Raw genomic sequence first — 47,760 nt, forward strand, 5'->3', positions numbered from 1 at the left:
GATCAAGCCTACCCGCAAGAGCGGTGGCTTTGCCAAGTCGAAGGCGCGGATAAATTGCTTCACCGCTGCGTCGGCTTCTTCCTCGTTCGCCCGGATATGCTCTACCGCAAACTCCACTTCGGGGTAGATCCGCTGCATCGGCTCCCCGCCTATCATCTCGAAGGCGGTTCGCAGCGTCTCATGCCGCGCGATCAGTACCCGGAACGCTTCTTCGAGCCGGTTGCGGTCGAGCGCTCCTTCGAGCAGCGTCACGCCTGGCATGTTGTAGCTTTGCTCGGCCCCTTCCAGCTGATGCAAAATGTAGAGCCGCTTTTGCGCGGACGATAGCGGATAAACTTCCCGTTCTTCCGCGGCAGGAATCGAGCTGTATGCCTGCTCGCCCATTCCGCTGATGGCCTCGGCCAGCTTTTCGACCGTAGGATACCGGAATACGTCCCGCAGCGGCAGGCTGATGTTCAACTCTTTGTGAAGCCGGCTAACCATGGTCGTCGCGCGCAGCGAATGGCCACCAAGCTCGAAGAAACTGTCTTTGACGCTTATTTTTTCTATCTTAAGAATTTCTTTCCAAATTTTAACGATTCCGGCTTCCAGCTCCGTCCGTGGCTCCACGAACTCCACGCCGGTCTGCATGCTTTCTTCCGGCGCAGGCAGCGCTCTGCGGTCGACCTTACCGTTCGTAGTGAGCGGCATCTGTTCCAGCTGCACAAAATAGGACGGAAGCATGTAAGCAGGCAGCTCCTGTGACAGGGTGCTTCTTACTTCGTTCGCCGGAAGCGAACGATCCGCCACGTAATAAGCGCACAGCTGCTTCTCGCCGTTCGCGCTTTCCCGTACGACGACCGTTGCCTTCTCGATAGCGTCCAATTTCAGCAGGTGCGCTTCGATTTCGCCAAGCTCAATCCGGAAACCGCGGATTTTCACCTGGTCGTCGATCCGTCCGACGTACTCAATCGTGCCGTCCGGCAGCCATCTGGCCAGGTCTCCCGTCCGGTACATCCGCTCCCCGGGAACGAACGGATTGTCCGCGAACTTCTCCGCCGTCAGGTCAGGACGGTTCAGGTAGCCTCGGGCCAGGCCGTCCCCAGCCACGCATAGCTCACCGGCCACGCCGATCGGCTGCAGCTTGTTTTGACCATTTACGATATAAATCGCCGTGTTGCTGATCGGGCCTCCGATCGGGACGCTGACAGCCCCGTCTTCGACTTCGTGCACATCGTAGCTCGTCGCAAAGACCGTGCTCTCCGTCGGGCCGTACACGTGCTTGATTTTCCCCGGCCCCAAATGGCCGAGCGCTTTGCGCACATGGCTGACCGACACGCGTTCCCCGCCGAACAAAACGGCGCGCGCATGACGCAAGCAATCCGGATTCATATCGGCAAGAACGTTGAAAAACGCGGTCGTAATGAACATCACCGAAATTTGCTGCTCCTCGATCAGACCGGCCAATTTCGCCACATCCAGCACGGTTTCCTTAGGCACAAGGACCAGCTTGGCTCCGTTCAATAAAGCGCCGAAAATGTCGAAGGTCGAACCGTCGAAGGAATAGCTCGACAATTGCAGCAGCTTATCCTGCTCGGTAATGTCGACGTAATTCGTATTTTTGACGACGCGAATAATGTTGCGGTGCGTCGTTAAGTTCCCTTTCGGCTTGCCCGTCGTACCCGACGTGTAGATCACGTAGGTCAAATGCTCCGGACCGTTGACAGGCTCCAGATTGGAGCCGTCCTCATGGTAAGCTTCCTCGCCGTCAAGGCGAATCCATGTGCCGGAAAAAGAAACGCGCGTCTGCAGATGCCCTTGCGAAAGCAGCACCTGTGTACCCGAATCCTCCACCATGTAACGGATGCGCTCTTCCGGATATTCCGGATCGATCGGCACATACGCCCCGCCGGCTTTCAGAATGGCCATAATGCCCACGATCATGTCCAGCGAACGCTCCACCATAATGCCGACCAGTTGGTCCGCCTGCACGCCTGCGTTCCGCAGCGTTCTTGCCAGGCGGTTGGCGCGCTCGTTCAGCTCGCCGTACGTCAGCTGCCGGTCTTCGAAAGCAACCGCCACCGCATCCGGACGGCGCTCCGCCTGCTCCTCGAACAACCGATGGATCGCGGTGTCCCGGGGATAATCCGTGCCGGTTTGATTGAAGATGTCCAGCAATTGATGCTTCTCGGTCTCCGACAACAGATCGACCTGTCCCAACGCGAGATCCGGCTGGAACAATACGACGGAAAACAACCGGTTCAAATGGTCGACCGTTTGCGCCATGAACGATTCGGTGTACAGATTCCCGTTATATGTTAAATGGAGTCGGACTGCATCCTTGTCCAATTCAAATTCGAATACCGCATCCGAAACCGCGCTTTGCCGATAATCCGTAATATGAAGCTGCTTCAACGCAACAAGCGTGTTGACGACAGGCACGCCGTCCGCATATTGCAGCTCCAGACGTTCCGCCATCAGGCGAAACGGAACGTTCTGATGGTTAATGGCAGCCGTAACCGAGGTTTTCGCTCCGCCAAGCAAAGCTTTAAAGGTGCTGTCATCGCGGACTTCTTCCCTGAGAATAACCAATTGGTTGACGGGACGCCGGGCCTCGTTTGGCTTGGTGACGACAGGCATCCCCACCAAAATCGAGCTGTTGCTTGTATATTTGTATAGTAAGCTTTGGACTCCCGTCAGCAAAATCATATAGGCGGCCAAAGGCGCGCCTTTGCTCATTTGAACGATCCGCTCGGAGACCTCGCCGGACAATGCGACGGACATCGTCCGGTCCAGGCCGGGAGCTTGATTCGGAGCTTTGCTGTAAGGAAGTGCCGTAGGCGTATTTTCTTCACCTTCGAATACCTTGTTCCAGAACGCGGTTTCTCTCTCGAATGCTACCTTCATCGCTTCTCTAGTTCTCCTTCCATAGTAGAAAGTCTGGGTTTGTCAGAATACAAAATCGATAGCCTCGGCCGAAATCTCCTCCTGTTCCGCGTTTCCGCTTAATGCAATGTCCTTGATCAGGGTATAGGGGCGTTCGCAAATTTGGGAAAGGATTTCCACAAAATCTTGAGCGAAATTGTCGATCATATTTTGCGTAAACAGTTTCGTGCAGTATTCAAAAAGACCGTTCAACCCGTCGTTTTCCAGCGTAATTTCCAAGGTCAGGTCGAACTTGGCGATTGTGTGCTTGAACGCATAGGCTTCTGCAGGAAGCTCGCCGAAATGCGTGATTTGGTCGTCTGCATTTTGCAGCACGAACATCGTATCGAACAGTGGATTCCGCCCCTGATCCCACGTGACCTGAACTTTTTCGAGCAGCTCCTCCAGCGGATAATCCTGACTTTCGAAGGCTTGAAGCGTCGTTTCCTTGATCTCCTCGATATAGGAGAGTAACGGCTTGTCGCCCGCCGGATAGCTGCGGATGGCGAGCGAATTGACGAACATTCCGACGATCGGCTCCACATCGGCATGCGTTCTGCCCGCGATCGGCGTACCGACGATCACGTCCTCCTGCCCCGAATATTTGTGCAGCAAGATCGTATAGGCCGCCAGCAGCAGCATATATAACGTAGCTCCGGTATCCTCGGCGATTTGCAGCAGTCGTTCGGCCTTCGCTTTGTCCATGACAAACCGAAGCTCATCCCCCTCATAGCTGCGCTCGGACGGTCTTGCGTAGTCCGTCGGCAGCTCCAGCACGGGAAGCTCGCCGTCCAATACGCTCGTCCAATACGCCTCCTGCCGTTTCATCCGTTCTCGCTTCGCATCGGACTGCTGCCACACGGCATAATCCTTGTACTGCACCCGCAAAGGCGGCAGCTCTTCCCCATGGTACAGCCGGACCAACTCGTCCAATAAAATGTTCAAGGAGATCCCATCGGAAACGATATGGTGCACGTCGAACAGCAAAATTTGCCGTTCCCGGCCGAGCGAAATCAGACCTGCCCGAAGCAACGGCGGGCGCTCCAAATCAAACGGACGGACATATTGCTGGATGATCTCTCCGGCTTCCTCCTCGCTCGCCTGTCCGACCTCCAGTGCAAACTCCACCTCGCGGTATACGCGCTGCACCGGGTCTCCGTTCACCAGCTCGAAGCCCGTGCGCAAAGCCTCGTGGCGCGCAATCAACCCGCGAAAAGCTTGCTCCACGCGCCCGTGGTCCAGCTGTCCGTCAATGATCAGCGCGACGGGCATATTGTAAATGTGCTCCGCTCCGTCCAATTGACGCAAAATATAAAGCCGTTTTTGCGCGGAAGATACCGGGTAATATTCCCGTTCCTCAACCGCCGGGATCGATTCATAAATACTCTCCTCCATCCGGGCGACCGCCTGGGCCATTTCCCCCAGCGTAGAGAAGCGGAACACATCCCGCATCGGAAACTCCACATTCATTTCCTTCTGTATTTTGCTCGCCAAAATGGTCGCGCGCAGCGAATGGCCGCCAAGATCGAAGAAATTATCGTTCAAGCCGATCTTCTCCAGGCCGAGCACGTCTTGCCAGATTCCGGCCAGCTTGATTTCCTGCGGTGTGCTTGGCGCTTCGTACTCCGCTCCGGTCTGTACGATCCCGTCCGGAACCGGCAGCGCCTTCCGGTCGATCTTGCCATTCGGCGTTAACGGTAACCGCTCCAGCCGCATCAAACGCGAAGGCACCATGTGCGAAGGCAAGGCTTGCTTCAAGAAAGCTTGGAGCTCGTCCAGCTTGAACGTTTCTTCGGCTGCGACGTAGCCCGCCAAATATTTTTGCCCTCGCTCGTCCGTGCGGTCGACCACGATGGCCTGCCGAACGCCCTCGAAACGCAGCATCGCGCTCTCAATCTCGCCAAGCTCGATGCGGAAACCGCGAATTTTCACCTGATAGTCGATCCGGCCGATAAAGTCTACGTTGCCGTCCTCCATCCAGCGGGCCAAATCTCCCGTACGGTACAAACGCTCTCCCGGCGCGAACGGGCTATCGACAAATTTCTCTGCCGTCAGCTCGGGACGGTTCAAATATCCGCGCGCCACTCCGATGCCGCCGATGCACAATTCGCCGAGAAATCCTACAGGCACGGGCTTCATCTGCGGATCGACGATATAGAACTTCGCGTTCAGCCACGCTTTGCCGATCGGCACGTTGCCCGTATCCGGCAGCTTCGAGAGCGGCTCGTCATAGAAGCTGGAATCGATGGCGGCCTCAGTGACGCCGTAAGCGTTAATAATGCGGAATTGCGAGCCATAGCGCTCCTGCAGCACCCGGTAATCGGACACGCTGCAGCTGTCCGAGCTCGTGATGAGCAGCTTCATCGAGCTCATCTCCAGCCCGTTCTCGGCCACATAGTCCATAAACGGAACGATCAGCGCCGGCGTCGATTCGAAAACGGTAATTCCGTAGTCGCGAATCCATCCATACATGCGAGCCGGATCGATGCGATCCTCCTTCGGGCAGAGAACCATCGTCCCGCCGTTATACAGCGTTCGCGCCACGTCCCCGACGAAGACGTCAAAGGAGAAACTGGCGAGCTGCAGCAACCGCACGGGGGACTCGTCAAGCCGGTATTCCCGGCGATAGGCGGCCGCCGTATTCGTCAGGCTGCGGTGCTCGATCATGACGCCCTTCGGGCGGCCCGTCGTGCCCGACGTATAGATCACGTAGGCCAGATCGTCCGGCTCGTTCACGTTCGGGACGTTCGCCGGATCGCCGGCATACAGCGCTTCGTCATCAAGGCAAAGCACGGTCTGGAGCGCAGCATCCTGCTTCAGCCAAGCCTGGACGCGGTCTTTAAGCCCCGTCTGCGTCAGCAGCACGGTCGAAGCGCTATCCTCCAGCATAAACTGGATGCGGTCCTGCGGATAATCGGGATCGAGCGGTACATAGGCGCCTCCCGCTTTCCATACCGCCATGACGCCGACGAGCGTTTCCGCCGAACGGTCGGCCAAAATGCCGACGATCGATTCCCTGCCGATCCCAAGGCCTCTCAGTACATCTGCAAGCCGGTTCGCCCGCTCGTTCAGCTCCCCGTAGGTCAATTGCTTGTCCTTATCGACGACGGCGATCTGCTCTGGCGCCTTCGCCGCCTGCTCTTCAAAGCGCAAAGGCAGCAGCTGCTCCCGCGAATCGTCAACGGCAGGCGGGTTGAAGCGGGTCAAAATGTTTTCTCTCTCGGCTTCGCTCAGCAGCGACAACTCGCGAAGCGTCTGGTCCGGGCGATCCAGGATTTGAGTGATAATGGCAAGCAGTTGGTCGACCAGCCGGGACGCTTCGCCGTCATCGTACAATTGAGCCCGGTAGCTGACGTGCAGATCGATCTGTTGATCGTCGATGGAATCGTACACGTCCACGAGAAAATCTCCCGCTTCATGGCCGCCAAAATTAGGGTAATGCCGGACGCTCAGGTTATCGTAATGCTCATGTCGAAGCGGCAAGTACTCCATCGATACACGGAATAAATCTTGAACCTCCTGCTTGTTCGGGTAAATCTCCCGCAAGTCCTGAATGAGCTGGTTATAAGGGTATTTTTGGTGGCGCAGATCCGACTTCTGTTCTTTGGACACGTATTGCAGCAAGGAAAGCAGCGTCTGGTCCGGATCGACCGATATTCGGCCCGCAACCGTGCTTGCGAACATTCCGAGCGTCTCTTTTTCTTTCTTCGAGGTCCGGTTAGCCAAAATCGTGCCGACCGAGATATCCTCATTTCCGGTCGCTTTGTACAGGTAGATGTACAGCACGGCCAAAAACAAAGTAAACAAACTGACGTTATGCTGCTCGCTAAAAACCTTTAATTTCTCGTAAAACGTACCGCTGAGCACGACGCTTTTTCTTTTGGCCTCGGTGCTCACGGCATACGAGGAATACGACTTGACGCCCATGACCTCGGGCAAGGTACGAAACTTGTCCAGCCAGTATTCCTTGTCTTTCTGGTAACGGTCCGACTTCTCGTATTCCTGATCGGCGTGAATGTAGTCGAGGTAAGTGCTCTGCGCACGATGCGCCGGAACGTTGCCTTTTGCAATCTCTATATAATACTCCATGATCAGATGGAGCATCGTATCCGAAGATATGCCATCCAAAATAATATGATTGAATTTGCAAACGACCCAATGCTCGTTTTCGTTAACTTTCAGAATCACAATATGATACAATCGGGGCTCGAACATGCCGATGGGAATCAGGTTGAAACGATCCGTCCACGCTTCCGCTTCCGCATAGCCGTCAACCTCCGCATAATCGCATTCGGGAACAATATTCGCAGGCTGCTCGAACCACTGCACCGGCTCGTTATTTTCAAACGCAATCCGGATCCGAAATGCGTCATTTTGCCGGATGATATGATAAATCGCCTGTTTTAAAACGTCTACGTCAAGGGGGCCTCCCTGTATTTTCAAAGATTCAGAGAGCATGTTTAAGGTGGTATCCGGGTTCATCATTTCCGTGTACCAAATTCTTAGCTGCGCTTGCGTTAATGGAAATCGTTGATTCGTATTCTCGCTCACATGGACACTCCCCTAGTCTAGAAAATTCGTTAGTCAGACCACGCAATCTAAGGATGCAGCCGGTGCGCTCTGATGTGCCAGAAGGTGCGAACGACCGCCGGCTGCTGAGCTTCCTACGCCGAATCGTTACTTTGTTGTGGAATGATACGAACAGATGCACCTTCAAAAACAGTTAATACTCGCCGGATTGCACCGCCTGCGGAACAAGCTGCAAGGAGTCCAGCGAGCCCATGAACTTGTCGAACGGCAGAACGATCAGTTCTTCTGTAAAATCGGGCTCATGCCCGCACACGGCCAGCTTGTACGGACCGTCCACAGAATACTGCTTGAACCAGTACTCCTTCAAATCCGGGCTGTGCAGCAGAACAGGATTGCCCTCCGACGTGACCCGGACCGCGAAACGGTCCAAAGGAAGAGAAAGTCCGACCCCTCTTTGTTTAATAAAGCTTTCTTTCAAAGTCCACAGATCGTAAAAATAAGATAACCGCTCCGCAAACGGACGCTGCTGCAAATCGTATGCCTCTTCGGGGGCGAAATAATGATAGGACCATGAAAAATCGATGTACTGCTGCTGTTCGATATCGACGCCTACCGGCTGCTCCGAGACGGCGCATACGACCCATTCGCCGGAGTGGGATACATTGAAATGAACATTCGGAAAACCGTCCAGAGACGGCTTTCCGTAAGCATTATAGATATACCGGATATCCGGGGGCCGAAGCCCCCATTTTTGCCCGATGAGCCACCGTGCCAGCGCTTCCCCGACCAACGTTCTGCATCGGTCCGCAGGCTGCTTCAATCTTGCGGCCTTCGCCTGCTTTTCCTCCGATACGCAATCGTACAGCTGCTGCATGATGCCGTCCCCGGGCTCTCCGGATAACCGGACTGCGTAAACTTCGATCGTCATAGGCGTCGGTTAGTGCCTTCCCCCCTGTTTATCGACATAGACCGAACGGAGCAGGGATCTTTCGAACGGAACGCCTTGTGCCGTCACACCTTGGACTTCGACGGACGTTTGGTAAACGCCCGGCTCTTGGGCCGCCGTCAGATCCAATTCGTTATTCGCGCCTGCCGCCGCTTGTTTTTTCAACGATTGAATTTGCTTTTTGCCCGGATTGCCTTGCTCAGGGATAAAGCTCACATTGTAACGAACGTTGAGCTTGTTGGAGGACACCCCGTTGCCGTCGGCTTCTACACGGAATTTTTGCTTGTCTTTGGTCGTCAGCTTGAGCGAATCGGAAAGAGCCGAATCGTATTGAACCGTCAGCAGATGCGCTCCAGGCTTTTTGGATTGCGCCTGCAGCGTCCACTCGCCCTGCTCCGGCTTGGCAACGACTGCCGTATGGTGCCAACCGTTTTTGAACAGCTCCTGATCCTGCTCCACCTTGACGTCGACCGTTCTTTTCTCGCCGCTTGGCGCAATCAATTCCAGACGGTCGGCCGGTTGATCCGCAATCCAATCGAACGTGATGCTCCGCACGTTGTTTTCGACGAGAAAACGCTCGACGGCGGTGCTGTCATGCTTGCCTCCGCGAATCAGCGTGCTGCCGGGTTGAACCGACTCAAGCGGATTCATTTCCCGCGATGCACTTTGTACGCTGCTTTCCGTCTCCGCCGCCAATCCGGTTGTGGCTGTGGCGGTCAAATAAGGCTTGATTAGCGGGAACATCGGCGTGCCGTTATGAACCACCTTGTGGTCCCACGGTCCGATCTTCACCATGGTGCCCTTCGGATTATGAGCGCTGCTGACCGTCACGACGCCGTCGTTCGAACCGAACTTCGACAAGTACAGCCCTCCGAGGAGATAAATCGGACTAGAATCGTGCCAGCCGTCGCCGGCGAACGTGTAAATCTTGTTCTTCGAAACGTTGGCATGCGTATCGGTAATCGAACGGAAATAGTTCATGTACGACGTTTGCATGGAGTAGGTACCCTCGGTCTTATAACCGATCAGGTCCGCCAGCCATCCCGCCCAGTCGGAGTAAGCCAAATCGGCGAGCTGCGACCCGTGGTGAGGGCTGCCCAAAGTAATGACGTTCGAAACGTACGGATAAGCGCCGTAATGCACGAGAGCCGTTTGCGAATCGACTCCGCCTTTGCTGTGGGCGACAATCACGAGCTTTTTGCCCGGGAACGCCTTGGAGATTTCCACGATTTTATCGGCAAGCAGCTTGCCGTTATCCCACATATTTTTCGAAGGGCCACCCGAATCGTACAGCTCGACGAAAGCGGTTTGATACCCGTTGTTGTAAGCCGTTTGGTACATATCGTTCGTGTTGTACCAAGTTCCTGCGTTGCTTGTTAAGCCTTGTACGAACAAAATGACAGGGTAGTTCGGATTCAGATTGCTCGGTGTAGCGCCTCGCGCCCAGGTTCCGGGCACTCCGGACAAATCCGGGTTGGGTGCGGCAGCGGAAACCGGCGCTGCGACGACAGCCCAGAGCAGCAGGCATGAGAACAGCAACGACAGAACTCTTTTATTCATCAATAACATTCCTCCCCAATAAAATGGTGAACCAAGTGCTCTTTCGCTACGATCTACGCCTGCGGGCTTAGACCAATTCCGGTTGAAGCAAGTTCGACGCGCAGCATTCCGTTACGGCCTGCTTCAAAATCTCGCAACCCTTGGCAAGCTCCTCCATCGGAATCGTGAGCGCAGGCATCAGCTTGACAACCGCATCGTTACGTCCCGCTCGCTCGATGATAAGCCCGAGCTCATAGCAGCGCGAGGCAATCGCTTTGGAGAGCGTCTCATCCCCGCTGCCCGACGTGTCGATTCCCCAGATGAGCCCTCTGCCCCTTACCGCAAGACGCGGGTCGATCGGCAAAATTTGCTCCTTCAAAAATTGCTCGACGAATCTCGCTTTGCGTTCCGTTTCCGCCTCCAATCCGGTCTGTTCGCGGAATTCGAGAGCGGCCGTAGCGCCGACGAAAGCAAGCTGGTTCCCCCGGAATGTGCCGTTGTGCTCCGCCGGCTTCCAGACGTCGAGCTCCGGCTTAAGCAGCAGCAAGGACATCGGCAGCCCGTAACCGCTGATCGATTTGGAAAGCACGGCCAGATCGGGAACGATGCCTGCGCGCTCGAAGGAGAAGAATGGGCCCGTCCGTCCGCATCCGACTTGGATTTCGTCGCAAATGAGCAAAATGTCGTGACGGTCGCACAGATCTCGCAGCTGGCGGAGCCATTCGATCGGAGCTTCGTTCAGACCGCCTTCCGCCTGGATCGTTTCGAGGATGATCGCAGCCGGTTTGGCGATACCCGAATGGTCGTCCGTCAGAATGGCCTCCATATATCCGATCGTGTCCAATCCGTCGATAAATCCTGCCGGGAAAGGCATGAAGGTCACGTCGTGCAGCGGAACTCCGCCAGCTTCGCGGTGATACAGGCTGCTGGTGGCGGCCAAGCTGCCGAGCGACATGCCGTGAAACGCGCCGATGAAGGCAAATATGCCGGTGCGCCCCTTAACTTTTCTCGCCAGCTTGAAGGCCGCCTCTACCGCATTGGTTCCCGTCGGGCCGCAAAATTGAACCTTGTGGTTCAGACCGCGTGGCTTCAGAATCTTATCCGAGAACGTCTGCAGAAACGTTTCTTTGGCCGAAGTGTACATGTCCAGCCCGTGGCTGATGCCGTCCGATTGCAAATAGCTGATGAGCCGCTCTTTGATAAAGTCGTTATTATGTCCATAATTTAAAGCGCCCGCGCCGGCAAAAAAATCGATATACGACTTGCCGGACTGTGCATATAGGACGGAGCCTTTGGCACGTACGAAAATGTCCGGGAACGAACGGCAATAAGATCTAACATTGGATTCCAAGGCTTCGAATGTGTTCACTGTCATATCATAATCTCTCCTCAGGTATGATTTATTCCGTAAAGTTAGTTAAGGGCTTACCTCCGCGATGTTGTTCTTAATGTTCGTAGCCTCTTTCTAAAGCGTCTGGCAAACGGCAATATCGCCTGCAACAAGGGCGGAACCTGGATTGTTTAGGGATTCGTCATGCTGCAAACTTCCTTCAGGTGTTTCCTGTAGGACTCGATGCTTGTTCTGAAAACGGGTCATGCGATAAACTAAAGAGTAAGGTTTTGTGTGTAGGAATGATGCGGGTGCGGTTTCTTGCTGCGATGAACAGAACGTGGGTTGAACAAGATGTTTGAGATGGAGCAGGTTGATTTTAAGCAACCGGTCTCCCATTTTATGGAGCTTTTTTTCTGCCCGGAGTTTACGAAGGGCAAATGTTTTGCGGCGTCTTCCGTTGTGTGCGCGAGCTTGCATCGGCATTCAAAATCCAAGAAGGCCTTCGTGAGAACATCCGGTCGTCACCCCCTTCTATGTGATTACAAAATAACCAACACCTGCTAATTATATACAATTATTAGGCTAAGATAACATGGTAGTAAAGTCCTATTTTGTAATCAATTATAAACTTTTGTTCAAAAATTAGACATTTTTACAAACGTTTAATAAAGCCGATTCAGAGAATTCGACATTTTTGTTCCAAAATTTTGTCGATTGATGACGAAATATGTAGATTATCTGGTTTCCAGCAGCCAAAAAAGAAAAAACGGCCAATTGACTATCTGTTTTTTTCGTATACAGCTGACAGGCTCGGAGAGCATTTTTTCAAATACTTAACATTTTTTAACGCAAAAAAAGCTGCCGAAGGGATAGTGCGCTATCCTTTTCGGCAGCTTTTTGAATTGTTGGCCGGTGGTTATCATCCAGAGGTTTAATATGCCTTCGGCACCTCGACCTTCCGGGTTACCCCGTCCTCCGTAAAGTACAGATGGACACCGTGGTCCTGATCGTCCAGAAAATACGAGACGTACTTCGGTTCGCCGTGCTTGACGGGCACCAGCAGGGTGACGAGCCGATGGCTGCGCGCTTCCTTCGTCGCCGCTTTCAAGTGCCAGTGGACCTGCAGCCCTTCGTACTCAGACGGATCGACGTCCGTAAATTCGTTGTGCTGCGTCAGCTCCAGCTCGCCGGACGAACAGTAGACGAATCGTCCGTCCATATCCGCTTTGCGGCCCTGCACCTTAAACGATTGTCCGGACAGCTTCATCTCGTACAGCGTATGAAACAGCCACTCAATGCGGCCGGGCCGCTCCAGATCGATCAGATCCGCGACAACGACGAACGACTTCCCGAAAAAGTACAGCTCGCGGACATAGCGCTTCAAGTAAGGGACGTGATGCCGGTAGGCCGCCGTCGCATTGCAGCAGGAATAGCCGTAACCGTCCCGCTGCTCTGCCGCCTCGACGATGCCGGAGGCCGCCATCGCCAGCACTTTATCCGTTCCGGCGTATTGGCCGAGCCCGTCCACGAGAATATTGTTGGTGGAGCGCGTCTGTCTCCGCCAGTTCCGGTGCATCGTGCTGCCGAAAGCGACGTAATGGCCGCTCTCGATCGCAAGCGGCTCGCCGTAGGCATGCAGCAGGAAGCCGTTTTGATCGCCGTGGCTGTGGCTGACGGAACCGTACTTGCTGCTTTTCGATAGCAGCATGATATGGCGCTCCGGGTCGGACATGTTCCCATGGAAAGCGACCCAGCCGACATCCCGGAACCATTTGACCGGCTCGATCGACGCTTCCATTGGCGGAGTCGGCTCGATCGCCGGATAATCGTGTCGGTACACCATTTCGTCGAACCGGAAATCCCACCAGCCGTAATTGTAAAATTTCATTTCCGAGTCCGTATCAATCTCCTTAACCCGCTCGAAATACCACTGATACAGACCGCTCCCGGTCACTCCGGCAAACTGGCGGATGTTGAAAGCGGTCTTCAAGCTGACGGGATCGCCGAGCGTGGACTGGTCGCCGAAGCTGGCGCGCAGCGTATCCGGACTGAAGCAGTACAACGGAAAATCGCCGGTTTTGGCGAAAAACGGGCGGCGGTAAAAATCGATGCCGGTATAGTTTTTGAGCAGATTGAACGCTTCCGTCACAAACGCCATGCCGGTCGTCCAGTACATCGGACCTTCCGCCCAACCGCCGTCCGCGCCTCCCCACGGCGTGTACAGGTTCGCGTAATACTCAAGCGTATAATCGAGCCATTCCTGCGCCTTCGGCTCCTCACCCAACAAGGCGATGCAGCACGGAACCATCACGCTGGATAACGAGCGTACCGCGTGACTGTCGAACGGCACGTGATGGATTTTGGACCGCTCCATCACATGATACGCCACAAGTCCCGTTCGCGTAAGCAGCGAACCGCGGACAAGCTCGCGCTCCGTTTCACTCAACGCGTCATACAGCCAGTCATAGCCCCAGGCAAGCGCGCCCGCTACCCGAAACGACGCTTCGTCGTTGTAATCGCGCGAGGTCGTTCCTTCGGGATTCCAACCGGCTACATGCAGCAGCCACAGCTTCGCTCGCCTGATGAGCGCCTCATCCTCCAGCACGATGCCGGCTACGGCCAAATGCCGGATCGCGTACAGCGCTTCCTGACAATCCAGGTACATGTTCCGCCACAGGCTCGCGACCCTTTTGTGGTCCGGATACGGCTGCGGCTCCGCAATAAGCTCGCGCCCGATCCAAGGCTGGACGGATCGCTCGTAGAACGTCTCCCAGCCGCAATAGGACGGGTCCTCCCTGACCCTGCGGCGGAAGTCCGGCAGCTCGGAAGCCTGCAGCCACAGCCGCGGATGTGCCGCCGAGGCTTGCGCATAGCGGCGGTCCGGCGAGGGTAGCGGCGTCTCGGGCAGCCCTTCGGGCACGGCGAAGCGCCGTACCCGGCTCCAGACCGTGCGGCCCGCTTCATCGTCCGTCAGCAGCGCATACCGCCAGTAATACGTGCCCGGCTCCAGCGGACGGTCCGGCGTATACAGATTATACGGAACCGGCCCGACCGTCTCCGTTTCCTCCTCCGCAAACGCGGCGCTGCGGGAAATTTGCAGCACGTACCGGTCATGCTCCAATTGCGCCGGAATCCAAGTAAACCTGGGCGGATTTTCGGTAAGGACGGTCTGTTCGTCCGGCGCGTACTGCACGGTCAAAACCCCGCTCTGCGGCTCGTATAACGGTGACAGGCTACTCATGGCGCTCTCCTCCTATGACGGCTAGTCCCTGCTCCGTAAGCTCGCAGGTGCGAATTCCCCCTGCCGATACCACTTGAACTGCGCCAGAGGGAGACTCCTTCAAGGCCATCCGTTCTTCGGCGCTGTACACGTGAACAAAGCGCGCGCTGCGGCCATGCCGGCAATGAAGCAAAGCGGTTAGCGGCAGGCTCGGGTCGACGCTGGTGCCCGGAGTCCGTACGGCATAGGCTTCGTCTCCCGGCTGAAGCAGCGCCGTATGATAAATCCGCCCGCCTCCGGGCGCCTTGTACGACAGCCTCAGCTCCCTCGCTGAGCCGACGGGAGCCGCAGCCTCGTAACGCTTAACGACGGGCAGACGCTGCCACTCGCCTTCGATCGCCAGCGGGTAGAAGACGCCGTCATCCGGCGCTCGCTCTGGGCCAGTCTCAATGCCGGTACGGTCCGCTTCTTCTTCAGCCACCACGACCGGGTGCATCCACCATTCGATCGACGCCTCTTCCCCTGCCGTTACCTCGAACCAGTCCAGCAGCCATTGATCGGTCAGCAGCAGGTGCCGGTCCATCCGGCAGCCCGGATACGCGCCTTCCGACCGCAGCCATACGTACGTATGGACCGCTGTCTCTTCGAACCGGAGGCAGCTTCCGGTGTGGGCCGTCTGCGACGCTCCGCCGAGCGATACGGTGTTATGGCTTGCCGTTTCGGCGAACCACTGCTTGCGGAGCTCCGACCCGTAAGGCACCATGCCGAACTCCGGTGTAAACGCAGTCTCCCGGTGCATCATCGTCAGATGAAGCTTGTCGTAATGGCCGTGAGAGCCTCCGTGCGGACCGAAGTCAGCCAAAAACGACAACGCGTTCGACGCCCTCCGGCCCACGACGAAACCGGAATCGCGGAGCAATCTGGAGCCCCGCCGCAGCCCCGTTTCTTGACCGCAAGCACCGTCCGCCCCATTCGTTCCCACTGCGGCCCTTTCGACGAACCGGCGTGCCGCAGGCTCTTCGCCTTCGCCGTACAGCAGCGCCTCAAGCTGGCAGCGCGCGCCGTCCGGACCGCCCATCTGCCGGTACGCTTCGCGCAGGACCGGAACGATCCCCGGCTGACGGTACCGGCTCAGGCCGATCTCCATAATCTCGGCGATTTCTCTGGCATAGGGCAGCCGCTCCATCGGGCCGTCATGCAAGGCGGGCAGCACGCCCCGGTCGTCGGCAAGCGCAGCCAGCACGTCGAACATGCCCGACATCGATTGACCCGCCGTCCCTTCGACGTCATATAAATCGATGCCGAAACGCTCCGCCATTTCCGCCGAGATCAGGTACGCCCGCAGGACGAACACGTGATAGTACGTACTGCCTTCGAACTCCAGCTGGTCCGGCTTGACGCCGATGGACAAATGATGCTTCCACCCCCCTTCGCCCGCGATCAGGGCAAGCAATCCGCTTCGATCATTCTTCACCGCGTGGACGCACGAAAGCGAAGCGTTAAGCCAAGCCGTGTAATTGTTCTCGGCATTGCCCCGTTCGTGAATCAAAATGCGGCGGTACTCCGTCATACTTGCCTCAAGCAACCGCAAATAGCCGTCGATCGCCTCACGCTCGGGCCCCGTCCAAGTCACGCCTTCGTCGCTTAACAGCAAGCAGGCGCGAAGCAGCGTCGTCGACCAGATCGCTTCCGTCAGCGCCTGGTGAAACGCCCGGCCTTTCAGCATCCACGGCTGGGCGTCCGGATGCACCGGGTAGTCGGGAAACTGGCGCGCATACCCGACAATGATCCGCTTCGCCAGCAGCGCATAGGCCGCTTCGCGCGAAGCCGCATAGACCGACGCCGCTTGAAGCGCGGCGCGGGCCAAGGACAGGTGTTTGAACACCAGCCAAGCCCCGCGGTACGCTTCGCCTTCGATCAGGCAGCCGTGCGGGCAACGGAACGACTGCGCATCCCGTTCGGCGGGATCGAACAGCAGCTCCGCATGGTGACGGGGGCACACGTATTGGTGCCACCAGCCGCCCGGCTCCACGGGAATATGCAAGCTGCCTGCCGCTTCCAGCCGATCCAGCTCCTCCTTGAGCTCGGCCAGCACCCGCCGCCCCCAGGCGTGCTTCTCCGTTTTATGCCGGATACCCGTACTCATCGCATCAACATCCCGCCGTTGATCTCGATCGTTTCGCCGGTCAAATAAGAGGCCAGATCGGAGGCCAGATACAGGACGGCGCCTGCCACATCCTCCGGCGTCCCTTCCCGCTGCAGCGGAATTCCGGTAACCGTCGCTTTGCGCGTTTCGTCCGTCGTAAAGGTGGCATGGAACATCGTGTTGCCGATAAAGCCGGGAGACACGAGATTGACCGTGATGCCGCTGGGCGCCGCTTCCTTGGCGAGTCCTTTGGAATAAGCCGATACGGCCGCCTTGCTTGCGGCATAAATGCTTGAACCCGGTCCGCCTCCGTTATGGGCGGCAACGGACGACATATTAATAATGCGGCCCGCCCCTTTCGCCTTCATGCCCGGAAGGACGCGCTTGCACATGAATACCGTGCTTTTCAGATTCACATCCATGATCTGCTGATACAATTGTTCGGTCATGTCGATGTTCGGCTGGCGCTTCACCAGATGGCCGGCGTTGTTGACCAAGATATCGACTGTTCCGCCAAACGCCCGCTCGACCTCGGATACGAGACGGTCGATCTCCGCACCGTCCGTCACATCGGCCTGGACGAGCACTGCTTCGCCTCCGGCCGCCCGGATGGCGGCAACCGTCTCTTCCCCCTGCGCCACGTTGCGCAAGCAGTTGACCCCTACCTTGGCGCCGCTCGCAGCAAGCGCGACCGCAATCGCACGGCCGATCCCTGCGTTAGAGCCCGTAACCAATGCTACTTTTCCCGTCAAATCGATGTTCATATGAATCTCCTCCGCATCCATGAAATATTAAGGTTAAGCAGGATCTTTAATGGAGCGCAGCGCCGGTGCCGACGTTTCCGGCATCGTCATCGTAATGCGGCTGCCGCGGCCCCGTTCGCTTTCAATCGACAGGCCGTATTGTTCCCCGAACACCATCTGGATGCGCCGGTGAACGTTCATCAGTCCGATCCCCCCGCGCTGCCGCCCGCCCTCGTGCTCGTCGGCAAGCCGGTTTTGCTTCAGCCGTCTGCGCAGTTCTTCCAACCGGTCGGGCTCGATGCCCGCTCCATTGTCCTCCACGGACACCTGGAACAGCCCGCCCTGCTTGCGCGCATCGATGCGGATGTAATGGTGCGGCTCGAATCCGCTAGGAAACGCATGCTGAAAAATATTTTCGATAAGCGGCTGTAGCGTCAAGCGCACCATGTTTTCCAGCAGCAGCGCTGGCGGAATGACGACGTCGATCTCGAATTCCCGGCCGATCCGATGCCGCAGTACGATCATGTAATTGCGCACGTGGTTCAGTTCGTTGGCCACGGTGATTTCTTCCAGATTGGTTTGGATCGAATAGCGCAGCATGAAGGCCATCGCTTCCACCATCTCGGTAATTTCGTACGAGTCCTGGACGATGGCATAGCAGTTGATCGTTTCCAGCGTGTTGTACAGAAAATGCGGATTGATCTGAAGCTGAAGCGATTGAAATTCCGCACGCTGCCGCTCCAATTCCGCCTGACCAAGCTCTAGCGCATTTTTTTGCTGCTGCAGCTCGGCTTCGTATACTTTCTCGATCATCTCCGAAAGCCGCGTCACCATCAGGTTGTAGCTGTGAATCAATCCGCCGATCTCGTCCGTCCGTCCGATCTCGTCGATGTGCTGCCAGTTCCCTTTCTCCGTTTGCCGCATGCTTTCTTTCAGCTCGCGAATCGGTGCGACGATGGAACGGCCGAAACGGTAGGCGAGCCACAGAGCGGCAATCAGCGTCAGCAGCCCGACGCTGAGCGTCGTGGTGCGGATCGTGGACGCCGGACGCCGAAGCTCCTGTACCGGAATAGAAGCGACGAGCCTCCAGTCCGAATAGCTCGAACCTCTGGAGACAAACAGCCGCTCCTGTCCCTCATAGTGATCGATGACCGATTTTCCCGCGCTCTGCTCCATATGCCGGAACAGCTCCGGTTCCAGCTTTGCATCCTTCAGCGGCAAAGTCGGATGGTAAATAAATTCTCCTTTACCATTGATAATAAAGAAATATCCATCTTTTCCAACATTCGCGCGCTGCCATATTTTCGCCAGCTCGGCGAGCTTGAACTCGATGGCAACAACCCCGCGATTTGCATCATTGTAAGCGGAATCGCGCACTTTTCGCGCCATCGTGACGACGGTCCCCCGGTCCTCCGACCGCAGGCTCATGTTCAGCAGAACCGTCTGCCCGTCGTCGGGGGTATTGGTCATAATGTATTCGAACTTGCTCCTATATTCCGCAGGATCCAGAAAAATCAAGTTCTGGTTATCATAGATGACGGAACGCCGGTGCTGCCCGACGACATAAATCATGTTTAGCTGCTTGTACAGCGCTGCGATCGATTGCACGGAATTCGACGCGAACTTCTTAATCTGCGTGGAGTAGTAGTAATACCCGTAGCCATCGTCAGACGCAATTTCCATGAACGACCGGACGTCGGAATTCGAAGTGAACGAATTGCTCAGCAGTTCGTACGTCTGCAAATAAATATCCGTCTGGTATGCCGCGCTGTCGACGATTTGCTCCATGTACTGCTCGGCCTGGCGGTCCAGCTCTTTGGAAGACTGCACGTACGAAACGACGCCAACGGTAATCAAAGAGACGGCAATCACAATGAGAAAATAGACGTAAATTTGGCCGGACAGCGTTTTTCGCTTCATTATTCAATGCCCATCTTTTGCCGGTACTCGGATGGAAGGCATCCGGCGTATTTCTTGAACGTCTTCGTAAAATGCGGATGGTCGGCGTACCCGACCTCGCCCGAGATATCCGTAATCCGGTAATGCGGCTTCTGAAGCAGCTTCTTCGCCTTTTCCATCCGCCTGCGGGTCCGGTATTGAACGAACGTTTCCTGCGTCGAATGCTTGAATAGCTGGCTGAAATACGAGGCGTTCAAGCCGATGTGCTCCGCCACCTCTTCCAGCGAAACCTCCTCGGCCAGATGATCCTCGATGTACTGCTTCGCCTCCTCGACCGGATCCTTGCGTCTGCCCCTGCGCTTATGCCTAAGCTCCTCGCACAAGGCGCGGACGCTCCCGTCAAACCGCCGCCACGCCTCCTCCTTCTCCGAAACGTCCGCCAGCTCCAAGCCGACGCTCAGCGTGAATACGTCCCGTTTGTTGATCCGGCTCAGCAGCAAAACGTGCAGCTCGTCAAGCACATCGCACAGCCGGCTCGGCTTCAGCCCGAAGCCGTCCAGTTCGCTGCGCATCTCCGCCAATACGGCCCGCAGCTCCTGCTCCTGCAGCAGCCACACGGCCTCATCCAGCTTGACCGCCCACGTTTCCAGCCGGGTCACGGGAACGAACGTCTCGGAGCGCTGCCTAGCGCTAAAGCGTACGAGCTTCTCCAGTACCTCCTGAAACCCTTTGATGGTGACCGGCTTCAGCAAGTATTCCTTCACGCCGTAAGATACGCTTTTCTGCGCGTATTCAAAATCGTTATAGCCAGAGACGACGACAATCTGGATATCCGCGTCCATCTCAGCCACATGCCGGCACAGCTCCAGCCCATCCAGCTTCGGCATCCGGATGTCCGTAAACAAAAAATCGGGGCGTTCTTCGCGAATCCGCTGCAGCGCATCCATGCCGTTCTCGGCCGTGCGAATGTTCGTTATGGGCAGACCAGATTGCTCCACCAGCTTTTGCAGGCCTTTGCGAATCATCGGCTCGTCATCTGCGATCAAGATTCGGTACATGGTGAACGCTCCTTTCAAAGGGAGGGGTCGTGGAGAGAAAAGGATGTTAGGCAGAACGTTCGATGTAACTGTGGCGCCGGGCATGTATCGTTACGCTTCAACTCAGACACGTTTTATTCCGATCCCCGGATTAGATTAAAGATTTCAGATGAAGGGATCGGAACAAAAAACTCGCCGCGAAACGATACATGCCCTCCGGCAGGACACCGCACCTCGACCACTCACGAACCGCCTTTTCTCGCCGCGAAAAGGGATATAATATTTATTCCTCACGGCCTTGCAAGACGCAAGGCGGAGGAGTATAAACGCTTACATTTCAACCGTACTATTATGGAAGTGACGCAATTAACGGCGCGGCATCGAGATCGTCACGTTCGGATCTTTGCTTTTGAACTTCTCGGTCGCTTCCTTAACGACGTCGCTGCCGCCCTTCGATTTCCACTCCTCGATGACCTTCGGCCAATCGGAGATCGTCTCCTTGCCGTAGACCATTTTGACCATATGCTGGAGCAGCACCGGAGCGGCAAAATCGGATTCCGACGAAATGTCCGGATTTTTGATGTACGCTTCTAAACGCGGCTCGAATTGAATGCCGTCGCGTCCTTCGTTTGCCAACATTGTATCATAGATGCCAATCAATTTCTGCCCTTCCGGCGTCAGGCTAAGTGTGCCTTTGTTGTACTTCGTATCCTGCACCATCCACAGGAACGCTTGGCGGTAGCGCTCTTCGTCCACCCCTTGCGGGTCCGTCGGCGATTTGTATTCGATCTTGCCGTCCACCGTCTTGTAGGTCTCCCCTTCGATGCCGAACGTAAAGAACTTCTCCGCCTCGTCCGACAGCATCCAATCGAAAAATTTGATGATCGCCTCCGGATTTTTCACCTTTTTATTGATGAACCAAGCGCGGGTGACGGAGTTGTACAAGTAGTAGCCGCCCTTGCCGTCCGGACCGACCGGCGACGGAATCAGCTCGACCTTGGCGGTCGGGACGTTCGCCTGCAGCTGCTTCTCCCACTGCAGCACTTCATTGGCGTTCATCGCCCACATGCCCGCCTTGCCGGCCAAAATATTGTTTTTGTAAACGGTCGGGTTGATCGTTGCAAACTCCTTGGAGATCAGGCCTTCGTCGAACATCGTTTTGTACGTTTGCAGCGCCTTCGTCATGTTATCGACGTTGAAAAACTTCGGCACGATTTGATCGCCCTGCTGCATATGCATAGAGAGGTAAGGAAATGCGTCGAAGGCGCCGAAGAACGTATCCGCATATTTGAAGTTTTCGCGGCCCTGATATGGCTGTTCGACTCCCAGCTCCTTGAACTTCCGCAGCACGTTCAAGTATTCGTCGACCGTCTTCGGCACCGGCAGTCCCGCTTTGTCTAGCAGATCCTTGCGGATCGCGGTTGCGCGGCGCGAAGGGTTCGAGAGGAACTCGGGGATCGCGTAAATTTTGCCCTGGTACGTCTCTTTCTGCCAGGCGTCCTTCGGAATTTTTTTCAACAGGTTTTGCCCGTGCTTTTGCAGCAGATCGTCCAGAGGCAGGAAGACGCCCGCCTGAACGGAGCCGGCCATCTCCTTGCCCGCTACGCCGCCGCTGCCCTGTACGACATCGGGTATGTCGTTGGTGGCGAACATTTGGATCATCTTTTGCTCGAATTCCTTGTGCGGCACGAGCACGATGTTCAGATCCGTGTTGGTCAGCTCCTCCAGCTTTTTCACCCATTTGTCTTCGTTGATGTTGGGCGACTTCTCCACGTGATTGAAGGCGAGCGTTCTCATCGAGATGGAAAATTTCGCCTTTTCGTTTGGATTACCGGTTCCTTCCGCCGCCGGAGGCTCCGACGTCTTGGCGCAGGCGGTCAGCATGCTCACAGCTGCGGCCGAGGCAAGCCCGACCTTCATCCATTTCTTCATACGTACCCCTCTTTTCGGAGAAATGATATGGAGCGATTGTATTTAGTGTAAAAGGACGCCTCTTTCCAAGTATAGCCTATGACCCGCCGGGTTGTGCTTTTATTGGGGAGAACGCCCTGTTTTACCGATGTAGGAGCTTCCGGTACCTGAGGCCGGAAACTAAGATTTCACGGAGCCGACCATCATGCCTTTGACAAAATGCTTTTGCAGGAACGGATAGATGAGCACGATCGGCAGCGTCGCAATGATGATCGTCGCCATCTTGATTCCTTCCGGGTCCATATGCGCGAGCGAACTGAACTGGGAAGCCGACGGGTCGATGTTGATCTCGTTCGAATCGATCAGTTGGCGAAGCTTCACCTGGAGCGGCCTCAAGGCCGGGTTATTGACGTAGTAGAGCGCATTCATGTACGTATTCCAATGGCCCACCGCGTAGAAAATGCCCAGAGACGCCATCACGGGCTTGGAAAGCGGCATCACGATGCTCCAGATCATCCGCAGCTCGGTGCAGCCGTCGATCCGACCGGAATCGATAATCTCCGAAGGAATCTGCATAAAGAACGAGCGCATGATGAAAAAGTTAAATGCGCTGATCGCGCCGGGAAGCAGCAGCGCCCATAGCGTATTCGTCAATCCGAGGCTTTTCATCAAGATGAAGTTCGGAATAAGCGGAGCGCTGAATACCATTGTGATAAGCACCATGACGACGACGAATTTCCGCCCCACATATTCCTGCCTCGATACCGGATAAGCGAGCGAAGCGGTTGCTATCAGATTGATGAGTGTGCCGACCACCGTAATGTACACCGTAATCCCGAAGGAACGCCAGATCGAAGCGTCGCTGAATACATACTGATAGTTGATCCAGGTGAAGTCAACGGGCCAGAACAATACTTTTCCGGCAATGACGGCCTCGGAGCTGCTGAACGATTGTGCCAGCACGCCAAGGAACGGCAGAAACATCGCCAGCCCGAGCAAGGTCAGACAAATAAGATTCGCCGCATTAAAAACTTGCCAGCTTGCGCTTGCTTTTTTCATAGCTTTTACACCTCCCGCTTCCCGCAGCCGTTAATACAAGCTTTCCCCGGTTGTTTTCTTGCTGAGCGTGTTGCCGATGACGATCAACAACAGACCGACGACCGATTTGAACAAGCCGATGGCCGTCGTATAGCTGAACTGCTGCCCGAGCAGACCGACCTGATAAATATACGTGTCCAAAATTTCGCCGTTGTTTTTGTTGAGCGGGTTCAGGAACACGTAGACGCGCTCGAAGCCGAAATCCAGAAACTTGCCAATGTGAAGCAGGAACATGATCATGATCGTCGGCAGCAGCGCCGGAATCGTAATGGATAGCGTCTGGCGCCAGCGGCTCGCGCCGTCCACCTCGGCCGCCTCGTACAAGTCCGGGTTGACGCCCGCCAGCGCCGCGAGGAAAATAATCGTCCCGTACCCCGAATCGCGCCAGATGCCTGAGCCGATAAGCACCGTGCGAATCCACGATTCTTCACCGAGGAAGTAGATCGGCTCGAAGCCGAGCCAGCTGATGAACTGGTTCACCGCTCCGGTCGACGGCGACAAGATGCCGATGGCGATGCCGCTGACAATGACCCAGGACAAGAAGTGCGGCATATAGACGACTGTCTGCAGCATCCGCTTGTACAGCACCAGACGCAGCTCGTTGAGCAGCAGCGCCAGGACGATCGGCGCCGGGAACGCGATGAGCAGGTCGTACAATCCGATCAGCAGCGTATTGTTGAGAATGTTCAAAAAATCGTAATGGGCAAACATCCGTTTAAAATGCGCGAGGCCGACCCATTTACTGCCCAACATGCCTTGAAAAATATTGTAATCCTGAAAGGCGATCACCGAGCCGAGCAGCGGAACGTACTTGAAAATGAAAAAATAGACGATCCCCGGAAGCGAGATCAAATAAAGCGTTTTGTATTTCCACATGAACCGCAGTACGTTTTTACGGGTCCCGGATTTGTAACTGATCGTTTTCACCGCCTGCATTTTTACCGCCATGCGTGCCCCCTCCTTTTCCGTCCTAATGTAGTTCCATCCTACTTCGTAAAAACGCTTTCAACAATGGAATGCCTTTTCTCGTCCTTGTGTTTTTTTTGGCTTCGGGCTAAAAAAAATGTCGTCAGTCGTCGAACGCGTGCCCGGACGTCCCATTTTATGCTATATTGTTGTCATCGATAAAAAAAAGGAGTCTTTAGTCATGCAGTTTACCGGCTTTACCGCAACGGATTTCGGAACCTTTACGATAGAAGGCCTGGAGGGACGGATGGAAGCGATCCGCTCGCGCATTCAGCCTAAATTCGGCGCTATCAGCAGCGAGCTGCTGGATGAGATTGCCGTGAAGGCGGGAGAAGAGCTGTTTTTGCACATCGCCAAGCATGCGCGCCGCAAGGTGAACCCACCCGTCGACACGTGGATGTCGTTCTCAAGCAGCAAGCGCGGTTACAAGCAGCTTCCCCATTTTCAGATCGGCTTGTTCGATGACCGGGTGTTCATTTGGCTCGCCCTGATCTACGAACTGCCGAATAAGCAGGCAATTGCCCAAACGTATTTGGACCGCCTGGCTGAGGTCCGCTCCGCTCTGCCCGAAGATTTCGTGCTTTCGTTCGATCATATGCAAAAAGACGCTGTACCGGTCAGGGACTTGGATGAGAGCCAGTTCGAGCAAGCGCTCCGCCGTTTTCGCGACGTGAAGAAGGTCGAGCTGCTGGTCGGCCGCAACATTCCTGCCGATGATCCGGTGCTGGCAGACGGACAAGCCTTCCTCCGGCTGGCTAAAGAAACAATGATCTCTGCCCTGCCTTTATACAAAATGGCCAAGCGTTAAGCAAGGACAAGGCCTCCCTCCGGCTCAAGCCGACGATGGGGGCCTTTTTCTATGTTTTGCGATGCTGCATGTTCCACAGCCCCACCTTGCTCACATTTTTTACAATAATTAGTGTAAATTTAGCACCTTTTGAAATCGGTTGCATATAGTTAACATAGAACGGCCATCCATTTCAGGGAGGGGTAGGCATGAAGAAAACTGCGGTTCGTAACCTGCTGGCTGCGCTAATTGGTATTTGGTTCATAGGCGCTCCGTGGATTCTCGGTTTTTCCGGCCATTCCGGAGCTCTGTGGAGCAGTATGGCCGCCGGCTTCGCTGAACTCGCCTTCTCGCTGCTGGCATTGGGCAAAACGGGCTGGGGCTCGTGGCAGCATTGGATAGCATTTTTGGCGGGCGTTTGGTTTATGATGCTGCCCTTCGTCTTCTCGTTCGGTCTGGGGATGACCCTCTTCATTCTGGTGCTAGGCGTTGTGACGGTCCTCCTGAACTTTTATAATATGAATGCGGAGGCTTAAATTATTGATAATTTTCTGAATTTTCCGTCATGTAAGCGGTTGTTTGTGGTATAATGAAATCGTAACCCACTAAACCGCAAATGAGGTGAGGATGATGTTATTTTCTAAAATCCTTGTTGCCTATGACGGTTCGAATTTATCGAAGAAAGCTTTGAAACGTGCGGTCGAATTGGTCCAGGAACAATCTCACAGCCTACATCCTCCGCGGCTCGAAATTATTCATGTGTACGCCCTTCCTACCTTTGTCGGCAGCGAATATGCGGTTAACAGCAATTACATCGAAGCTGCCGAAGCGACGATCGAGGAAGCCAAGTCGCTCATCCCGTCGACGCTAAACGTGAAATTTACGCTGACCCGGGGGCAGCCGGCTTATAGCATCCTGGAGCATGCGGAAGAGATCGGGTGCGACCTGATTGTCATGGGAAGCCGGGGACTCGGGAAAATCCGCGAGTTCTTTCTCGGAAGCGTCAGCCATAACGTCGTGCAGCAGGCCAAGGTACCCGTGCTGATTGTGAAATAAACCGAATTCTCCTATATCGTCCGACCAGACCGCCCGACCGGCGGTCTATTCGTCGTTGCTCAAAATTTTATTTTAGCCTAAGCTTGCTTTAAAGTAAGGTTAAGCCTGGTTGCCTATCCTAATCATGGTTGCAAAACCAATCCAACATCAGGAAGGTGAACCTGCATGAAGCAAACGTATGCGAAACGGGTAATCGTCTCCTCTCTGGCACTGGCGCTTCTGCTCGGAGGCGGGGTCCTGTATGGAAGCGGACAATCTGCGCGCGCCGAAGATGCGACCGCGCAGCAGCCGTCCGAGACGAAAGCGAAAGCCGGCCCATTCCATGAGTGGTTCGGCAAGCGAAGCGGGCATGACGGCTCCGAAGACTCCGGCGCTTCCGTCAAAGGTATGCCGATCTTCGAAGAAGCCGCCGTGATTCTCGGCACGGACAAAGCCTCGCTAATCGCCTCGCTTAAAGACAAGACGCTCGTGCAGTTGGCCGCGGAGAAAAACATGAGCGAGGCCGATCTGGTCGCCAAGCTGCAGGCAGCACGCAGCAAAACGATCGACGAAGCCGCAGCCTCCGGGAAGCTGACTGCCGAGCAAGCGGAGAAGTTCAAAGGCCGCATGACGGAGCACCTGAAATCGATGGTTAACCGCACCTTTGACGGCAAAGGCGGCCGTTTCGGCATGCATGCGGGCAAAAAACATTTGGGCATCGCGCCGGACAAGCTCGCCTCCATTCTCGGAATGAGCGAGGACCAGTTGAAAACCGAACTGAAGTCGGGCAAATCGCTGACCGACATCGCGCAAAGCAGGGGAATGTCCAAAGAGCAGCTGGTCGGCAAAATCAAGGACGAGATGACCCCGTGGATTGAGAACATGGTCGACCGCAAGCCTTCGCAGGACAGGAAGAACCCTGAAACGAATAACGCTCCAACCGCTCCATAGCACTTACGATTCAATAGTGCTTACGACCTATACCGTCCCGATAGGGGCGGTTTTTTGCTTTTCCAGCCTTTACGAAAACGGCGGCGGAGTGTCACTTCATTAGACTTCGTTTATACGCGAAGATCTCCTCGACGGCCCGATGATACCCGCCCGCAGCTCGGAACGAATCGCCAAGTTCAACGCATACCTTTCGAATTGAAGTATCCTTGAGTACGCGTTCCGCCGCCTCTCTGAGATCTCCTGCGGTTAGGCCTTCTTGCTTCAGGTGTAAACCCGCACCGATTTCGGCCACGCGCCGCGCCACAACAGGCTGGTCGGCACTTTGGGGAAATACAATCAGCGGCACACCATAATAAAGGCCTTCACTGGTGCTGTTCATGCCGCCGTGTGTGATAAACAATTTGGCGCGTTGCAGTACTTTGAGTTGCGGTACGTAGTCGCGAACGATAAAATTCGCTGGAATGTCTCCCAATTCCGCAATCTGGGTTTGTCTGCCGACGGATAAAATCACAGTGTACTTCGTTTCGGCGAACGCCGCAAAACAGAGTTTGTAAAAATCCACGGCTTGATTGAAAACGGTGCCGAGCGATATGTAAATCAGATGTTCCGTGTCCAGAGGAGAGGAATCAAATTGACCCTGGGTGCGCGGCACGATAGACGGTCCAACAAACTTGTACGTCTCGTCGAAGCTTTCTCCATCAGGTTGGAAGCGTCTCGACGTGTAGACGATGGTCAGTGGCGCGGGATTGCAGAAAACCTCGTAGGCGGAGTCGACTTGCACATTGTATTTCGCTTGCATGTTACTGACCAGTTGGTGAAACTCCTGTTGTGCACGTTCATTCACGTCTGCCGGAACATGGTGCGAGAGGAGATCTTGCAGTTGGTCAAAACTGCTTTGTTGAAATGCAAAACTCGTGCACGAGTTAACTGCCGGCAGGTCAAGTATTTGCGCAAGCAAACGTCCACAGCCAAACATGGAGTCATGAATAATGTAATCAAAACGTTCTCCTTTTGTTTGCTCCAGAACACTGGGAATGACGATGTCGGCCGTGCGCAATAGTCCCCCCACTCGTACCCAAGGAGTTCTTCCTCCGGAAAGGAACGCCTCAAGAAATTTGCCTCCATCAAATGTGATCACCTCCGCCCCCGTCGGCTCGACGCGATCACGAAATTGTTCCGCTACAAAGTAAACCACCTCTTCACCGCGACGGATAAGTTCTTGAACCACACCGAGGGTTGGATTGATATGTCCTTCGGAACCTCCGTTGATCAGCAAAACGCGTGCCATAGTCATCACCTTTCATGAAGAAATTATCGTAAAGATATATCAAAATACCTAACCCGAATCGCCTTCCAAATCAACGCTTTCGAACGCTTGTTCACACTTCAGGACAATTTTGGTGTATAATATATAAGGCTCCCGAACTATGCATCAAAGAGGTGTGAGTCATGTTACCCGAATCGAACGAAGATTGGATCGAGCAGCTGCTTAAGCTAAGCGACGAAGAACCGAAAATGACGGAAAAACAAACGAAAATCCTGCATGCGGCCATCGAGATTTTTGCCGAGAAAGGCTACGCCGCAGCTTCTACGAGTGAAATCGCGCAAAAAGCAGGCGTTGCGGAAGGCACAATCTTCCGTCATTACAAAACCAAAAAAGACTTGCTGCTGTCCATCGTCCTTCCGATCATGGCTAAGCTCGTCGCCCCGTTCGTCCTCCGTAATTTTACGCCGGTGCTGGAGGCGAAGTATACCCGGTACGAGGACTTTCTGCGGTCGCTCATCCGCAACCGTCTGGAGTTCGCCCGCCAGAATTTGCCCATGATCAAAATTTTGATGCAGGAAATTCCGTTTCACCCCGACCTCCAGGAGCAGTTCAAGACGGACGTCATGAACGAAGTATTAACGCGAATCAAAAAAGTGATTGTTTTTTTTCAACAAGAAGGGCAGATCATCCCCCTTCCTGCCGCCACCGTAGTCCGGCTGACCGCCTCGGTCATCATCGGCTTCCTAATTACCCGTTTCCTGCTCGTACCGGAACAAGAATGGGACGAGGAAGAAGAAGCGGAGACGTGCATCCAATTTATTATGCACGGACTCGCCACTCGGTAAGCTGTGGAGACATACGCTTCATACTCGGGTTCCAAAGGAGACAGCTTCATGATTGTACACGGAGACCGGATCTATATCCGACCTCTTGATTTACCGGATGTCCCAGCACTCCATCTGCTGCGGGCGGAAAACGAAACGTTCTTCCGTCCGTTCGAGCCTCTGCAGGATAGCAACGCTTTTACCCTCGACGCCGTACGAGAATCTCTGGTGAAGACGATCGCCGAACGGGAGCAGGACAGTGCCTACGCCTTCGGTATTTTTTTGAACGGCACGGACGAGCTTATCGGCCGGATCAGGCTATCATCTATCGTTCGAGGGCCGTGGCAGAATGCCAATCTAGGTTATTACATTTCCGAACGCTTCAACGGGCAGGGCTATATGTCCGAGGCGGTCGGACTTGTGCTCCGGTTCGCTTTCGAGAACTGCGGACTTCACCGGGTTCAAGCGGCCATCATGCCTCGCAATAGAGGATCGATTCGCGTCGTCGAAAAAAACGCCATGCGGCTGGAAGGTCTGGCCCGCAACTATTTGCAGATCCACGGCGTATGGGAAGATCATGCGATCTATGCCATGACGCGGGAGGAATGGCCCCCGGCCCCCGGCGATCGGACGGATTCGGCGCTGAGCCATCTGGTGTGAATAAGAAAGAAAAGCCGTCGCAGCGAACAATCGCATGCGGCGGCTTCTTTGCGTTCCTCATGATTTCGTTATACGGGCTGTCCCGCTGCCCGGGTATCTGCGCGATCCGCGACGATAAAACGGTACAGCAAGTACAGGGCCGCGATACAAAGGACCGCTCCGGTCACGAACGGCACGCTGTGGTTGTAATCGTAAATACCGGCCCCGAGCAGCGGCCCGGTAATGCGGCCCAAGCTGTCCATCGAGGAGCTTAAACCGGAAGCTACTCCTTGTCCGACCTTGGTCTTCTGCGTAATCAGCGAGGTGACGCAAGGACGAATAAGCGCGTTCCCTGCGGCGAAGACGCTCAAGTAGATCGAAGCGGTAAGCAGGCTGCTGGAGAACAGGATCAGCACGAAGCCGAGCGCCGACAGCAGCAGGCCGATGCCGATCACGCGGGCTTCCTGCCCTTTTTTGATCAGCCGCCGGACCACACCGCCTTGAATCAAGGCGCCGACTACGCCGCTTACCGCGAACATGATGCCGAGCTGCGTCGGCGTTGCGCCGATCTGATCCCGTTCGAACAGCAGCAGCGTCGCCTCCAGCCCCGCCAGCGTGAACGAGACGAAGAACGAAAGCACGTACAAATATTTGAGCGAACCGACGAATGCACTCCAACGGGAAGCTTTCGCTTCTCTTGGTTTGCTCCGCATTTCCGGGGTCAGCGACTCCGGCAGCATGAAGAAGGCGAACGCGAAGGTGGCCAGCGCCAGCGCGGAAGACGCGAAGAACGGTACTTGCAGCCCGAAGTGGCTCAGCAGGCCTCCGAACGCCGGGCCGAAGATGAAACCCAGACCGATCGACATGCCGACAAGCCCCATACCCTTGGTGCGGTTCTCCTCGGTCGTAATGTCCGCAACATAAGCGACGGCGCACGCGGTAGTCGCTCCGGAGAACAAGCCTCCCAATATCCGCGACACGTACATCAGCACAAGGTTGTCCCCCGCCATGCCGAACAAGAAGAAGCTGACGCTGAAGCCGAGCGCCCCTGTCATGATAAGCGGGCGGCGCCCGATCCGGTCCGATAATCCGCCCCATACAGGAGACATCAGAAACGACGCCAAAGAATAGACCGACAACAGCATGCCGAGATGAAAGCTGTCGGCCCCCGATCCGGTGACGGCGTCGGGAAGCACCGGGATGATAATGCCGAAGCCGATAAATATCGTCATCAGCAGTACCATAATAATAGCCAGCTGTTTTTTCATATGCGTAACTGTTCCTCCCGATTTGTTGGTTGATCCTAAGACGGCCTGAGCCGCGGGTTCGGCCGAAGCCATTTGCAGAAATTATCCTTATCGTACCATAACTTTTTTGACGATGGAAACGAAAGCTTTTTAAGATTAACAAAATCGACAAACCTGCGTGCGGAAGCCTTTGAAAAGCACGCCCGGCAATGCTTTTTCCGCCTCCGTTCGCCTCCGCGGTTAATTATTCGGCCAGGTTAACAAACTATTTACCAAAAACCGCTTGCATCCGTGTCGCTTTTTGCTATACTCATTTTGTTTGCTTTTTTTCCGGCAAACGCTGGCATAGCCAACAATACTCGTACACACGAAGGGTAGGGATGACCGTGGATCAAACGAAAACTCCTCTGTTTACCGCACTTAAGGAGCATGCCGGACGCAATCCGGTACAGTTTCACATTCCAGGACATAAGAAAGGTGTCGGCATGGACCCCGAGTTCCGGGAGTTTATCGGTGATAACGCGCTCTCCATCGACCTGATTAATATAGCTCCGCTCGATGACCTGCACCAGCCGACCGGCGTTATCGAAGAGTCCCAGAAGCTGGCCGCAGCCGCGTTCGGGGCCGATCATACGTTTTTTTCCGTGCAGGGCACCAGCGGCGCCATCATGACGATGATCCTTACCGTCTGCTCCCAAGGCGACAAAATCATCGTTCCGCGCAACATTCACAAATCGATCATGGCCGCGATCATTTTCGCCGGCGCGAAGCCAATCTTCTTGAAGCCGGTTCGCGACGAAAACCTCGGGATCGATCACGGCGTGACGACCAGCTCCGTCAAACGCGCGTTGGAGCGCCATCCGGACGCCAAAGCACTACTGGTCATCAATCCGACGTATTACGGTGTGTGCGCGAACCTGAAGGAAATCGTAGATATCGTGCACAGCTACAACATTCCGGTGCTGGTGGACGAGGCCCATGGCGTGCTGATTCATTTCCACGACAAACTGCCGATGTCCGCCATGGAGGCCGGCGCCGACATGGCCGCTACGAGCGTGCATAAGCTTGGCGGCTCGATGACGCAAAGCTCCGTGCTGAACATTCGCGAAGGACGCGTGAACGTGCGCCGCGCGAAGACAATCATCAGTATGCTGACGACGACTTCGACGTCCTATATTTTGCTCGGGTCGCTGGACTGCGCGCGGCGAAATCTGGCGCTGAACGGCCACATGATGGCGGAACGGGCATTGGAGCTAGCAAACTATGCCCGTGAGGAAATCAACCGTATCCCGGGACTGGAATGCTTTGGTGAAGAAATTCTGGGCACGGAAGCGACCTACGATTACGATCCGACAAAGGTTAATATCCACGTGCGCCATCTCGGCATTACGGGCTACGATGCGGAAAATTGGCTGCGCGAGCACTATAATATCGAAGTCGAGCTCAGCGATATGTACAACGTGCTGTGCCTCGTTACGCCGGGCGATACGCGCGAAAACGTCGACACCCTACTTGTCGCGCTGCGCCGGCTGTCCGAGGAGAACTACAACATTCGCCAGGCGAACGAACTGGTCATCAAAATCCCGAAAATTCCGCAGCTCGCCTTGGCTCCGCGCGACGCGTTCTACGGAGACACGGAGCTGATCCCGTTCAAGGAGTCGGCCGACCGCATTATCGCCGAATTCATCTACGTCTATCCACCGGGCATTCCGATTCTGCTCCCGGGCGAAGTCATCTCGCAGGATCTCATCGACTACATTACCGAGCATATCGACGTCGGGCTGCCGGTCAAGGGACCGGAAGACCGCAGCATCGAATACGTCAAAGTCATCGTCGAAGCTCCCGCGATTTTCTAGAAAGTCAATTCAAGCTCTGCGTATAAAATTCTCTGCATACGCCGGTGGGGTATATCCCTCCAGCCGCTCTTGAAACCCGTGAACTTGATTAGAATTAGCGGTATCTTCACGGGTTTCAAAGGCGGACGTAAACTCTTACGGGATATACCCCACCTCTATTTGTCTGAGTTTTTCTACTCCTAAGGTTTCTCGACAGCCTGAAGCTTCTCCTCTGGAGAAGCTTATTTATTTTATGCTAGCGTCCCCTGCCGGACTTGTTCTTCCAGCCATTCGATCGCGTCGGCTATCGCATGCTCGTTATGGTGCTTGCCATGACGCTTGGCCGCGCCCAGAAGCTCAGGATGCGCATTGGCGACCGCGATACCGATGCCCGCACGGCGTATCATCTCCAGGTCATTCAGATGGTCCCCCAGCGCGATGCAGCGTTCCATCGGGATGCCAAGCTCCTCCGCCAACCGTTCCAGTGCATGCCCCTTCGTCGTTTCCGGAGGCAGCATCTCGAAATATTTATCGTCCGAACGAACCCAGACGACCTCCGTCCCTGCCGTCAACCGCTCGATCTCGGGTACGGCTTCGTCGAGTAGCGACGGCTCCCAGGCGAATAGCAGCTTGACCCACGGCTCCGCTACGTCTTCGTACGAATTCAGCCGCAGCAGCGGAAATTTTTCCACGGCCCGGTGACGCTCCGTCGCTGCATTCTCCTGCAGCACATAGGGCGCCTCTCCTCCTCGTACATACAATTCCACGCCGATGCCGGGAAACCGCTCAAGAACGCGCCCCACCGCTTCTTTAGCCGAAGCGGACATCGTCCGTTCCCAGACGGCCTCTCCGCGGCTGAAATCGTGAATGACCGCTCCGTTGTACAAAATGGCCGGCGCATTTACGGGCAACTGCTCCACGAAAGGCCGGACCGATCCGGCGATCCGCCCTGTTGCGAGCGTAAACCGGCCGCCCAGGCTCGTAAACCGTTCAATGGCGGCCCGATTTTCCCCGCTTATCTGTTTGGCGCTGTCAAGCAGCGTTCCATCCATGTCCGTGACCAGTAAATATCCTTCAAACCTTCTGTCTTTCATCGCTCTCTCCCTCTTCCCTGCCCGTCTCCGCTGCCGGAACAAGTATTGTATTTGATTTTTCTTAGTGCTATGATGTTCATGGTACTTCAAACAAGAAAATCGTTCCAGTCCATATGTATAGGCAGGTGCATTCATCATGGCGCAAAGCGCTTATATCAAGTTCGTCGAAGGGTCCGCCGTTTCCTCCCTGACGTTAGATGAATTGAAGGCCCAACTGGAGCATTACCGCGAGCAGCTTGCGCTGACCGGCAAACAGCTCAATTGGGAATACGACGAAGCCGGATTTCCTTATGAGATTCAAACGAAACCCGAAGGGGAAGGCAAGTGGTTTTATTTAAAAGCAACAAGCCCGCGCTACAAATATATTGTGGCAGGAGTCGGATCGGAGACGTCGGGCGAGACGCAAAGGCATTACGTCCAGTTTGTCCTTCCCGAGGATGCCACACACGGCGACAAAGCCAAGGGTAACGAGTTTTGCAAGTATCTCGCCAAGCTGTGGAAAGCGGAACTGCATTTATTTAACGGACGAACCATGTACTTCAATCCGCGTAAATAGACGTCCCAAAAGACCGTTGACCTTTGCGGAAACGGTCTTTTTTCGATTGTTCTCCCCTGCCCCTCGCAGCCGCTTAATATGCGAAAAACCTTTCTTGCACGCAAGAAAGGTTTTTTACGGTATTCATTATTGCTGCTCTTGTTCTTCCACAATTTCATTGTAGATTTGAACAACGCGATCCCACTCTTCTTCGTCTTCAATGCTCGCAAGAAAAGCTTCGCCGTCCTCTTCGTCTATCCGGAAAATAACGCCGTCTGCCTCCATATCGTTACGATCGAGAAGTACCGCATAGGCCCGGTCGCTAGCTTCGAAAGTGTATACCATCACCATCTCATGCTCGACTCCGTCTTGGTCGGTCACGATAAAGATATCGTCCTCATGATCGTGATCGTGATCGCAGGAAGCGTCATGAATGTGATCGCTCATGGGAAAACCTCATTTCATCTTAATTTAATGTTCTCCCGTATCGTACCACGCACGACAAGACGAAGTCAATGAACCGGGCTATTCCAACCGTCCGCCGAACTTATTCGGATGCGATCACCTTTTCCGAAACAACCGTATAATCGCTGCGCTCGTCCGGTTTGATCGAGAACTTCACAACATAGTTCCCGGATTCGGCAAATGTGACGTTAAACGGCCACGGGTACCAGAAGCTTTCCTTCTGGCCGTTGACGGCTTTCTCATGAACCGCCACTTGCTCCCCGTTCGGAGCGTGGATCGAGATTTTGAAAGAAGAAATCGGCGTCGTCAAGCTGTCTACTTGCGCAAACACGGCAAAGTCGAGACGGTCGCCCTTCTTCACGCCGCCGAACGGCTGTTTGATCGAATAGTCGTCATTGACCTTCTTCGCAACAAACATATGTACGTTCGGCTTGGTAATGGAAACGGTCTTCGCAGCGTCGTCCCATTTCACGAGCGCCTGCAAAGATTCAGACAACACGCGAACGGGTAATACGGCGCTTCCCTTCGCGACAAAAGCGGGAGTTTCACCGTCTTTGAACGGCTTTTCCGCATTATTGATCATCAGCTTTACTTTCGGAAAACCTTCGAAATCGCCCCACATGGAGCTGGCGAACGCCCCCGCTGTCCCGAATAAGGAAAGCGACAGCACCAGCGTCAGCAATCGCGGCACCTTCATTTCCAGCAACCTCCATCATGTTCTTCGTTCTGCTATCTTATACTCCATAGCGAGGTAAGAGTTGCGCACTTCGTCCAGAAAACTTTCAGTTTTTTTTAAGCGCCCCTCTAGATGTTGTGTGTGAACAAGTTTTTTTCCATTTTCTATACAAAATATGCCAACAAAGTCGTCATTGTCGAACGATGCTCACGCAAGGCGAGCCGTGGCGTTTCGTGCGCTTGTACGGGAAATTTCAGCTCACGCCCCCAAGGAGTTCCTGCAGCTTTTCTTCGCATTTGCCCTTCAGCACGATTGGCATCATGGAGCAATGAAACTCGTAGCCTTGGAATACATACATGATATGGTAGTGACGCTCGGGGGTCACTTCCTCCAGAACGATGCGGCATCCGCTCCGGCGCAGCCGCTGCTTCACATGGTTATGCTCCCGCTCAGCCAACAGCAGCAGCCGCTCGAAAAGCCCTCCCCATATTCTGGATAGCTTCATCGCTTCGGCATGCTTCCGGTCGCGTTCAAGCGCCTTAAGCAAATAAAGCGTGACGACATATTGATGTACCCACGGTTCCACTGTCGTATTCCGCATGTTCCCTCACCTGCTGAATTTAAATAAAGATTTGATTTTATTATATCGAACGTTTGTTCCTATTACAAGAGGAACAAGATGTATTAAATTTACCCAAAATGTGACAAACCCATCTTGAATCGTGTAAGATAACCATGGTAAATTTAAAAACATATCCGGCTGGAAGCCTTAACGAGCGGAGGAACCAAGTGAGTCTGCAAATTCAAATGATAGGTACGGGAAGCGCATTTGCGAAAACGTACTATAATAATAATGCCTTGGTTTATGCCGGCGGCTTCACGCTGTTAATCGACTGCGGTTATACCGCGCCAAGAGCTCTGCACGAGCTCGGCGTCTCTCTGGATCAGATCGATGCGGTGCTCATCTCCCACACTCACGCGGACCATGTAGGGGGACTCGAAGAGCTCGCCTTTCGCTATATGTACACCTTTAAAAGAAAAATACCGCTGCTCGTATCCTCCAAGCTGGAAACGATCCTATGGGAGCAATCGCTTCGCGGCGGATTGGAGAATCTGGCGGAAAACGTTACATCCCTTAACGATTACTTCAATGTCGTCGCACTTGGCGAGCATACGCCGACAGCCCTGCATCCCGGTCTGACGGTCGAACTCCTCCCGGCCGATCACATCCCGGGCAAGCCATGCTATTCGGTCCTGCTTAACGGCAAAATCTTCTTCAGCGCCGATACTAGGTTCAACGGTCCGCTGCTGCACGAGCTTCATCAGAAGGGCTGCACCGTATTTTTGCATGACTGCCAGCTGTACTCCCCCGGCATCGTTCACGCCACTTTGGACGAGCTGATGACACTGCCGAAGCCGATTCAGCAAAAGACGCTGCTGATGCATTATGGCGACGATATGCCTCAGTTCATCGGCAAAACCGGAGATATGACGTTTATCGAGCAGTTCAAAACCTATACGTTCGAAGCATAAAATGCCTCCATCCGGCGCATGATAGTCCGTGGAGGCGATACGCATGGAACCAAACAAACAGCAAGTCGTAGCCGTACGCAAAAACGGCGACGGAGACATCGTCGAATTGAAGCTGTCTTCCGGCCAGGTGGTCGATTACTTGGAAGCGCAGCAGCTCGCCAAAAACGGACAGCTTGAGAACGTGAACGTATTCCGCGGAAGAGACGGAGATGAGCATTTGCGTTCCAATGCCGACGGAGATCCAAGCAACAATCTCGACAACCTGCCCGGATTTTAAACCCGGAAACCAAGCGCATCCCGACCGGCGATTCCGCTTGGTTTTCTTTTTTTGCCCCCCAAAAAAGTTTTTACTGAATTTGGGAGTTCAAGCAGGAATTCCACCTCCCCATACAGAATTTCTCTTAGTACTAATAAATCTACGGATCAGTCGGGAGTTGGAGTTCCAATATGAAAGGTAGCTGGATCTTCCTCATTTATACCGGTTTGGTTTGCGCTTCCTCCCTCTATCACAATCAGGCCTCAAGTCCGCTGCTGCTCATTCTCGCATCCCTTGGCTACGCACTCACGCATATCCGTTCCGTTCACACGTTCATACCGGCACAGCTTACCGTCCAACTCAGTCTTCTCGTCGCGCTTCATGCCGCAAGCTTGAGCGACTGGTGCTTTCCGCTTTACTTGCTGCATATGTGCAAGCTGTTTTACGGGGCGGCTCCTTTTCGCTATGCGGTTAGCGCCAATGCGGCTCTGATGCTGGCTTATGCTCTCATTTCGATGGCCGGGCGCTCCTTCAGTTGGAGCACGCTGATCGAAGTTGTGTTTACGGCAGGAACCTGCCTGCTGCTTGCTTTTACGTTCCGCAAGTACATTTATGATATCGAGCAGCAAAAGCAGCTGCTTACCAAGGAGAAGAAGCATCTGAGTACTCACGATTCGCTAACAGGCCTATATAATTTTCAGGAATTTCATAAACAAATGGAGCAGCTCGTCAAACAAAAAGAGCCCGTCATCCTCGTGCTCATCGATTGCAAAGATCTCAAATCGCTGAATACGACAAACGGATTTCAGGGAGTGAACAAAATTTTGAGACAAGCGGCCGAGCTGCTGCGCATCATGTTCCCCGACGCTTTGTTGATATGCCGCTACGGCGGAGACGAATTTGCGATCGTGCTCCGATCGGACGACGTGCAGGAGACGGTTAATGCCGTCACGCAGCTGCTTGCTTCCGAATTCCCTAAGCTGACCGGCATCGAAATCAATTTCGGCATGGCCTGCTATTCCCGGGACGGGGTGACCAAGGACGATTTGATCGTCGTAGCCGAACACAGACTGTATATGATGAAGCGGGAAAGCTGGCTAAAGCGCGAGGAGCATATGCTGCGGTCGGAGAAGCTTCGCGTCGTCGGCGAGCTGGCTTCGGGCATGGCGCACGAAATTCGCAATCCGCTGACAACGATCAAGGGGTTTCTGCAGTTGTCCAAAGCCGGAGATTACAACATTGAGCCTTGGTATGAGCTGATTATGGACGAAATTAACCGGATGAGCATGCTGACCGCCGAATTTTTGCAATTTTCCAAGCCGCATGTCACCCAGTATAAAATTCAATCGATTCAAGGCTGTATTTACCGGGTTCTCTCGCTTCTGGATTCGGAGACGACGAGACTCGGACACCAAGTCAGGTTCGAACACGACGACCGGGATATTCATATGCTGATGGATCAGGATAAAATGCTTCAACTGCTGCTGAATCTGGTCAAAAACGCCTTTGAAGCGATGCCCGAACAAGGCATCGTCCGAATCCGGCTGTTTGCCGCGGGACCCGATGCCGTGATTGAAATTTCCGATACCGGCAAAGGCATTCCGGAGTCGGAGCTGGATAAAATTTTTATCCCGTTCTATACGACCAAAGATTCCGGAACGGGGCTGGGCTTATCCATCTGCCATAAAATCGTTCAGGATCACGAAGGGACCATTGAGGTAGAGAGCGTACCGGACGAAGGCACCAAATTTACGATTACTTTACCGACGTCCGGGACAAACGATCTTATTGAACCATACGACAGCTCAACGTGTACAACGATTTCCGTATAAAAGAGGCCCACGCTTTCCCCCGGCGATGCTGGGGAAACTCCGTCATATAGCTGAGCCAACCGATTGCCGCCCCGATGACTGCCCCTCCCAACACTTCTTCCGGCAAATGGCCCAACCGCTCTTCCAGCTCTTTGTCTTTGCGATGCACATGTGGAGGATGCTGCTCCGTTAATTTAACGAGCACATCCTCCAGTTGGTTTACCTCCGATGCGATCATGCCGGCATGACGGCGAATCCCCATGGCGTCGTACATCACGATCAGACTCAGTACGGCAGCAAGCGAGAACGAAATGGAGGAAGCGCCGTTCTTAAGCCCGATATAAGTCGCGAGCGAAACGACACCGGCCGAATGCGAGCTCGGCATGCCACCGGTCCGAAACAGGTCCGACCACTCAAAATGACCGCTCTCACGGATCCGGTCGGGTATTTTTAGCGCTTGTGCCGTACCTATAGCGGCAAGGGACGTCCATAACGCCCGATTCATCAGCCATCACCTCAAGCTTAGCATCGTAATCCGCCGCCGCTTCTATACTTGGCTTTTCACTACCATAGCTTCCAGCACGAACCGGGAAAAAAATAAAAAGGCGGAAAAGCTCCGCCCTTTTGTTACCGATATACGCTTCGGACCTGGGCCTGCGCCCGCGAAACCGCTTCCGAATACTGCTTTTCTGTTTTAATCCGAAAGTTAAAGGCATCCCCCAAATTTTGCTTGCGAAGCATATCCGCTTCGACGCAGCCCCAACGAAGCTTGCGCAGGAACGTCATCCAGCCCGGTTGTACGTCGCTTCCCGATTCCAGCAAGGGTGTCAATGCCGTGAGACAGCTTTGCCGGTATATGCCATGCAGAGGCTCGGGCCGTCCCGATACCTCCGGCAGCACGGCATCGTAGCCGAAGACGCTCCGGTGCTCCGCCAGGAAGGAGGCTGCTCTAGCCGAAACGAACGGCATGGCCCCGCCGGTTACCCAGAGCTCCGGGTATCTGGACAAGGTAAACGCAGCATGAAGCCCGCCGAGCGGTCCGCGGCCCGGGTAAAAATCCGTAATGATACGTACGGACCGGGGGACATGTTCAAGAAAAATTTTGGGCTCGTTCGTTACGATAATGACTTCTCCGCAGATCGTAAGCATTTCGCGGATTTGCTTCGCTACGACCGTTTCACCAGCCAACACCAACAGTTCCGCGGGACGGCCTTCAATCCGCCGCGGGTGACCGCCCGCCAATAGCACTCCGGTCATCATAACGTTTTCACTTCCCCCATGTAATGTGATTCTTATCTTCACTATACACGCCAGGCGAAGCGCTGCATGTTACAAAGATCACAAAAAAATATGAAGATTTAAGGAAGTGTGATGTAAGTCACATCACAAATCCAACGGAATAGGGTATGTTAGATACAACAAAACCTACAGAGGTCTTAACCAGACCGACGCCGGAGGTATGTACCATGACGGATACACTGCAACGAAAACCGGTCAGCCAAGTGGCCAATTCGGATTGTTTTACGGAAGAAAGCTTAACGAAGCTTAAGGAAATTATGTATGAAATGAGAGCCGAAGCCGGGAATCATTTGTTCTGGGAAGGCGATGCGGCCGATAAGCTGTATTTTTTGAAGCGCGGCCAAGTGAAGATTACGAAAGCTAGCGATGAAGGGAAAAGCTTCATCCTTTATGTCTATAATACCGGAGACTTGTTCGGACAAGTCGACCCTTTTCAAAATTCCGTACACAGCTTTAATGCCGAAGTCACGGAAAACTCCATCATCGGGGTCATCCAGCAAAAAGATTTGGAGGTCCTGCTATGGCAACACGGGGATCTTGCCGTCGAGTTCATGAAGTGGATGGGGCTTATGCATCGGATGACCCAAACGAAATTCCGCGATCTCATGATGTTCGGCAAGCCCGGCGCTCTCTGCTCGACATTGATCCGGCTGTGCAACACGTACGGCAAAAATCACGGATCGGAAATCGTCATTACCAAAAAGCTTACAAACAGCGAGCTTGCCGATATGATCGGCGCTACCCGGGAGAGTGTCAACCGGATGCTCGGCGATCTGAAACGCGCCAACATTATTGCTATGGAAAACAACTACATCGTCGTTAAAGATTTGCCATATCTCCGTGACATCTGCCAATGCGAGAATTGTCCGGTTGATATGTGCCGCATTTAGAGCCGGGTCAGCATCGAAATCGGGAAGCTGGCATCCGGCTCTTCCCCTAATGTCCCCCAAGCCATAATACCGTTCACATAGCTTAAAATGAACGGAAGCTGCACATTTTCCACCTTATACACCCCTGGCGGAAAATCGGCCGGATCGAGCGTATAAGCCTGCGCCGTATAATATTTGCGCTCGATCACGGAGCGCTGGCTTGGGAATTCCGCCCGGTCCAGCTCCTCCCGCAGGTTCTTCATTTCTTGTTCCAATTCGGCTTTCGTCATCTGGCTGTATAATTTTTTCATCCGCGATTCTCCGTTCCAATATATTGTTCTGCGAGTTTAATCAAGTCAGGTCTGTGCTGCTGCAGCCTGCTGCGGGTTTGCGCAAAGTCCATTAAGTAGCGGGAAGCGTCTTCTTGTTCGAGCCCGGACCAATATCGGCCGAGAAAATGAAGCGTCAGCACCATGCACCGCAATACGATTAGATGGGGCAGCGCTTCAATTTCCGCCGCAGTTAAGGTCGCGCTCCTCCCGTACCCTTCAAGGCAAGCCCTGATCGCCTCCCAGGCCAAATCGCTGATCATTCCGTTCTCCGTCAAATCGACCCATTCATAAAGCAGCACAGCTAGCTCAAGCGCCCGGAAATCGATCATAACAAATTCAAAATCCAAAATCGCCGTCACCCGATCCTGCAGCATAAGTACGTTGTCGCAAACGATATCTGAGTGCACGTGCTGCTGTGGAAGGCGCTTCAGCCAGTCCGGCAAACGGGCCTCGAGCAGTGCCATTTCTTCCCGAAATCCGATCGCGGCAGGCTCCAATTCCCCCTTCCCGACCTGCGACAACCATACGTCCAGCTTCTTACGGGTCACCAGCGGATGAATCGCATCCAGATTGTAATAGGGAGTATAGGACGGAGGCCAGGGAACCGTTACCCGCTCCAACGCAGTTACAAGCTCACCGGTCGCTTGACCAGTCGTTCTCGCATGAGCAAAAAGCGTCAGCTCCGCCCGTCCACCTTCGATGTACTGGAATAACGCGGCCAGCTTGCCATCCCCTGTGTCGATATAAGTAGTTCCGTCTTTTGTCGCAAGCGGTACCGGGACGGCAAACGATAAATCGGCGTTCTGGAGCTGCCTCAACACTTCGTGCTCATAGGCCACTTTATTGTGGTCCGCATGGTTTTCGTAGATGCGCAGCACATAATCTTGGCCGCCGTGCCGGGCGAAGCGGGTCGTATTGTTCAAGCCGTTTTCGATTTCCGAAACCACCCAAGACTCATGATTCCCATATCGACGTAAAATCGATAAAAGTCGCTCTTTTTCGTTTCCGGTCATATTATTTCCCCCTAACAAGTGTAACAAAGTTTTAATGTTCTTTTTCCGACAATATTGTATAATAGATTTATCCGAATTTGGAAGAGAGGACCACTTTGAATGAAACTCCCTCCCTCTCCCGACGGGCTCGTCGGTACGAAGCGAGATCGACCGGATTGAAATTAGCGGAAACAGCGCAGTGCTGCACAGCAAGAATCACAACATCAGCATTCAACCGCCGCTCTATTCCTGAGCGGCTTTTTACTGGAAAGCGGTTGCTTAAGCCAGACCCGCTCTGCTATAGTAAACGTTAATTTGCCTCTTCACCTTGCTGCAAAGGACTGTTGGAGATGATTATGGAAAAAAACAAGCGCAGTTTTTTTCGTTTGCGCTTTCAACAGCCGCTACGCGCGGAATTGAAAATTATCGGAATAGCCGATCTTGAGCCGGAATTCAAAACGATGAAGGCCGCCATGCTGGACCTTAGCGCCGGTGGAGCGCGCTTTTTAACCGCAGCCCCACTGCCCGAGGAAAGCCGTTTATTAATCGAGCTAAAGTTCACCGCTCTGGCCAAAGAATACCGGACGCTGGGGATACTTGTGCGCTCCGGGCAGACGGAAACCGGTCATCCGGAATACTGCGTTCAATTTTCGCATAACGAAAAGGAGACGACGGCATTGACCAGCATGATCAATCAATTAGCGATCAAGCTTCGCAAAACCACCGTCATCTCGCAGTGCAGCTTCTGTACCGAAGAAGATCTGGCCGAATTCGGAATACTACAGGCGGAGCCGGCCAGATAACCCGGCGATCAAATACGTTTTGCCGGAATCGGTATACCCGACCCAGCTGCGGAACAATAATTGATCCGGCCGAAAGGAGTCGTAAAGATCCTTGAGGCCTAGCACAGCCGCTTCGATCCCGTATTGCCCGAACGCTTCGAACAAGAAGCTCGTCCTCTCCTTATCGGTTCGCCGCCGGTCCAACTCCTCGGCGATCCACTGCTTGTCCTCGTCCAGCAAAATCATATCCGTCCATACCGTCACCCGGCCGTCGGGCTTTACAAGCGACAGCAGCATCCGGTTATAATCCGATATCAGGCTGTTCCGAAGGTATCCCAGCGCCTCGACAATTTGCCGGGTTTCATTTTCATTGTATTTCTCCATGTAGCCGTAAAATTGCATGAGCGCGTCCGGATAAAACAATTGCGTATGTACACCCGAGGAAATGACGAGCGAAAACGTTTTTTTCAAATGAGGCATCGCCTCCAGCCCACGCACGCGAAACGCGCAGTCCCTTAAGTAATCCGTTATTTCCCCGGCAGGCTTACCTTCCGCCAGCAGCTCCTCAAACGTTTCGTAGAAGGAAATTTGGTCCAGCCGGGTATAGTCGACCCGCGTTAAAGAACGAACCCGGTTGTTAGCGGTTCCTCCGGCCGAATCGAGCCATTCCTGCAGCATATTATCTTCCGTATCCAACGCGGTCACCTGCTGAAAATGGACGGAAAGCCGAGGCAGGCCAACATCGCCGTGATTCCCCGCTCCCAATACGACGGCTTTCTCCGGCATAGACAGCAGCGATACGGAGTCCTCTACCAGCCGGTTGACGTGGTACCGGTGCGTCCCCCATTCCTGCTCGCCCCAATCCAGCGCTTCTTGTTCCGATTCCGGTTGCCCGTTCTCTCCTCCTTCGATATGCGGCTGCATATGCGCCCATCGAAAATCTCTCATCAAAGTCCCCTCTTTTCAAATGCATGTCGAACTTACTCTATTATACCATAACGAACATATAGGGATAAAAGGCAGGAATCCATGACGGAATAAACCATATTTACAAAAACAAAAAAATTTGTAGGCTAACGCTTGACATTATGGGCCCATCTTGGTATTATGGAAAACGTCCCCGCAAGATATGAATCATGACTTGTTAGCTCAGCTGGGAGAGCACCATCTTGACAGGGTGGGGGTCGCAGGTTCGAGCCCTGCACAGGTCATTATAACAGAAAGCCGCGAGCCCTTATGGGACGCGGCTTTTCTCATTGTAACAGCACATTACAAACGACTTCGCTTATTCCGTCACCGTAACGTAGTATCTCTCTACCGCTTTCACCATGACCGGCTTCGCTTCTTTCACTTCCGCTGCCTCCTAAAATAATCAGTCATAAAATTACCATATAAAGCTATTGTATTCCTATTTTTTCAAATCTATAAACCTACTATAATGAAATTGTTAATTGAAGAAGGCGCCGATCTTCTATTAATAGATGAATCGAAGAAAAGAGGTATGGAGATGTTCAAGAAATCCCTCATCTTTGCGCTGATCTTCCTGTTGGCTCTTGCTGTGCCTGTCAGTGCGGCCGCCAACTATACGTATTCCAAAGTAACGGCTTCCAACGGTGTCGTATTGCATGCAATGAAAGCTTCGCCCAACGATATTAAATTAAAAGCGATCAGCAGCAATTTAAAAAATCAAAGCAGCTACGGCATCAATGGCGGATTTTTCGGTTCCGGCGGAACCCTGCTGTCGATTGCCGTAAATAACCATGTACCCGCAGGCGGCGGATCCATCGGCGAGCTTTATAAAGGCGCGGTGAACGTCGGTTACGCGCGCGGAACGTTGGTATGGGACGCTAAAGCAAGCAAATATTCGGTACAGGTCGTGAAATGGGCCAGCGAGCTGAACGTATCGGATAAGTCCAACTACTGGGCTCAAGGCGGAATCAGCATGCGCTTAGGCAGCGACTCGACCTGGAAAAACCAAGCAACCGCTGAAAATATTCCTGGAGGCGTTAACGGCACAGCCTCCGGCCGCACGGCGCTGGTGTACAACTCCGGCGGAAACATTTGGCTTGTCGTCACCAATACGACCTGCACCCCCGAGCAATTCCGTACCGCGATCAAAGAGAAAATCGGCTCCGGCACGTTGGTTGACGGCATATTTTTGGACGGAAGCGGCTCTTCTCAGATGAAAGCGCAGACGTCCACAGGGCAAGCCATTGAAGTTACCGGTGACGGACGAACCGTATACCAGATGGTCACATTCAAATAATTTCCCCCCGCCCGTAAAGCATTCGATGCTTTGCGGGCATTTTTTTCATTTTTTTCTTGACTTCTTCCTTCATCTGCTGTATAGTATTTTTTGCAGCAACAAATACGACGTGACTTGTTAGCTCAGCTGGGAGAGCACCATCTTGACAGGGTGGGGGTCAGTGGTTCGAGCCCACTACAGGTCATAATGAAATTAGTCCGTGAATCCTTGATTCTTCGGGCTTTTTTCTATGTTTCCAACTCCCCTAGTCGTTTCTTTTTGGATGAAACCAATTTGATGAAGCAAAGCTATTCGTCGGTCCTAAGTGCGGATGAATGGTAAATGGAGAATAAGCCAAATTCCTATTACCATAATTGATGTAATGATTCCTAGCTATAGGATTAGGAGTTGGATATACGTTACTTCGCCCATATGAACGTCTAGTCATTACATTATACTGCCTTATAATTTCCAACCACGTATTCTGATCAATAATTCCATTCTGTTCACTAGGTGGCAAATGCATGGTGACCTTTTGAAATAATTTTACTGCCTCGAACGTTTTGCTTCCGAATCTTCCTTGCTCTTCAACTGCTTCTTTAAAAGCGTCTACTCCCCATTTTTCACCTAACACTCCGAGATATTGCTGCATTAATTCGACACTCGAACCTTCATCACCTTGCTGCAGTATTTTAATAATGGGAACGATTCTGCCTCCTTCAATCATAACGCGAGCTTGAATAATATTCTTGTTGTCACCATAGTAGTGCTTCAATATTTCTCTGTAGTTCATTCCCCTTCTAGCTAATTCTGCTGAGCCTATTTGTTCAAGCCATTGCTTATAAGCGCATGTGACTTCCCTTCCGTTACAGTACTGTGCGAAAAACGGTTGAATTTTTTGCCCGGGATAAGCGATAAATTCATTAAAATATTTATCTACGCCTCGAACAAGCGGCTCTTGTGGGGTATATTCCAGAGCATAGGCGTGGTCACGATCTGTTCCGATGGTGATGTCATAGTCTTTTCCCAATAGTCTATACCATTGGGTATATATCCGGTTTAATGTATATGAAACTGCGGCGATTACATTGGCTGCAATTGCTTCTTGTTCCGTAAAATCCAAAATTTCAATATGAAGCACTCTTTTTATGTACTCTACAAACGGAACATCGACATTTCTTGCATTATCGTCATCAAACAATCCAAGATGCACTCTAATTTTTTCCGGGATAATAAAATTGAATGGTGGAGGGGCTGTCGCACCTGCACATGCACATGCACAAGCTGCCGGGAATGATGGAGACGTTGGCGGGTGCAACAGATATGGCGATAAGTGAGGCGGCGGCTCGGGAATATGATAAGGATCTTCGGCAATCTTAGGTAAAGCCGTTCCTGAATATAACGGATGCTCATCCATTACAATGGTATGTATTCTTTGATCTCCATTGTACCTTTGTAAAGGAGGAAGTTTAATGGTCGGAATGGCTTTAGAGCCTTCAAATATTTGAACCCCTATCCATTGGACTGGTGCATATCCTGGATGCTGCGCTGTTACAATATATTGGCTGTAAGGTTTTACTCCCGACTTTTTTAAAACATGTTTTTTAGACGGAGCATGCAAATCAATCGTTTTTGTGTTTCCATATTGATCTGTTTGTAATTTTTGAATCACGTTGCCCATCATATCTTTTACGACTACAGTTGCTCCGGGCAAAAGGGATTGCGATTCAGAAACAACTTTAACCACGAGTTTTCCCTTCGCCCCTTGATTTGTTTCCGACACAGTACACTTCCTTTTTATCAGAATAATCACTGTAATTACCTTATGTCGACAATAAAATTATATGCGACATTTCGTGATTCTCGGTTTCAACATGAAATGATGATGAGATAAGAAAAGAGGCTGTCCCAAAAGTAACTATTTTAGAATCTGTGGGACAGTCTCAGATGGTAAAAAGGGTGAATAGTTGAATGAAAAAGGAGCTAGGCAGCTTGTTTGGGCCTAGCTTCTTTA

The 47,760-nt window shown here is 53.6% G+C and carries 40 protein-coding genes, 2 tRNA genes and 1 pseudogene (1 of these 43 only partly in view); 17 read left to right on the forward strand and 26 right to left on the reverse strand.

What is annotated here, in order from left to right:
• The 6 genes and pseudogenes from NI000_RS37315 to NI000_RS02370 all read right to left on the reverse strand — a co-directional run.
• Window positions 1–2,889: pseudogene (locus NI000_RS37315) on the reverse strand (amino acid adenylation domain-containing protein); its annotated part reaches 4,098 nt to the left of the window's first position; the annotation flags it as partial.
• A gap of 39 nt (window positions 2,890–2,928) precedes the next feature.
• On the reverse strand, window positions 2,929–7,455 hold the full coding sequence (locus tag NI000_RS36900; protein WP_253407324.1) for a non-ribosomal peptide synthetase: 4,527 nt from the start codon (window positions 7,453–7,455) through the stop codon (window positions 2,929–2,931).
• Between the two features lie 172 nt (window positions 7,456–7,627).
• Entirely contained in the window at window positions 7,628–8,362 is a 735-nt protein-coding gene (locus NI000_RS02355) for a 4'-phosphopantetheinyl transferase family protein (RefSeq protein ID WP_253407325.1), read from the reverse strand.
• 9 nt (window positions 8,363–8,371) lie between these two features.
• On the reverse strand, window positions 8,372–9,940 hold the full coding sequence (locus NI000_RS02360; RefSeq protein ID WP_253407327.1) for an esterase/lipase family protein: 1,569 nt from the start codon (window positions 9,938–9,940) through the stop codon (window positions 8,372–8,374).
• Window positions 9,941–10,007: 67 nt separating this feature from the next.
• Entirely contained in the window at window positions 10,008–11,288 is a 1,281-nt protein-coding gene (ectB, locus tag NI000_RS02365) for a diaminobutyrate--2-oxoglutarate transaminase (RefSeq protein WP_253407428.1), read from the reverse strand.
• Between the two features lie 96 nt (window positions 11,289–11,384).
• Window positions 11,385–11,729: a hypothetical protein gene (locus NI000_RS02370; protein ID WP_253407329.1), complete on the reverse strand. Its 345-nt coding sequence runs from the start codon at window positions 11,727–11,729 to the stop codon at window positions 11,385–11,387.
• A gap of 230 nt (window positions 11,730–11,959) precedes the next feature.
• Between NI000_RS02370 and NI000_RS02375 the strand changes: the two genes are divergently transcribed.
• Window positions 11,960–12,187, forward strand: coding sequence for a hypothetical protein (locus NI000_RS02375; RefSeq protein WP_253407330.1), 228 nt, complete (start codon window positions 11,960–11,962; stop codon window positions 12,185–12,187).
• Here the strand turns inward: NI000_RS02375 and NI000_RS02380 are convergent.
• From NI000_RS02380 to NI000_RS02415, 8 genes are all read right to left on the reverse strand, one after another.
• Window positions 12,184–14,493 carry a DUF4962 domain-containing protein gene (locus tag NI000_RS02380; RefSeq protein ID WP_253407331.1) on the reverse strand — a complete coding sequence of 770 codons (2,310 nt, stop codon included), beginning with the start codon at window positions 14,491–14,493 and terminating at the stop codon, window positions 12,184–12,186. The genes NI000_RS02375 and NI000_RS02380 overlap by 4 nt on opposite strands.
• On the reverse strand, window positions 14,486–16,618 hold the full coding sequence (locus NI000_RS02385; protein WP_253407335.1) for a heparinase II/III domain-containing protein: 2,133 nt from the start codon (window positions 16,616–16,618) through the stop codon (window positions 14,486–14,488). Before NI000_RS02385 ends, NI000_RS02380 begins: the two co-directional genes overlap by 8 nt.
• Window positions 16,615–17,382, reverse strand: coding sequence for an SDR family NAD(P)-dependent oxidoreductase (locus NI000_RS02390; RefSeq protein ID WP_253407337.1), 768 nt, complete (start codon window positions 17,380–17,382; stop codon window positions 16,615–16,617). Before NI000_RS02390 ends, NI000_RS02385 begins: the two co-directional genes overlap by 4 nt.
• A 33-nt stretch (window positions 17,383–17,415) precedes the next feature.
• Complete coding sequence (locus NI000_RS02395; RefSeq protein WP_253407339.1) at window positions 17,416–19,281, reverse strand: cache domain-containing sensor histidine kinase; 1,866 nt, start codon at window positions 19,279–19,281, stop codon at window positions 17,416–17,418.
• Window positions 19,281–20,318, reverse strand: a complete 1,038-nt coding sequence (locus tag NI000_RS02400) for a response regulator transcription factor (RefSeq protein WP_253407341.1) — start codon at window positions 20,316–20,318, stop codon at window positions 19,281–19,283. The genes NI000_RS02395 and NI000_RS02400 overlap by 1 nt, the downstream gene beginning before the upstream one ends.
• Before the next feature lie 345 nt (window positions 20,319–20,663).
• Complete coding sequence (locus tag NI000_RS02405) at window positions 20,664–22,229, reverse strand: extracellular solute-binding protein (RefSeq protein WP_253407344.1); 1,566 nt, start codon at window positions 22,227–22,229, stop codon at window positions 20,664–20,666.
• A gap of 159 nt (window positions 22,230–22,388) precedes the next feature.
• Window positions 22,389–23,267 carry a carbohydrate ABC transporter permease gene (locus NI000_RS02410; protein ID WP_253407346.1) on the reverse strand — a complete coding sequence of 293 codons (879 nt, stop codon included), beginning with the start codon at window positions 23,265–23,267 and terminating at the stop codon, window positions 22,389–22,391.
• A gap of 30 nt (window positions 23,268–23,297) precedes the next feature.
• Entirely contained in the window at window positions 23,298–24,254 is a 957-nt protein-coding gene (locus NI000_RS02415; RefSeq protein WP_253407347.1) for an ABC transporter permease, read from the reverse strand.
• Between the two features lie 199 nt (window positions 24,255–24,453).
• Here NI000_RS02415 and NI000_RS02420 point away from each other — a divergent pair, with 199 nt between their 5' ends.
• The 4 genes from NI000_RS02420 to NI000_RS02435 all read left to right on the forward strand — a co-directional run bounded on the left by NI000_RS02420 (window position 24,454) and on the right by NI000_RS02435 (window position 27,045).
• On the forward strand, window positions 24,454–25,080 hold the full coding sequence (locus tag NI000_RS02420; RefSeq protein WP_253407348.1) for a DUF1054 domain-containing protein: 627 nt from the start codon (window positions 24,454–24,456) through the stop codon (window positions 25,078–25,080).
• Window positions 25,081–25,268: 188 nt separating this feature from the next.
• Window positions 25,269–25,595 (forward strand): SPW repeat domain-containing protein, encoded by a 327-nt coding sequence (locus NI000_RS02425; protein ID WP_253407349.1) that lies wholly within the window; start codon window positions 25,269–25,271, stop codon window positions 25,593–25,595.
• A gap of 94 nt (window positions 25,596–25,689) precedes the next feature.
• On the forward strand, window positions 25,690–26,115 hold the full coding sequence (locus NI000_RS02430) for a universal stress protein (protein ID WP_253407350.1): 426 nt from the start codon (window positions 25,690–25,692) through the stop codon (window positions 26,113–26,115).
• Window positions 26,116–26,280: 165 nt separating this feature from the next.
• On the forward strand, window positions 26,281–27,045 hold the full coding sequence (locus tag NI000_RS02435) for a hypothetical protein (protein WP_253407351.1): 765 nt from the start codon (window positions 26,281–26,283) through the stop codon (window positions 27,043–27,045).
• Window positions 27,046–27,136: 91 nt separating this feature from the next.
• On the opposite strand, the gene NI000_RS02440 is transcribed toward NI000_RS02435, so the two are convergent.
• Window positions 27,137–28,333, reverse strand: coding sequence for a macrolide family glycosyltransferase (locus NI000_RS02440; protein ID WP_253407352.1), 1,197 nt, complete (start codon window positions 28,331–28,333; stop codon window positions 27,137–27,139).
• Between the two features lie 161 nt (window positions 28,334–28,494).
• On the opposite strand from NI000_RS02440, the gene NI000_RS02445 reads away from it, so the two are divergent.
• Entirely contained in the window at window positions 28,495–29,157 is a 663-nt protein-coding gene (locus NI000_RS02445) for a TetR/AcrR family transcriptional regulator (RefSeq protein WP_253407353.1), read from the forward strand.
• A gap of 48 nt (window positions 29,158–29,205) precedes the next feature.
• Window positions 29,206–29,796, forward strand: coding sequence for a GNAT family N-acetyltransferase (locus tag NI000_RS02450; RefSeq protein WP_253407355.1), 591 nt, complete (start codon window positions 29,206–29,208; stop codon window positions 29,794–29,796).
• 68 nt (window positions 29,797–29,864) lie between these two features.
• Here the strand turns inward: NI000_RS02450 and NI000_RS02455 are convergent, their stop codons facing one another.
• Entirely contained in the window at window positions 29,865–31,043 is a 1,179-nt protein-coding gene (locus NI000_RS02455; protein ID WP_253407357.1) for an MFS transporter, read from the reverse strand.
• A gap of 365 nt (window positions 31,044–31,408) precedes the next feature.
• Between NI000_RS02455 and NI000_RS02460 the strand changes: the two genes are divergently transcribed.
• Entirely contained in the window at window positions 31,409–32,878 is a 1,470-nt protein-coding gene (locus NI000_RS02460) for an aminotransferase class I/II-fold pyridoxal phosphate-dependent enzyme (RefSeq protein WP_309247865.1), read from the forward strand.
• 230 nt (window positions 32,879–33,108) lie between these two features.
• Here NI000_RS02460 and NI000_RS02465 read toward each other — a convergent pair whose 3' ends face one another.
• Entirely contained in the window at window positions 33,109–33,951 is an 843-nt protein-coding gene (locus NI000_RS02465) for a Cof-type HAD-IIB family hydrolase (protein ID WP_253407361.1), read from the reverse strand.
• Between the two features lie 136 nt (window positions 33,952–34,087).
• Between NI000_RS02465 and NI000_RS02470 the strand changes: the two genes are divergently transcribed.
• A complete protein-coding gene (locus NI000_RS02470; RefSeq protein WP_025853302.1) occupies window positions 34,088–34,507 on the forward strand; it encodes a DUF1885 family protein in 420 nt (139 codons plus the stop codon).
• Between the two features lie 126 nt (window positions 34,508–34,633).
• Here NI000_RS02470 and NI000_RS02475 read toward each other — a convergent pair whose 3' ends face one another.
• The 3 genes from NI000_RS02475 to NI000_RS02485 all read right to left on the reverse strand — a co-directional run bounded on the left by NI000_RS02475 (window position 34,634) and on the right by NI000_RS02485 (window position 36,228).
• Window positions 34,634–34,933, reverse strand: coding sequence for a DUF1292 domain-containing protein (locus NI000_RS02475; protein ID WP_010492079.1), 300 nt, complete (start codon window positions 34,931–34,933; stop codon window positions 34,634–34,636).
• Window positions 34,934–35,033: 100 nt separating this feature from the next.
• The gene (locus tag NI000_RS02480) at window positions 35,034–35,648 is read right to left on the reverse strand and encodes a stalk domain-containing protein (protein ID WP_253407363.1); all 615 of its coding nucleotides are present in this window, start codon (window positions 35,646–35,648) and stop codon (window positions 35,034–35,036) included.
• Window positions 35,649–35,880: 232 nt separating this feature from the next.
• Window positions 35,881–36,228 (reverse strand): hypothetical protein, encoded by a 348-nt coding sequence (locus NI000_RS02485; protein WP_253407365.1) that lies wholly within the window; start codon window positions 36,226–36,228, stop codon window positions 35,881–35,883.
• 188 nt (window positions 36,229–36,416) lie between these two features.
• Between NI000_RS02485 and NI000_RS02490 the strand changes: the two genes are divergently transcribed.
• The 3 genes from NI000_RS02490 (at window position 36,417) to NI000_RS02500 (ending at window position 39,248) form a co-directional block, all read left to right on the forward strand.
• Window positions 36,417–37,160 (forward strand): MBL fold metallo-hydrolase, encoded by a 744-nt coding sequence (locus NI000_RS02490; protein WP_253407366.1) that lies wholly within the window; start codon window positions 36,417–36,419, stop codon window positions 37,158–37,160.
• Window positions 37,161–37,203: 43 nt separating this feature from the next.
• Entirely contained in the window at window positions 37,204–37,437 is a 234-nt protein-coding gene (locus tag NI000_RS02495; protein WP_025853309.1) for a DUF3892 domain-containing protein, read from the forward strand.
• Between the two features lie 170 nt (window positions 37,438–37,607).
• Window positions 37,608–39,248, forward strand: a complete 1,641-nt coding sequence (locus tag NI000_RS02500) for an ATP-binding protein (protein ID WP_253407367.1) — start codon at window positions 37,608–37,610, stop codon at window positions 39,246–39,248.
• Here NI000_RS02500 and NI000_RS02505 read toward each other — a convergent pair.
• On the reverse strand, window positions 39,202–39,732 hold the full coding sequence (locus NI000_RS02505) for a divergent PAP2 family protein (RefSeq protein ID WP_253407369.1): 531 nt from the start codon (window positions 39,730–39,732) through the stop codon (window positions 39,202–39,204). The two genes, NI000_RS02500 and NI000_RS02505, sit on opposite strands and share 47 nt — an antisense overlap.
• 122 nt (window positions 39,733–39,854) lie before the next feature.
• Window positions 39,855–40,487 (reverse strand): molybdenum cofactor guanylyltransferase, encoded by a 633-nt coding sequence (gene mobA / locus NI000_RS02510; RefSeq protein ID WP_054972053.1) that lies wholly within the window; start codon window positions 40,485–40,487, stop codon window positions 39,855–39,857.
• A gap of 206 nt (window positions 40,488–40,693) precedes the next feature.
• Here mobA and NI000_RS02515 point away from each other — a divergent pair, with 206 nt between their 5' ends.
• The gene (locus NI000_RS02515; RefSeq protein WP_054972052.1) at window positions 40,694–41,416 is read left to right on the forward strand and encodes a Crp/Fnr family transcriptional regulator; all 723 of its coding nucleotides are present in this window, start codon (window positions 40,694–40,696) and stop codon (window positions 41,414–41,416) included.
• Here NI000_RS02515 and NI000_RS02520 read toward each other — a convergent pair.
• A complete protein-coding gene (locus NI000_RS02520) occupies window positions 41,413–41,706 on the reverse strand; it encodes a DUF1811 family protein (RefSeq protein ID WP_253407377.1) in 294 nt (97 codons plus the stop codon). The two genes, NI000_RS02515 and NI000_RS02520, sit on opposite strands and share 4 nt — an antisense overlap.
• On the reverse strand, window positions 41,703–42,740 hold the full coding sequence (locus NI000_RS02525; protein WP_253407379.1) for a phosphotransferase enzyme family protein: 1,038 nt from the start codon (window positions 42,738–42,740) through the stop codon (window positions 41,703–41,705). The genes NI000_RS02520 and NI000_RS02525 overlap by 4 nt, the downstream gene beginning before the upstream one ends.
• Before the next feature lie 335 nt (window positions 42,741–43,075).
• Between NI000_RS02525 and NI000_RS02530 the strand changes: the two genes are divergently transcribed.
• The gene (locus tag NI000_RS02530; protein ID WP_301292266.1) at window positions 43,076–43,522 is read left to right on the forward strand and encodes a PilZ domain-containing protein; all 447 of its coding nucleotides are present in this window, start codon (window positions 43,076–43,078) and stop codon (window positions 43,520–43,522) included.
• On the opposite strand, the gene NI000_RS02535 is transcribed toward NI000_RS02530, so the two are convergent.
• Complete coding sequence (locus NI000_RS02535; RefSeq protein ID WP_253407383.1) at window positions 43,499–44,449, reverse strand: hypothetical protein; 951 nt, start codon at window positions 44,447–44,449, stop codon at window positions 43,499–43,501. The genes NI000_RS02530 and NI000_RS02535 overlap by 24 nt on opposite strands.
• Window positions 44,450–44,639: 190 nt before the next feature.
• On the opposite strand from NI000_RS02535, the gene NI000_RS02540 reads away from it, so the two are divergent.
• From NI000_RS02540 to NI000_RS02550, 3 genes are all read left to right on the forward strand, one after another.
• Window positions 44,640–44,712: transfer RNA gene (locus NI000_RS02540), tRNA-Val, on the forward strand.
• 296 nt (window positions 44,713–45,008) lie between these two features.
• Window positions 45,009–45,767: a hypothetical protein gene (locus NI000_RS02545; protein WP_253407385.1), complete on the forward strand. Its 759-nt coding sequence runs from the start codon at window positions 45,009–45,011 to the stop codon at window positions 45,765–45,767.
• A 111-nt stretch (window positions 45,768–45,878) separates the two neighbouring features.
• Window positions 45,879–45,951: transfer RNA gene (locus NI000_RS02550), tRNA-Val, on the forward strand.
• A 60-nt stretch (window positions 45,952–46,011) separates the two neighbouring features.
• Here NI000_RS02550 and NI000_RS02555 read toward each other — a convergent pair.
• Window positions 46,012–47,529, reverse strand: coding sequence for a hypothetical protein (locus NI000_RS02555; RefSeq protein ID WP_253407387.1), 1,518 nt, complete (start codon window positions 47,527–47,529; stop codon window positions 46,012–46,014).
• Between the last annotated feature and the right edge of the window lie 231 nt (window positions 47,530–47,760).

It is taken from the genome of Paenibacillus tyrphae (assembly GCF_024158745.1).
Taxonomy (GTDB): domain Bacteria; phylum Bacillota; class Bacilli; order Paenibacillales; family NBRC-103111; genus Paenibacillus_G; species Paenibacillus_G tyrfis_A.

What these genes read in the sequence shown, in the direction of transcription:
- NI000_RS02380 (WP_253407331.1), bottom strand. Translation starts at nt 14,493, where the DNA reads ATGAGTAGCCTGTCACCGTTATACGAGCCGCAGAGCGGGGTTTTGACC.
- NI000_RS02400 (WP_253407341.1), bottom strand. Translation starts at nt 20,318, where the DNA reads ATGTACCGAATCTTGATCGCAGATGACGAGCCGATGATTCGCAAAGGC.
- NI000_RS02355 (WP_253407325.1), bottom strand. Translation starts at nt 8,362, where the DNA reads ATGACGATCGAAGTTTACGCAGTCCGGTTATCCGGAGAGCCCGGGGAC.
- NI000_RS02385 (WP_253407335.1), bottom strand. Translation starts at nt 16,618, where the DNA reads ATGAGTACGGGTATCCGGCATAAAACGGAGAAGCACGCCTGGGGGCGG.
- NI000_RS02450 (WP_253407355.1), top strand. Translation starts at nt 29,206, where the DNA reads ATGATTGTACACGGAGACCGGATCTATATCCGACCTCTTGATTTACCG.
- NI000_RS02520 (WP_253407377.1), bottom strand. Translation starts at nt 41,706, where the DNA reads ATGAAAAAATTATACAGCCAGATGACGAAAGCCGAATTGGAACAAGAA.
- NI000_RS02465 (WP_253407361.1), bottom strand. Translation starts at nt 33,951, where the DNA reads ATGAAAGACAGAAGGTTTGAAGGATATTTACTGGTCACGGACATGGAT.
- NI000_RS02445 (WP_253407353.1), top strand. Translation starts at nt 28,495, where the DNA reads ATGTTACCCGAATCGAACGAAGATTGGATCGAGCAGCTGCTTAAGCTA.
- NI000_RS02415 (WP_253407347.1), bottom strand. Translation starts at nt 24,254, where the DNA reads ATGGCGGTAAAAATGCAGGCGGTGAAAACGATCAGTTACAAATCCGGG.
- NI000_RS02435 (WP_253407351.1), top strand. Translation starts at nt 26,281, where the DNA reads ATGAAGCAAACGTATGCGAAACGGGTAATCGTCTCCTCTCTGGCACTG.
- NI000_RS02370 (WP_253407329.1), bottom strand. Translation starts at nt 11,729, where the DNA reads ATGCAAGCTCGCGCACACAACGGAAGACGCCGCAAAACATTTGCCCTT.
- NI000_RS02395 (WP_253407339.1), bottom strand. Translation starts at nt 19,281, where the DNA reads ATGAAGCGAAAAACGCTGTCCGGCCAAATTTACGTCTATTTTCTCATT.
- NI000_RS02505 (WP_253407369.1), bottom strand. Translation starts at nt 39,732, where the DNA reads ATGAATCGGGCGTTATGGACGTCCCTTGCCGCTATAGGTACGGCACAA.
- NI000_RS02535 (WP_253407383.1), bottom strand. Translation starts at nt 44,449, where the DNA reads ATGAGAGATTTTCGATGGGCGCATATGCAGCCGCATATCGAAGGAGGA.
- NI000_RS02500 (WP_253407367.1), top strand. Translation starts at nt 37,608, where the DNA reads ATGAAAGGTAGCTGGATCTTCCTCATTTATACCGGTTTGGTTTGCGCT.
- NI000_RS02480 (WP_253407363.1), bottom strand. Translation starts at nt 35,648, where the DNA reads ATGAAGGTGCCGCGATTGCTGACGCTGGTGCTGTCGCTTTCCTTATTC.
- NI000_RS02545 (WP_253407385.1), top strand. Translation starts at nt 45,009, where the DNA reads ATGTTCAAGAAATCCCTCATCTTTGCGCTGATCTTCCTGTTGGCTCTT.
- NI000_RS02495 (WP_025853309.1), top strand. Translation starts at nt 37,204, where the DNA reads ATGGAACCAAACAAACAGCAAGTCGTAGCCGTACGCAAAAACGGCGAC.
- NI000_RS02470 (WP_025853302.1), top strand. Translation starts at nt 34,088, where the DNA reads ATGGCGCAAAGCGCTTATATCAAGTTCGTCGAAGGGTCCGCCGTTTCC.
- mobA (WP_054972053.1), bottom strand. Translation starts at nt 40,487, where the DNA reads ATGATGACCGGAGTGCTATTGGCGGGCGGTCACCCGCGGCGGATTGAA.
- NI000_RS02405 (WP_253407344.1), bottom strand. Translation starts at nt 22,229, where the DNA reads ATGAAGAAATGGATGAAGGTCGGGCTTGCCTCGGCCGCAGCTGTGAGC.
- NI000_RS02440 (WP_253407352.1), bottom strand. Translation starts at nt 28,333, where the DNA reads ATGGCACGCGTTTTGCTGATCAACGGAGGTTCCGAAGGACATATCAAT.
- NI000_RS02430 (WP_253407350.1), top strand. Translation starts at nt 25,690, where the DNA reads ATGTTATTTTCTAAAATCCTTGTTGCCTATGACGGTTCGAATTTATCG.
- NI000_RS02515 (WP_054972052.1), top strand. Translation starts at nt 40,694, where the DNA reads ATGACGGATACACTGCAACGAAAACCGGTCAGCCAAGTGGCCAATTCG.
- NI000_RS02475 (WP_010492079.1), bottom strand. Translation starts at nt 34,933, where the DNA reads ATGAGCGATCACATTCATGACGCTTCCTGCGATCACGATCACGATCAT.
- NI000_RS02410 (WP_253407346.1), bottom strand. Translation starts at nt 23,267, where the DNA reads ATGAAAAAAGCAAGCGCAAGCTGGCAAGTTTTTAATGCGGCGAATCTT.
- NI000_RS02360 (WP_253407327.1), bottom strand. Translation starts at nt 9,940, where the DNA reads ATGAATAAAAGAGTTCTGTCGTTGCTGTTCTCATGCCTGCTGCTCTGG.
- NI000_RS02525 (WP_253407379.1), bottom strand. Translation starts at nt 42,740, where the DNA reads ATGACCGGAAACGAAAAAGAGCGACTTTTATCGATTTTACGTCGATAT.
- NI000_RS02530 (WP_301292266.1), top strand. Translation starts at nt 43,076, where the DNA reads ATGGAAAAAAACAAGCGCAGTTTTTTTCGTTTGCGCTTTCAACAGCCG.
- NI000_RS02425 (WP_253407349.1), top strand. Translation starts at nt 25,269, where the DNA reads ATGAAGAAAACTGCGGTTCGTAACCTGCTGGCTGCGCTAATTGGTATT.
- NI000_RS02390 (WP_253407337.1), bottom strand. Translation starts at nt 17,382, where the DNA reads ATGAACATCGATTTGACGGGAAAAGTAGCATTGGTTACGGGCTCTAAC.
- NI000_RS02420 (WP_253407348.1), top strand. Translation starts at nt 24,454, where the DNA reads ATGCAGTTTACCGGCTTTACCGCAACGGATTTCGGAACCTTTACGATA.
- NI000_RS02485 (WP_253407365.1), bottom strand. Translation starts at nt 36,228, where the DNA reads ATGCGGAATACGACAGTGGAACCGTGGGTACATCAATATGTCGTCACG.
- NI000_RS02455 (WP_253407357.1), bottom strand. Translation starts at nt 31,043, where the DNA reads ATGAAAAAACAGCTGGCTATTATTATGGTACTGCTGATGACGATATTT.